Genomic DNA, 56,744 nt, shown 5'->3' with positions numbered 1-56,744 from the left:
TTTTTCGGTTCTTTTAATCCCATCCATATTGGTCATTTAATATTGGCTAATTATATTCTTGAAAATTCGGATATGGATGAGCTTTGGTTTGTGGTAAGTCCGCAGAATCCTTTTAAAGATAAAAAATCTTTGCTAAAAGACCACAATCGTCTAGATATGGTACAATTGGCAATAAAAAACTACCCCAAAATGCGGGTTTCAAATGTTGAATTTTCGCTTCCAAAACCAAGTTATACCATTGATACTTTAATCTATCTGCATGAAAAATATCCTGAAATTTCTTTCTCATTAATTATGGGCGAAGACAATTTGGAAAGTTTAGGAAAATGGAAAAACTCGGAAAAATTGATTGAAAATCATCACATTATCGTCTATCCCAGAGTTTTCAGTGAAGAAAAAAAAGATTCAGAATATCTTCAGCACGAAAACATTTCTATGATCAAAGCGCCCATCATTGAACTATCTGCCACAGAAATCAGAAATATGATTAAAGAAGGAAAAAATGTAAAACCCATGCTTCCCCCTGAAGTTTTTGAGTATCTGGATGGGAGTAGCTTTTATAAGTAGTTTTTAGTTTTTAGTTTTTAGTTTTTAGTTTTTAGTTTTTAGTTTTTAGTTTTTAGTTTTTAGCGAAAATAAAATATTATATCATGGAGTTTCTAGAAAATTTCTTTTCAAAATATTCCCAAGAAAAAGTCATTAAATGGTTCAGACAAATTTGTCTAGCAGAAGCGATTTCATGGTTTTTTCTTTTTACTGCGATGGTCTACATTCGTTTGGAGCCAGAAAACATTTTGGCTATCATCTACATCAGCACTATCGGCAGCATTCACGGGCTATTTTTTACTTTATATCTTTTATTTTTGCCGTCCATCAGAAAAATCTTTGATTGGGATGATGAAGATTTTGTTTTTTCACTCATCTCTGCTTTTTTCCCTTTTGCCACTATTTGGATCGACAAAAAGCTGGCACGTTTCGATAGAGAATAATTTATTTTTTTAGATAAAATCCTATTTAACTGTAACAAAAGTTTTGTTACAGTTGTCTTTGTATATAGAAACTGATGTACACCAATTGTATTAACTAAATTTTACAATCTGTAAATCAGCTTTTTACAATTTAATCAAAAACATTATTACTACTTTGTATTGCATGATACTATTTTTATTATATATCTTTGCAATGTAAAATAATAACAAATACAAGCTTCTAAACTAATAAAATATATACTCATGAAAACACCACTACTCATAGCTGCTTTATTTTTTACAGGATTTACTTTCGCTCAAGAAAAAAAATCTGACTCTGTAAAAACTCAAAAAATTGAAGAAGTTGTTATAACCAAACAAGTCTTCAAAAAACAATCTGACCGTTTCGTTTACGACGTTGCTGCATCACCTGTCGCTAAAGGAAATACCACTTTTGATCTTTTGAAACAAACGCCACTTCTATCAACTACCGATGATAAAACAATGAAAATTGCTGGGAAAAACAATGCACTGATCTACGTCAACGGGAGAAAAACCAATATGGATGCAGAATCGGTAACCCAATTCCTAAAAAATACTCCTGCAGAAAATATTCAGAAAATTGAAGTCATTACTGTGCCTGGAAGCGAATTTCAGGTAGAGTCTTCAGATGGAATCATAAACATAGTTCTAAAGAAAAAGATGAGCAACGGACTGAACGGAAACATGAGAATGTCTAATTCTCAAAATAAATTCAATGCAAGCAATGCCACATTTTCAACAAATTATAGAAAAGATAAATTAGGAATTAGCGCCAACTTATACGGTGGTGAAAACATTGAAGGCCAGGAATATGTATTACGAAACGGAACTTCACTGTTGCAAAACGAATCCGTAGGAACAGTAGATGATCCTAACAAGTACATCGGTGGCTATCTTAATTTTGATTACCAACTCAATGACAAAAGCAATCTTGCTTTGTCTTGGAATTCGTCTGCCAACAAAAGCTACGGATCTGCAGTAAATCTACTCAATACCTTAATGACTTTCGACAACAAAGGAAACTTACTTGAAACTAAAAATAACAAATCTAATAATTTGGAAAATGCAAGAAGTTACAACAATTCGGTAAACGTAAACTATGAGCTGAAAACAGATTCTTTGGGAAGCAAACTAAATCTTAACGCTGCTTATCTCCATTTCAGAAGATTTCAAAATTCTGATAATAAAACATTAGTACAGGCTGCTGATGGTAATTTCTCTCAGTTAAGACAGCAGGTATTGCAGGATATACCGCAAGTGATTAATAATTTTTCTACAATGGCTGATTATATTCAGAAGTTTGAAAAAGATTTCACACTTTCTGTAGGCGGAAATTTCAATCAAACAAAAACCAACAACGACACCAAAAACTTCTTTTATTTTTATGATACAGCGGGTAATTTTGATAATCTAAGATCAGATTTGAATCACTTCATCTACGACGAAAACATTTACGGATTTTACCTTACTGCAGAGAAAAAGTTTTCGGATAAATTCTCAGGAAAGCTTGGTGCTAGATATGAAATCACAAAAAGCACTGGCACGTCTGAAATCCCAAACCAGCCGATGCAGGTTTTTGAAAGAAACTACAACAATATTCTTCCTTATTTGAGTTTAAATTATGCCATTAATGAGAAAAACAACATCTCTTACTCTTTTTCCAGCCGAATGAGAAGACCAAGTTTCTGGGAGCTGAATCCTGTAAAAAATATACTCACAGAAAACAATTATACGCAGAACAATCCTTTTGTAAAAGCTTCCAGCACCTACAATCAGGAAATGACTTATATGTTTAAAAATTCTTATTTTTTGATTTTAAATCACTCATTATATAAAGATGTAATTACCCAAGTTCCCTTGCAGAGAAATATTGAGCGTGACGGGAAAACGTATCGCCAGCTTGCTTACATCCGAACAAATTTTGGGGACAAACAAGAAATGTCTGCCATGCTAGGAATGCAAAAAACGTTTTTTAAAAAAACACTCACCACCAATTTCAACATCGGTTTTCAGCACAATATTAATAACGGAACTTTAAATACCGATCCTACAACAGGAATTATTTTCGATACCTATATCAATAAAAATAAGTCGACAAGTCTTACGATCCAGACCAATAACACGTTGAGTTTAGACAAAAAGAAAACGTGGTTTCTAGGTGTAAATTATTTCTATGTAGACCAACAACAAATAGAGCTGGGAATGCTGAAAAACCTAATGAGTTTAGATATAAGCATCAAGAAAAACTGGAATGACTGGACGTTTGCCTTGAATCTCGAGGATGTATTACGAACCAATATCGTAGAAATAGAAGATTACCAAACGAACGGAAATTACAATTACGTAAAAAACGACCAATTCAACCGTGGCGGAACCTTCAGCATCACCTATAACTTCGGAAACCAAAAAGTGAAAAAAGTAAGAAATATAGAAGCCGCATCAGATGCCATCAAAAGCAGAACACGTTAACATTCATTACTTCATATAGATTATTTTGTAAGGAAAACCTGCCAAGAAATTGGTGGGTTTTCCTGTGTTAAAACATGCAAAATCTTACATATTTGGTGGAGATAAATAATTGATTTCATACTATTTAATCTGAATCAATCCCATTTCTATAAGATTATTATGGGCTATCATCCATCCCTCTTAATTAGAATTTGGATTGCTTAAGACTTATTTATATTTTCCTTAACCAATCTAAAAAACTTCCAGAACTTAATGGTTCAATTTCATCATTCAGATTTCACCACTTCGGTTCTCTCAGAAATACCATTCGCATTGAACGCTTCAATCTGGAAATAATATGAGTCTACTCTATCGGCTCCTGTGAAGAAGTATTCGTTTTTACCATAAACCATGATGCTTCCGTATAATTTGTCTGGTGATTTCCCCCAATAAATCACGTAACCATCTGCTTCTGAATTTTGCTGCCATTTCATCCAAATACTTCTTCTTTCGCCGTATTTTTTCGGATCGGCTCTTAACGGAACAAAATTCTGAACATTTGCTGGTTTTGCACCCGCTCCTTTTCCGAATACTCTGAAACCGCTTAATGCAAACTTCCCTGTCGGCATTTTCAGGTTTTCCATTTTTAAATATCTTGCTGTGGCAGGTTTTTCTAATTCTACATAATCGTGAGGAACGTCTTTGGTGTTTTTGCTTTTATCAACTATGACCTTCCATTTTTTTCCGTCATTAGAACCAAAAATTTTGAATTGATGCATTTTGCCTTCGGTTTTTCCCATAAACTCAACGTCTTGATCGGCATAATTGACCTGAATGGCATTGATGGTAGAAACATCGCCCAAATCTGTCTGAAACCATTCACCAGAATTGCCTGTTTTTGCACTCCAGTAGGTTTTAATATCTTCATCTACCGCATTATTAGAATGATAACCACCTAAAGTTGAAGAAACCTGAACGGGTTTATTATAATTCAGCAGCATCCAATTGGTAAAAAGTCCTTTTGAGAAATCTTTACCTTGTGCAAACTGCGGAAGCAAGGTGGGATAATCGCCGTAGGCAGTATTCGTGTACATCACATCATCTTTGTCAAAACCTGCAGGCCAAATCCCCAAACGTCTTTCAAAATTGTTTTTAGTGGAAATAAAAATCGTTGAAATGTGCCACCAGTTTTTAAAATTATCCTCAAATGTAGCTCCATGCCCAGCTCCTCTTGCAAAACCTCCAGGCTTGTAGGAAAAAGGATTGTGCTGTTGGTATTCATAGCCTTCCAAGGGGTTTTTTGAAACATAAACTCCGTCAGAATATCCACTAAATTCTGTTGCCGGAGCGCCATATTGCATATAATATTTGTCTTTGTACTTCGTTACCCAGGCTCCTTCTACAAAGGGCTGCAAGAAAACATTGTCATTATACTCCCCGAATCTTTCCCAACCGTGATCTTCAGGTTTCAGTCTTAAAATGGGTTTTACAAAACCTTCAGACTGTAGGTTTTTCACTTTCACTTCTGTTCCCAAAAGTGGCCACTCGTTACTTGATCCCCAATACAGATACAGTTTGTTTTTATCTTCATCATAATGAAAAGCCGGATCCCACGCTCCTACTTTCAAGGTATCAACTGCAATTTCCCAGTCGTCTACCGTAGGATTTGTGCTTTTCCAGATCGGAAAATCTTGTTCCCAGGTGGAGCCGTACACGTATAAGGTATCTTTCATTGCCCAAACTGCGGGAGCGTTAAGGTCATGCGTGTATTTGTTATCTCTAAGGAATTTTCTTTTGACGAATTTCCAATCGAGCATATTGTCGCTATGCCAATACCCCTCTTGGTTTGTGGAGAAAAGAAAAAGTTTTTTTTGAAAATTAACAATTACCGGATCTGCTGTTGCACGGTGCTTCCCTTGTTTTGAAAATACTTCAAAAGGCGTGTAACCGTAATCAATATTGATTGGGTTACAATATGTTTTTTGCTGTGCATTCATAGAAAATGCAAACAAAACAGCCAATAAAAAAATATGTTTTTGCATCTGAAATAGTTCTTAGAGACAAATTTAATTAAAGTTTATTTGGTAAGTCTCATTTTGAGAAATTAAAGGTTGCTGAAAGAAACATTTGTGTATTAAAGTCACTTTTTTAACACTAAGTGGCTCAAAGTCATGATATTTTGCGCAGCTGTAAAACTTTAAACTTAATTTCATAGTGAATCTTAGAGTATCTTTAAAAATAATTGAAAAATAAAATTACTCCTATTAGAATCGGGGAAATAATTTTGATGAAATCTAAACAGGCTCTTAAAGACTTACTGAACATCTCTACCCTATTCCCGAACCGCTTCAAGACCTCTGTAAGAGGGGTATAAAGCCCTTAACCAACGGTGGATACCCCCTTAATGAACAACCTTACCCCCCTTCCGAAGGGGGGTACCCCCCCCTTTGCACACCCCCATTATCCCTCTTATGAAGGGGCATCACCCCCTTTGTAGAAGGGATATAGACCGTTATATAAGCCCTGCAGACATCTGAAAGGGCATTTTGCAAAATTACTTAGAGCAATTTTAGCTTTAAGGAAAAAAAAAAACTTCTGACCTAAATTAAAAGTCAGAAGCAATATTTCATTTTAATTAAAAAGCATCTATTTTTTAGGAAGGAAAACTTCAGCCAACATACAACGTGCGCTTCCCCCGCCGTTTACCTCAATAGTATTTAAATCTGAATAGATAATTTCACAGTATTTTTCAATATTGGAAACCTGCTCCTGATTTAAAGATCTGTAAGCGGTTTGGCTCATCACTAAAAACTTTTCGCCGTTTGTATTCTGAACCTGAAGCATATTTCCTGCAAATTGCTGCATTTGTTCTTCAGATATTTCAATAATTTCTTTTCCCGAATTCTTAATAGTTTCAATAACCTTGCTTCTCTCCAATTCGCTATCAATACAATCTAGGCAAATAACAACGAATTTATCGGCAACACACATCATTACATTGGTATGGTAGATGGGAAGTCTTTCTTCTCCAACTGTTTGAAACGAATGGAAGATAACAGGTGTGAATCTATATTTAGTGCAAAATTCTCTGAATAAACTTTCATCAAGTCTCAAAGAAATCGATCCGTAAGCCAATCTATTATCATGATCGAAAATCATACTTCCGGTTCCTTCCAAAAAGTGACCCTGAATTTCAGGTAAAGACCAATCATCGATTTCGGATACTTCAAAGCCATGATTTTTTATATTCTCAATAATATCTTCTCTTCGCTCCACTCTTCTGTTTGAAGCAAACATAGGATATAAAACCACTTTTCCATCCCTGTGGAAACTCACCCAATTATTGGGGAAAATAGAATCTGGTGTATGAGGATCTATAGTGTCTTTAACGGTAATTACGTTCACCCCTTTATTTCTCAGTTTTTCAACAAATATTTTGAATTCTGCCAAAGCTTTTGACTGAATATCTGCACCTTTTTGCTCTACCTGAAAATAATTGTTTTCTGCCGTTTCTGCGTTGTAACCGAATGCAATCGGCTCTATCATTAATACTGTATCTGTTGTCTGCATTTTGTTTTAATTTAAAATTACAAGATTCAAAATTTAAAATTATCAAATCAAAAAATCTACTCTCTCACCAAGGGCATCGTAGAACATCTCAACAAGCCACCCATTTTAGAAATTTCTCTGTATGGGATTTCTTCCACAGTCATCCCCCATTCATTTCTGAGATGGTTATTCATTCTTGTAAAAGCTTTGTCGGAAACCACAACTTCTGGAGAGATTGAGAAAATATTCGGGTACATTTCAAACATTTCTTCATCGTTTACATGGAAGCAATTTTCTTCTCCGAAAATATCGAGGATTAAATTGTAATCGCTTTCGTCTACAAAACCATTCTTGTACACAATACATTTATCTGTACCAACAGGATTAAAGGTACAGTCTAAATGTAGAATTCCTTGATAAGGTTCTCTGTCATTTTTCTTCAGTTCAAAATCTAGAATCCTTTTTTTTGGAAAATATTCTTTTAAGATTTCTATGGCGTATTCGTTTGTTCTTGCTGTTTTATAATTTCTATAGTCTTCTGAAAAACAAGTTCCTATAAAAATAAAATCATTCCAAACGATAACGTCTCCACCTTCAATGTGAGCAGTATCGGGTAGATTGATGATATCTCGCCATTTCACTTTTTCAAAAATTGTACGATAAGCATCTTGTTCATCAGCACGATCTGCAATAACGTTTGAAATAATCATTTTATCTTCAATGACAAATGAAACGTCTCTTGCAAAAACCTGATTGTAATCTTTGATGATGCTTGGTCTAAGGACTTCTACATCATATTTTTTCAGCACTTTTTCGAAAGCTTCCATTTCATCAATGATATCTTTCTCTTTCGGATAGATATTATGCTGAATGGAATGATATGATTTTGCATCATAACTTTCTTCTAGAGTAGGATCTGGCCCCATTGAATTGGGTTGCCCTAAAACAACAGATTTCAGTTTGCCTGTTTCGTTTTTGATATTTAGTTTCATAAAAATTCTTCTGATGTATTGGCTTTAAACAAAGCGTTCTGCGTATAGCATTAGCCACAAATATAATGAAACGGCGTTGAAGTCTAAAATTTAATACGGAATAAAATGCATGGAATTTTCTCCTAGAATATTGGTTTGGAATATTGTAGAAATAATCAAATTCTATCTGTTTAATTTTGCTTTTTCAGATAAAAATAAGGGTTGTATCATAAAATTAAATGATATTATCTTTAGGTAGAAAATTATAGTTTGCAATTTTGATATTTTTTAAATCATTTTTCAATATGAATTTATGGAAATCATCATTCTTGAATGACTCAAACATCGTATTAAGATTATGAATTTTTGAATTTTCGGATATATATATTATAAAAGGGATTCTGATTCTACACTCTTTATTCACAAAATAATCTTTTGTCTTCTAGCCATATTCTGCTCCTTTCTAGTAGCTTTCTATTTACAATTCTTTAAAAAAAATATAATTTTGCTTTCGCTATTTATGGCTAAAAATAATTACTGTGAAAAAGTTTTTACATAGAGAACAAAAAATCCCAAAGAAAAACTTTGGGATTTTATATTTATCTGAGAAACCAATATTATCTGTTTGAAATATCGATATAGTCTCTTTTTTGAGCACCTTGGTAAACCTGTCTTGGTCTTCCGATAGGGTCTCCTTTTAATCTCATTTCTTTCCATTGAGCAATCCAACCTGGAAGTCTTCCCAATGCAAACATTACTGTAAACATTTCTGTAGGAACACCTAGCGCTCTGTAGATAATTCCTGAATAGAAATCTACGTTTGGATATAATTTTCTTTCGATGAAGTATTCGTCTTCAAGAGCTACTTTTTCCAACTGCATTGCAATATCAAGGGCTTTGTCTTCTATACCTAATGCGCTTAGTAAATCGTCTGCTGCTTTTTTGATGATTTTTGCTCTTGGATCGAAGTTTTTGTAAACTCTGTGACCGAAGCCCATCAAACGGAAGCTGTCATTTTTATCTTTGGCTTTAGCAACCCATTTGTTTACGTCTCCACCATCTTTTTCAATTAACTCAAGCATTTCAATAACTGCTTGGTTTGCACCACCGTGAAGTGGGCCCCAAAGTGCAGAAATACCAGCAGAAACTGATGCAAAAAGACCGGTGTGAGCAGAGCCCACCATTCTTACAGTAGATGTAGAACAGTTTTGCTCGTGGTCTGCGTGAAGGATTAATAATTTATCTAAAGCTTCAGTTACAACAGGGTTGATTTCAAACTCTTCATTAGGCAATCTGAAAGCCATTTTGTAGAAGTTTTCTACATAGTTTAAGCTGTTATCTCCATGGTTTAATGGTAACCCAAGCGTTTTTCTGTAAGTCCAAGCTGCTAGATGAGCAAATTTAGCAATCAACAATTCTGCTGCAAGATCCATCTCTTCTTTAGATTGTACATTAACTGCTTTAGGATTAAAAGCTGTTAATGCAGAAGTAAGCGTAGATAAAACTCCCATTGGGTGTGCAGAACGAGGGAAAGCATCGATGATTTTTTTCATCTCTTCTGCTACGAAGTTATATTTTTTGATATTACCATTAAAGGTATCAAACTGTTCTGTTGTAGGCAATTCACCGTGTAACAAAAGATACATTACTTCTGTAAAGTTTGATTTTTCTGCGATTTGCTCGATAGGATAACCTCTGTAGAATAATTCTCCCTGATCACCATCAAGATACGTAATATCACTTAGTGTAGCACCTGTATTTTTGTATCCTAAATCTAAGGTAATAAGACCTGTTTGGTCTCTCAATTTTGAAATATCTATTCCTCTGTCTCCGATTGTACTATCTACGATAGGGTATTCATACGAATTACCGTCGTAATTCAATATAACTTTGTTGTCTGACATTATTATAATATTTTATTTAAATTTCTTAAAAATACACAAAAAAACAGCAACCAAAAAATAGTATGCTGTTTTTTTTTATATTTATTATCTGTTAATTTTAAATGCGTCTAATCCAGGGAAATAAGCCGTATCACCCAAAGCTTCTTCAATTCTTAAAAGCTGGTTGTACTTCGCCATTCTGTCTGATCTAGATGCAGAACCTGTTTTTATCTGACCGCAATTCATTGCTACTGCCAAATCAGCGATGATAGAATCTTCAGTTTCACCAGATCTGTGAGACATTACTGATGTAAATTTGTTGTGTTGAGCCATTTGTACGGCAGCCATTGTTTCAGAAAGAGAGCCAATTTGGTTTACTTTTACTAAAATTGAATTTGCAATTCCTTCTTTTACACCTCTTGCCAATCTCTCAACATTGGTTACGAATAAGTCATCACCTACCAATTGTACTCTGTCACCTATTTTATCAGTCAACATTTTCCAACCTTCCCAGTCATTTTCCTGCATTCCGTCTTCTATAGAGATGATAGGGTATTTATTTGCCAATTCAGCAAGGTAAGAAACCTGCTCACTGCTTGTAAACTGAGCTGCATCAGGAGTTTGGAATTTTCTGTAATCATAGACTCCATCTTTGTAGAATTCTGAAGCTGCGCAATCCAATGCAATCATCACATCATCACCTGGCTTATAGCCTGCTTTTTCGATAGCCTGAAGCAAAGTATCTAATGCGTCTTCAGTTCCGGCAAAAGTTGGTGCAAAACCACCTTCGTCCCCTACTGCAGTAGATAAACCTCTTGAGTGAAGAATAGCTTTAAGATTATGAAATATCTCAGTTCCTTTTCTCAGTGCGTGAGAGAAAGAATCTGCCTTTACCGGCATTACCATAAATTCTTGGAAAGCAATTGGTGCATCTGAGTGAGAGCCACCATTGATTACATTCATCATAGGAACAGGAAGCGTATTGGCGTTTACACCACCTACGTATTTGTATAACGGCATTTTTAGTTCTGCAGCAGCAGCTTTTGCAGCGGCTAAAGAAACACCAAGAATAGCATTTGCTCCTAAGCTTCCTTTATTGCTTGTGCCGTCTAATTCAATCATGATCTGATCGATAAGATTTTGATCAAAAACAGGAAGCCCCACCAATTCGGGTGAAATTACTTCTCTTACATTTTCTACAGCCTTAGAGACGCCTTTCCCCATCCATTCAGAACCGCCGTCACGCAATTCTACTGCTTCATGTTCTCCTGTAGATGCTCCAGAAGGTACTGCAGCACGACCCATCGCCCCACTTTCTGTAAATACATCAACTTCAACTGTAGGATTCCCTCTTGAATCCAAAATTTGTCTTGCTTCTATGTAAGAAATGTAACTCATGTTGTTTATTATTTTTATAGTTTATACAAATTTACTGAAATTTTAAATCTTTGAGTTACGGGAGCGTTATTTTGTTATGGTTTTTTGAGTTAAATTTTAGTTAATGTTTATGATGGAAGATTACAAAAACCTTAATTTTTTCAGGCCTGGTTAAAGAGTATTAATCTAGGCATTCTTCAATATATTATTGACCTTTTTGTACTTGTAAAAATTTACCTCTTTGTGTATTTGTTAAATTGTAGGTGATGGAGAAGAAAAACCCTATTTTATAATTATCTACATACTTAGATTCATCAAGGTCAAAATTTGAAGGTAATGCTTCCTGTTTAATATATTTTTCAAATTGAGGGTTTAGTTGATTTATCTTTCTAAAAGAAGGACCAGCTGTAAAAATTATCTTATCTGCTCTACCCCAAAGCAAACTTGGCCCAAGATAGATTGAGCTAATATCAAAATTTGCTACATCTAATGCTGTCCCGAGAGAAAAACCAAATGCGACACTGTTGCTACTTCTTCTACTAGCATGCAAAAGACCTACAAGCTTTGGAGTATAGTCATTTTTTGTACTTTCTAAAAGATATTTATTGCCGAAAGTATCGTCATTTATACTGTATTTCTGGTCTCTATGTCCGAAATCCAAACTTACTCCAACACCAAAATCTAACCTCATACCTCCTGTTACAAACTCCTTATAAGAAAACTTCCTACTAGAATTAAAAATAATATAATCATTTTCTACTTTTTTCTTTTCCTTAATATCAATGTCGAAACTTAAATAATCGCCATATGCTTGTATTGGCTCTGAAATGTATTCGTATGAATTTTTATTTAATAAAATTCTGTTGACGATTTCTACATAATTTAGTTTTTGGTGTAAATTCATTTTAGATATATCTTCATCGGTCTTGGAAATGTAGTTTTTCCAATCATCAATTTCCTTTCTAATATTATCAGAAGCAAATTTATTCTGGACATTGTCAAATTCCGAAATAATATCTTGGAGTTCTGTAGAGCTGAGGAAGTCTTTAAATTCAGTTTTACACAAAAAATATTTGTTTAAAATAACATATTTATCAGTATGCCCAGCTGCATTCAAAATTACCGATGTTTCAAACGAATTATTTGGAATATTATTTGGGATATTTGAATCATCATATATCTTTTTATAAACTGAATATGTTAAATCTGGTGTATTAATTTTCTCCAAATAATTGGTATAACTACCATTCAATTTATTGATGATATAAACATAAGTCTGCAGTCTAATAGACAATGCTGATAATTTCTTTTTGTACTCCTTGTACAAATTCTTTTCGGATTTTGTACTTTCTGGAATGTATTCAAATTTTTTATTTAACATTATATTTTCACCAAATTTAATTTCATCTTGAGGCGATATTGCGTTAAGCTTAAAATTATATTTGCTTTCTTTATCTATAATTTCAGACTCTATATTCTCAGAATTTGGTACCGGATTTTCTGAGTTTTTTGTTGTTTTGGGAGCATTCAAACCAATAGTTTCATCCACTACTTCTCCTATTAAACCCTTTACGTTTGGACTATAAAAAATCCTATTTATATTCTTAATTTTAAATACCACAGATTTCCCAAACTGAGGGCTTATATTATTTTTTTCAAAAACACCCTTTGAAAAATCATAAACAATAGAATCGTTCTCCTGAGAAAACATTTTAATGCAAGTAAGCACTATTAAACAGAAAATAATTTTAGTTTTCATGGTTACAGTTTTTAAAGTTTTTATACTTCAAATTTCCATTTAAAAACAACACCAGTCTATTACCCAAACGGGTACTTTTAAGCACAAAAAAAACAGCACCCTAAAAATGATGCTGTCATAAAAATTTCGTTTTTTTTTTTATAATTCTACTTTAAAAAATAAATGCGTTCCGTTTTCAGTCGTCACCTCGCAATGACCGTTTTGTTCCTGCATTCTTCGTTTCATATTTCGAAGCCCGTTGCCATCTGAATTTGTTTCATTTATTCCGATACCATTATCGGAAATTTTCATCATAAATTCTTTATTTTTTTGAATAAACGATAATTTTAGTTTATTGGATTGGCTGTGTTTGTAAGCATTGTTCAGCGCTTCTTTCAGGCATAGAAAAAGATTCCTTCTCTGATCTGTGGTAAGCATTGTTTCTGAAACAATACCATTAACTTCTGTGATGAGTTCAATATTTGTCTTTTTCAGAAAATTGAATGCATACATTTTAGCATACTCTACAAAACTTCCTATGGTATCATTTCCTGAATTGAGGCTCCAGAGCATTTCTCGCATAGAAATGTTCATTTCTTCTGAGGTTTTTAAAAGCTCATTAATATCGGTAATTAAATCCTCATCTTTAGCCTTTTGCTTTAGAAATTCTGCCTGAAGTTTTAATGCTGAAATTCCTGCACCAAGGTCGTCGTGCATATCGTGGGAGATACGCTCGCGTTCCATCTCAATGAGTTTTTGTTTTTCTAATTCTTTTTGGAGGAGTTGGTTTTGGTGTTCGGATTCTCTGAGTTGGCTTTCTTTTAAAGAAATCAGCTGTTTTCTTTTATAAGTTACTACTGTAAATAAAACAAATAAGAGTAATATCATTACAAGCATAACTGCCGATATGTATAACGTTATTACTGATTTATCAAGGTATAAAAATGTAATCATTCCTTTTTATAGAGAGATAATAATTTTAAAAAAACTACGTAAGTCAGTAGGTTTATGCATGCAAAAAAAATCCGTAGACTTTGCATAAATTCTTTGTCCTGATCCTGAAAGTAGAAGCGAGGTATCGTCCTAAAAAGATACATGATACTCCAAACTAGCATAGCAAGACCGAACCAAAAAAAAGGGATATCTTGTATATTCTTTGTTGAATGCGAAGCATTCTGAACAATTAAATAAAAACCCGTTAAGCAAACTGTAATAACATAAAAACAGCTCACAATACCACAAAAATCGCTGTATTGAGAAAAACTGTATTTGTTAAAGAGTAAAATCATACCAATAGAAGCAATACCATAAAATAATAACACTTTACTTTGTTTAAAATGAACTTGAAAAAAGTAATATACATAGATCACATTAAGCAAATCAAGTAAAAAATATAAACCTGTAAAGTTTTTTTTAAATACGGGTACTGAGAAATATACAATACATTCTATCAAAAAAATAATGACAAAATTAAGATATAAATAATTATTTTCTATGCCTGCAGTGTATTTTACCACAGACAGAGCCACAAGAATGATTAGAATTGTATAGTATAAATGTATTAATAAATCTAAGGCCATTGCTGTCCACGGTTGTAAAATTCAGTTTCGCCATTTTCATTAATAACTTTAAATGCTAATGCTATTTTACTCTGATTATTCACTATCTCCTCTAAGGTGAAATCCGTAGCGTAATTTGAAATATTTCTAACTTTATCTCTGCTTAGAATGGTAAGTTTACCGCCTTGTAGGTTTTGTTTAACAGCATCTAAACTTTGGTATCCATCAATATATTTTTTTACATGTTGTTCTAATTCAAAAGAGTCGTTTCTTTTTAAAATGCCTTTGTCTAAAGTATACTGTTCATCACTAGTATCGAATTTATATTTGGGTACAATATCTACTTGATTAGTGAAATTGAAGACAATATTTCTTTCTCCCAAATCATCAATTATAAAATAAATATCTAAAAAGTCCTTTTTACCAATAACGTTTTTAACTACGCTGTCAAACGATGCTTTATTAATTAAGAATCCTTTTCTTTTCAAATCTGTATTCTTAAAAATTTTATCGTACTTTACAATATAAGTTTCATATTCCTCCTTTGGCAACTTCTCAAAAGTTAATATGCCATCTTTGGTACTGTTAGAATTCACCTGATTGCTATCCGATAAATTTTCACCTAACGTATCATTTACTTTACTGAAAGTTGATTCTCCTTTCTTGCACTGAACAAACAATAACGTAACGACAAAATAATAAAAAATTTTTGCTTTCATAATTCTTAGTTTTTAAAATGGTTAAATTTATTAATAGCTTCCACTTTGTTATTAACATGGAGTTTTCTGTAAATATTTCCGACGTGCTTTTTCACAGTGTCAATGCTGATGAAAATCTTGTCTGCAATTTCTTTGTACAAAAGACCTTCTGAAAGCAATTCAACAATTTCGGTTTCACGTATGGTAAGTTCTTCGCAATCGTTTTGTGAGGCTACTTTTCTTTCAAAATGATGTAAAACTTTTCGGGCAATTAAAAAACTCATAGGGGCACCGCCATTGTAGACATCCCGAATGGCAGATAAGATTTTATCCATACTTTCTCCTTTTATGAGATAGCCTGTGGCGCCAGCTTTGAGTGAATTGAAAACCTTTTCGTCGTCTTCAAAGCTGGTGCACATAATAAACTGCGTTTTGGGCAGATCTTTTTTGATTTTCGCTATAATATCAATTCCAAGCATATCCTGAAGTTGGATATCCATCATCACAACGTCTGGATGGTAGGCAGGAAGATTTTCTAGGGCCTTTTTTCCGTCGAAGAACTGGGCAATCACCTTCATATCAACCTGATAATCGATGACCTTTTTCAACGCATTGTTGTAGTTTTTTTCGTCTTCTACTATGGCTATGGAAATACTCATGCTGTTGCTATTTAAAGACAAAATTCGACAGAATTCCGAAGAGAATCAATTACACTTTCGGGTAATTTTAAAATTTTTGAGTTTCTATGGAATGGTTTAGTTTTTGTTTCATTGTTGTCCGATAAAAACCAAAATACAATTAACATGTCGCTCCTAAGGAGCTTAACTTCTAATAACGATCACTTTCTATTAACAGTTTGCTCCTAATGGAGCTGTATTTAATCCCATAGGGATTTACTGTTAATAAAAAAAAGTAAAGCTGAGAAAAACAAAGCTCCAGAGGAGCGACCTGTCAATTTATCCTAAAAAATAAAGGATTCATCAATTAGTTTGCGATTTTTATCGGACAACAATGTTTTTATTTCTTAAAATTAGTTAAAATTTAAACACGAAAATGAGAATTACCAGAATTTTTTAATTAAATAATATACTATGAAAAATCTAGCCTTAGCCATCATCATTTTCTCAGCAATATTTGAGAGTTGCAGTAAAGAAGGAAACAAAAATATTTTAAAGACCGACAATAGCGGAACTCTCCTAGCAGATAACGGAGAGATTGATGAAAATGTTTCTTATAACAAGGATGCAGACGGCAATAAAATTGTAAGAAATAATTACCAGTATAAAGCAACCGATGGAAGTACAGTAACAGTTATTTTTGATTATGAGCCAGGAACAAGTGATGTAGAAATAAGCAGCAACGGTAAGACTTTCAAACTAGATAAAGTAAATTCTGATGGTAAAATTACTACTTACGAAAAAGGCGATATGAAAGCCAAGGTAAAAGGAGACAGTCTGATCTTACATCAAGGGAACAACATAATCGAATTGGTAAAAGGTAAACTATAAAGCACAAAAAAACCGTTCAGAAATCTGAACGGTTTTTTATATTTATCTGTAAGAATATTATTCTCCAGCTTTTTCTTCAGTAGAATCAGTTGATTCAGCCTTAGGCTCTTCAACTTTTTCTTCTGCTACAGGAGCAGCTTCTACAGCTACTTTTGCAGTAGTAGATCTTCTACTTCTTCTTGTCGTCTTTTTCTCCTCAGCATTAGGATTGTAAAGTTCGTTGAAATCAACAAGCTCGATAAGAGCCATGTCAGCAGCATCACCTTTTCTGAAACCAGTTTTGATGATTCTTGTATATCCACCGTTTCTTTCAGCGATTTTAGGAGCTACTGATCTGAAAAGTTCAGTAACAGCCTCTTTACTTTGAAGATATGAAAAAACAATTCTTCTATTGTGTGTAGTATCTTCTTTTGCCTTTGTTAATAGAGGTTCAACATATACTCTTAAAGCTTTAGCTTTAGCTACAGTAGTGTTGATTCTCTTATGCTCAATTAGAGAACAAGCCATATTAGAAAGTAACGCGCTTCTGTGAGAAGAAGTTCTTCCTAAGTGATTGAATTTTTTACCGTGTCTCATTATTATTTAATTATCAGCGTCTAATTTATATTTTGCAACGTCGAAACCGAAGTTAAGACCTTTTGAATGCACCAATTCTTCTAGTTCTGTCAAAGATTTTTTACCAAAATTTCTGAATTTCATCAAATCAGACTTACTGTAAGAAACCAATTCTCCAAGAGTTTCTACTTCAGCTGCTTTCAGACAGTTTAGGGCTCTTACAGAAAGATCCATATCTGCTAATTTAGACTTAAGTAATTGTCTTGTGTGAAGAGTTTCCTCATCGTATTGGATAGATGCTTTCACAGCTTCCGTTTCCAATGTGATTCTCTCATCAGAGAACAACATGAAGTGATAAATTAATATCTTCGAAGCTTCAGTTAATGCATTTTGAGGGCTTATAGAGCCATCTGTTTCTATATCTAATACTAATTTTTCGTAGTCTGTTTTTTGCTCTACACGGTAATTTTCAATACTATACTGTACTTTTTTGATAGGTGTAAAGATAGAATCAATAGCAATAGTTCCTACAGGAGCATTGTTTGATTTGTTTTGTTCTGAAGGAACATAACCTCTTCCTTTATCTACATTAATAGTAATTTCAAAAGAAACATCAGAGTTTAGGTTACAGATTACCAATTCCGGGTTTAAAACCTCGAAACCGCTCATCGATTTACCTAAGTCTCCTGCAGTAATAACCGTTTGCCCCGACACTTTAGCAACTACCTGCTCATTAGCTTGGTTTTCTGTCGTAGCTTTTAATCTTACCTGTTTAAGGTTAAGAATGATTTCGGTAACATCTTCGATTACTCCCGGAATAGTTGAAAATTCGTGCTCTACACCTTCTATTTTGATAGATGAAATAGCGTATCCTTCCAGAGAAGAAAGCAACACTCTTCTCAAAGCATTACCGATTGTAAGCCCGAAACCTGGTTCTAGAGGTCTGAATTCGAATTGACCTTTAAATTCATCAGAGTTAAGTAGGATTACTTTATCGGGTTTTATGAATTGTAAAATTGCCATATTATTGGGTTGAGCAAAAATTTGATTAAAAATTATTTAGAGTAAAGTTCGACGATAAGCTGTTCCTTGATGTCTTCCGGAATTTGGATTCTCTCAGGAGCAGTAATGAAGGTACCTTCTTTCTTCTCATCGTTGAATTGTAACCACTCATAGTTTGCTTTTGATGCCAAAGCATCAGCAACAACTTCAAGAGATTTAGATTTTTCTCTAATAGCGATTACATCACCAGCTTTTACCAAATAAGATGGAATATTCAGGATTTCACCATTCACTGTTACGTGTCTGTGTGAAGTCAACTGTCTAGCTCCAGATCTTGTTTTAGCAAAACCTAATCTGTAAACAACGTTATCCAATCTTGATTCGCAAAGTTGCAATAGAACTTCACCTGTAACACCTTTACTTCTGTGTGCTTTTTCGAATAGGTTTGCAAATTGTCTTTCTAAAATACCGTAAGTATATTTAGCTTTCTGCTTTTCCATCAACTGGACAGCGTATTCAGATTTTTTTGCTCCTCTTCTTTTGTTAGGACCATGTTGTCCTGGCGGTTGGTTTTTTCTTTTCTCGAAGTTTTTATCATCTCCGTAGATTGCAGCACCAAACTTTCTAGCAATCTTAGTTTTAGGTCCAATATATCTTGCCATAATGGGTAAATTCTAAAAATTAAACTCTTCTTCTTTTTGGTGGTCTACATCCGTTGTGCGGCATAGGAGTCACATCAACGATTTCGCTAACTTCAATTCCTGAATTGTGAATTGATCTGATAGCAGATTCTCTACCTGCACCTGGACCTTTCACAAACACCTTTACTCTTCTAAGACCAGCCTCGTGAGCTACAGCAGAGCAATTTTCAGCTGCCATTTGAGCAGCAAAAGGAGTATTCTTTTTAGAACCTCTGAAACCCATTTTACCGGCAGAAGCCCAAGAGATTACCTCTCCGTTTTTATTTGTTAAAGAAATGATGATGTTATTGAAAGAAGCCTGAATATGCGCTTCACCAATAGCCTCAACTTTTACTTTTCTTTTTTTAACTACTTTAGTTTGTTTTGCCATAATTCCTAACGATTATTTACTAGCTTTTTTCTTGTTAGCAACAGTTTTTCTCTTTCCTTTTCGTGTTCTAGAGTTGTTTTTCGTTCTCTGGCCTCTTAAAGGTAATCCAAGTCTGTGACGTATTCCTCGTTGGCATCCTATGTCCATTAATCGCTTAATGTTCAATTGCACTTCAGATCTAAGCTCTCCTTCTACTTTGATGTTTTCTGAGATATAATTTCTGATTGCAGCCAATTCATCGTCATTCCATTCGTTGACTTTTTTGTCTTCGCTGATACCGGCGTTCTTAAGGATTTCAGAAGATGTACTTCTTCCTACTCCATAGATGTAAGTTAAACCGATAACTCCTCTTTTGTTTTTTGGTAAATCAATACCTGAGATTCTCGCCATAATTTAATGTTAACCTTGTCTTTGTTTAAATTTTGGGTTTTTCTTGTTGATTACAAACAGTACACCTTTTCTACGTACTATTTTGCAATCAGCACTTCTTTTTTTAATTGATGCTCTAACTTTCATTTGAAAATATTTGTTTTTTAATAAAGCCGAATGAAATCAGTGATTTCATTTGAACTATTTATTTTTTAACAATAGCCAAATGGAGTATTACATCCATCTGGCGTTTGTTTAATATCTAAATGTAATTCTCCCCTTCGAAAGATCGTAAGGAGACATTTCTAATTTTACCTTATCACCAGGTAATAGTTTAATATAGTGCATTCTCATCTTCCCTGAAATATGAGCAATAAGAATATGCCCATTTTCCAGCTCTACACGAAACTGTGCATTAGAAAGCGCTTCTGTAATCACGCCATCTTGTTCAATATGTTTTTGTTTTGCCATAAATTAATATCCGGTTGTTCTTGACAATTTAGACTGCATCAAACCATCATAATGATGATTTAGCAGATAAGTATTAATCTGTTGAACAGTATCTAAAATTACGCCCACCATAATTAATAATGATGTACCCCCGAAAAACAGGGCAAAAGCATCTGTCTGAACAAAGCTCCCATGCACAATTGCCGGAAGGACTGCAAAGATAGATAAAAATATTGAACCTGGCAAAGTAATTTTTGATAATATATCATCCAAATAATCAGCAGTTTCTTTACCTGGTCTTACTTTTGGTACCAATCCCCCTTGTCTTTTTAGGTCATCGGCCATCTGGTTTACAGGAATTGTGATTGCTGTATAGAAGAATGAAAAGATAATAATCAATAGTGCAAACAATACATTGTATTGCCAGCTGAATACATTTTTAAACCCGGCAAGGAAAGTATTAGATTCATCTACTTTGGTAAGCAAACCAGGTACGAACATTAATGCCTGAGCAAAAATGATTGGCATTACACCGGCTGCATTTACTTTTAGTGGAATCCACTGTCTTGCCCCTTGCATAAGATTTCTATTTACACCTCCTCTTGCTTGAGCTCTGCTTACATACTGAATAGGAATTTTTCTTACAGCCACCGATAATACAACAGCTAAAAGAACCACTACCATCCAGAATAGAACTTCAATCATAATCATGATAGAACCTAAACCTCCTTTTGAGTTCTGAACTGCTATTTCTTGTACGAATGCTTCTGGTAATCTAGAAAGAATTCCTACCATAATAAGGATAGAAATACCGTTTCCGATACCTTTATCGGTGATTTTCTCACCCAACCACATTGCAAAAACAGAACCACCAACCAAAATTACAATACTTGGTAACCAGAACATAATTGAATTAGGATCTACAAAATATGCAGATTGAAACTGAGCATAAGGTAAGAACAACTGAGTGATCGATGTTAAATAAGAAGGTGCTTGTACAAGACAAACTCCGATCGTTAACCATCTGGTGATCTGATTCAGTGTATTTCTACCAGACTCTCCATCTTTCTGTAGTTTTTGAAGATAAGGAATTGCCATTCCCATCAGCTGAACTATGATTGATGCAGAAATATAAGGCATGATACCTAAAGCCATTACAGAAGCATGACTGAACGCCCCTCCTGTAAATGACGAAAGCAAGCCAAGGAGACCTGCTCCCTGCTTGTTTCCGCCTTGACTTTTATAATGCTCTAAGAGATCTCCTACTTCTGCAAGGTTAATCGCAGGTAAAGAGATGAAAGATGCGAATCTATACACAAGGATGATAAATAAAGTAAAGAGAATTTTTTCTCTTAGCTCTTTTAAGCTCCAAATATTTTTGAGGGTCTGTATAAATTCTTTCATTACTATTTGTTATAAGGTAATTGCTTTTCCTCCTGCTTTAGAGATCAACTCCTCAGCAGATTTAGTGAATTTGTCAGCAGAGATTGAAACCGCTGATTTCAATTCTCCTCTACCCATGATTTTCACTAATTCGTTTTTAGTAATTAATCCGTTCTCAATCATTACTTCTCTCGTGATTTCTCCAGTGATAGATTTGTTCTCGATTAAGATTTGAATTGTATCAAGGTTAATTCCTCTAAACTCTTTTCTGTTTACATTTTTGAAACCGAATTTCGGTAATCTTCTTTGTAAAGGCATTTGTCCACCCTCAAAACCAATTTTCTGAGAATAACCAGCTCTTGCTTTCTGACCTTTGTGACCTTTTGTAGAAGTACCTCCTTTTCCAGTACCTTGACCTCTACCAATTCTTTTTGAATTGAAAGTAGATCCTGCAGCTGGTTTTATGTTGTTTAAATTCATTTTAAAATTATTTTAAAAATTATTTTTGAACTTCAAGTAAGTGACTAACTGCAGCTATCATTCCTAAAATAGAAGGCGTAGCTTCGTGTTCTACAACTTGGTGAAGTTTCTTAAATCCTAATGCTTCAAGCGTTCTCTTTTGGGTTTTTGTTCTACCAATAGCGCTTCTTACTTGCTTTACTTTAATTGTTGCCATTGCTTATTTATTAACCGTTAAACACTTTAGTTAGAGAAACTCCTCTCATTCTTGCGATTTCTTCTGGTCTTCTGATGTCTAACAATGCTTTGAAAGTTGCCTTTACCACATTGTGAGGGTTTGAAGATCCTTTAGATTTTGAAAGGATATCGTGAATACCAGCAGACTCAAGTACCGCTCTTACTGCACCCCCGGCGATAAGACCTGTACCATGAGAAGCAGGTCTCAAGAAGATATCTGCACCACCATATCTGGCAGCAGACTGGTGAGGAATGGTATGATTCATTACAGGAACTTTTACTAAGTTCTTTTTAGCATCTTCTACAGCCTTAGCAATAGCAGAAGCAACTTCCTTAGATTTTCCTAAACCAAAACCGATAGTTCCAGCTTCGTCTCCTACAACAACAATTGCAGAAAATCCGAATGCTCTACCTCCTTTAGTTACTTTTGTTACCCTGTTTACGGATACGAGACGATCTTTTAATTCTAATCCTCCCGGTTTTACTCTTTCTATATTATCTAGTCCTAACATATTTCCGAAATTTAATGATTAGAATTTAAGTCCTGCTTCTCTCGCACCTTCTGCTAGAGCTTTTACTCTACCATGATATACGAATCCGTTTCTATCAAATACAATATTTTCAATTCCTGCAGCGATTGCTTTAGCAGCGATTGCTTTACCTACGGCAGCAGAAATTTCACTTTTTGTTCCGTTAGCGTCAACACTCTTCTCTCTAGAAGAAGCCGAAGCTAAAGTTTTACCGTCTTTATCATCGATTAACTGAGCGTAAATTTCCTTATTACTCTTGTATACAGATAATCTTGGCAATACAGAAGTTCCAGAGATTTTCCCTCTTATTCTTCTTTTTATTCTGATTCTTTTTTCTAATTTACTTAGTGCCATTTTCTTAAATTTTATTAAGCAGATTTACCAGCTTTACGTCTTACAATTTCTCCTACGAATCTTACACCTTTTCCTTTGTATGGCTCAGGCTTTCTGAATGAACGAATCTTTGCAGAAACCATTCCCAGAAGTTGTTTGTCGTGAGACGTTAAAGTAATGATTGGGTTTTTACCTTTTTCAGTCAATGTGTCGATTATCACTTCACTAGGAATTTCTAATACGATACCGTGAGAGAATCCTAAAGCTAACTCAAGTTTTTGACCTGAGTGTGAAGCTCTGTATCCTACCCCTACTAGTTCTAATTTTTTTGTGAAACCTTCTGTGGTTCCCAAAATCATGTTATTGATTAACGCTCGGTATAAACCGTGTAGCGCTCTGTGTTGTTTAGTATCTGAAGGTCTGCTTACTGTAAGCTCACCATCGTTTTGCTCTAAACTAATTCCTGCTGTAAGCTCCTGAGAAAGTTCTCCTTTAGGACCTTTTACTGTTACTACACCTTCTTTTTCAGTGACTGTAACTCCTGCTGGAATTGTTATAATTGCTTTACCAATTCTTGACATTTTCCTTTGATTAAAAATTAATAAACATAGCAGATTACCTCACCGCCTACTTTCTCTTCTCTAGCTTTCTTATCAGTCATTACTCCTTTAGAAGTAGAGATGATAGAAATACCCAAACCATTTAGTACTCTAGGAAGCTCACCAGAGCCTTTGTACTGTCTCAAACCTGGTCTAGAAGCTCTTTGTATGCTCTTGATTGCTGGTTTGCTAGTTTGTTTGTCGTACTTCAAAGCGATTTTGATCGTTCCTTGAACAGCGCTTTCTTCAAACTTAAAGTTTAAGATATAGCCTTGCTCAAATAAGATTTTTGTAATCTCCTTTTTGATTTTCGATGCAGGAATTTCCACCACTTTGTGGCCTGCGCTTTGTGCGTTCCTTACTCTAGTTAGGAAATCTGAAATTGGATCTGTTACCATTTCTTTGTTTTAAATTATTGGTTAATGACAATCAGTATTGAAAAGACTTGAAGATTAAAGACTTTATGGCTCCGAAATTTCTTTGCCTGATCTCTTTACCTTCAGTATCTCAACAACTTAATTGTCACTTTGATTTTTTTAATTTCATTTTATTCTAATAAACATAGACAAAACGAAGATTAGTCTCCCAGGGAAATAATAATTTTCCTGAGCGGATGCAAAAGTACAAAAAAAAAATTAATAATATTATTTTTTTCTCTATCTCTGAGCTGACCTAACTTTGTGCTCTATTTATTAAAATACAGCTGACTTATAAAAATATAGAAGTCAGCTGTAAAAAAAAATTTATTGCTTACCAACTAGCTTTTTTAACGCCTGGGATAAGACCGTTGTTTGCCATTTCTCTGAAAGTTACTCTAGAAATACCAAACGTTCTCATGTATCCTCTTGGTCTGCCTGTCAGTTTACATCTGTTGTGTAATCTTACAGGAGAAGCATTTTTAGGCAATTTCTGAAGTCCTTCGTAATCACCAGCTTCTTTAAGAGCTTTTCTCTTTTCAGCGTATTTAGCTACAGTAGCTTCTCTTTTGCGCTCACGCGCTTTCATTGATTCTTTAGCCATTTCTTAGTTCTTTTTGAACGGTAAACCGAAGTGAGTTAATAATGATTTAGCTTCTTTATCTGTTTTCGCTGTAGTAACGAAAGTAATGTCCATCCCTTGGATTTTTTTCACTTTGTCAATTACGATTTCAGGGAAGATAATTTGCTCAGTGATTCCTAAGTTATAGTTTCCTCTACCATCGAAACCATCTGCTTTGATACCAGAGAAATCTCTGATACGTGGTAAAGCAGAAGAAGTCAATCTATCTAAAAACTCATACATTCTGTGTGCTCTAAGTGTAACTTTAGCACCTACAGGCATACCTTTTCTTAGTTTAAAAGCAGCTTCATCTTTCTTAGAGATAGTTCCTACTGCTTTTTGACCTGTGATGTTTGTAAGTTCTTCTACAGCATAATCGATAATTTTTTTATCTGCTGTAGCATCACCTAAACCTTGAGAGATAACAATTTTCTCTAATCTAGGTACTTGCATTACTGATTTGTAGCCAAATTCTTCCATCATTGCAGGAACAATTTTCTCTGTATAATCTACTTTGGGTCTTGCTATATATTCCATGTGTTATTTAAAATTATAAAGTTTCACCCGTTTTTTTGTTGATTCTTACTTTCTTATCTCCTTCGATTTTGAAACCGATTTTGATAGCTTTTCCGTCTTTATCAACTAAAGCTATGTTTGAGATATGAATAGAAGCTTCTTTTTCAGTAATTCCTCCTTGCGGATTAGAAGCTGAAGGCTTAACGTGTTTTTTAACAATGTTAAGACCTGCAACGATAACTCTAGGGTCTCTTCCTTCTTTTTTGATCACTTCAATAACTTCACCTGTTTTACCTTTAAGCTCTTTCTTACCGGTAGTTACGATTACGTTATCTCCTCTTTTTATTTTTAACTTTGACATTTTTTTTAAAATTTTAAATATTAAAGTACTTCAGGAGCTAATGAAATGATTTTCATATATTCTTTGTCTCTCAACTCACGAGCAACGGGTCCGAAAACACGTGTTCCTCTCATTTCTCCTGCTGCGTTTAGCAATACACAAGCGTTGTCTTCGAATTTGATGTATGAACCATCTTTTCTTCTCACTGCTTTTTTTGTTCTTACTACTACAGCTTTAGATACCTGACCTTTTTTTGCGTTTCCTGATGGTGTAGAATCTTTGATTGTAACAACGATTTTATCACCAACTGAAGCATATCTTCTTCTGGTTCCTCCCAGAACTCTGATAACTAGTACTTCTTTAGCACCTGTATTATCAGCAACTTTTAATCTTGATTCTGTTTGTAACATTATTACTTAGCTTTTTCAATGATTCTTACTAATCTCCATCTCTTGCTCTTGCTCAAAGGTCTTGTTTCAGAAATAAGAACTGTATCTCCTTCGTTGCATTCGTTGTTTTCGTCGTGTGCAGTATATTTTTTCGTTTTTAGAACGAATTTACCGTACATCGGGTGCTTTACTCTTGTAGTTTCGCTAACAACAATAGTTTTTTCCATTTTATTGCTGGAAACCACTCCGATTCTTTCTTTTCTTAAATTTCTATCCATTATAAAAAGGATTATTGTTTGTTAGTTAACTCCGTGTTTAGTCTAGCGATTGTCTTTCTCAAATCTTTGATTTGAATCGGGTTTTCAATAGGGCTGATTGCATGAGCCAATTTCAATTTAGAATATTGAACTTTTGCTTCTGCCAATTGAGTTTGAATATCACCCGCGCTTAAATTTTTAATATCAGCTTTTTTCATTGTATACAAAGATTAAAGAGGTTTAACAAAATCGTTAGCAACGATAAATTTAGTAACAATAGGTAATTTTTGTGCTGCAAGTCTTAGTGCTTCTTTAGCGATATCGTAAGATACACCACCAACTTCGAACATAATTTTACCTGGTTTTACTACAGCTACCCAATATTCTACAGCACCTTTACCTTTACCCATCCTTACTTCGGCTGGTTTCTTAGTAATAGGTTTATCTGGAAATATTTTGATCCATAGTTGACCTTCTCTCTTCATATATCTTGTAGCAGCAATACGCGCAGCTTCAATTTGTCTTGCCGTGATCCAAGCGCCTTCTGTAGCTTTAATCCCGAAAGTTCCATAAGCAAGTAGACTACCTCTTTGAGCAATCCCCTTCATTTTCATCTTATGTACTCTACGGAACTTGGTTCTTTTTGGTTGTAACATAATTTCTAAATTTTAGATTTTAGATTTTAGATTTTAGTAGTTTTTTATTTTAAATAAGTAACGGTAATTTAAAATGCAAAATTTCTAATCTAAAATTTTAATTATTATTGTTATTGTTATTGTTTCTTCTTGGTCTTCTGTTATCTCTGTCTCCGTTACCACCACCTCCGCGGTTGTTGTTTCTGTCTCCTGATGGCTGACCTCCTTTTTTCTGTTGTCCTACTAGAGGTGTAAGTTCTCTTTTACCGTAAACTTCTCCTTTCATGATCCAAACTTTCACTCCTAGTTTCCCGTACTGAGTCAATGCTTCACCGATGTGGTAATCGATATCTGCTCTGAAAGTAGACAAAGGAATTCTTCCGTCTTTGAAAGATTCTGATCTTGCCATTTCAGCACCGTTCAATCTACCAGAGATTTGAACTTTGATACCTTCTGCACCCATTCTCATTGTACCTGCGATAGCCATCTTTACAGCTCTTCTGTAAGAGATTCTGTTTTCGATTTGCTTTGCAATGCTGTCTGCAACTAATACTGCATCTAGCTCTGGTCTTTTGATTTCGAAGATGTTGATTTGAATATCCTTTTTAGTCAATTTTTTCAACTCTTCTTTCAATTTATCAACCTCTTGTCCTCCTTTACCGATGATTAATCCCGGTCTAGCAGTAGTGATTGTAACTGTTACTAATTTTAATGTTCTTTCAATATAAATTCTTGAAATACCACCTTTAGATAATCTAGCTTCAAGGTATCTTCTGATTTTGTAGTCTTCAGCGATTCTGTCTCCATAATTCTTTCCGCCAAACCAGTTAGAATCCCATCCTCTGATGATACCTAATCTGTTACCAATTGGATTTGTCTTCTGTCCCATACCTTGATTAATTTTCTTTTGTGCCTAAGATTAGTGTAATGTGGTTTGATCTTTTTCTGATTCTGTAACCTCTACCTTGTGGAGCTGGTCTTAGTCTCTTCAATTGTCTTGCACTGTCTACAAAAATTTCTTTAACGATAAGGTTAGCCTCCTCGATGTCGGCACCTTCGTTTTTAGACTGCCAGTTTGCCATTGCAGAAAGTAAAACTTTCTCCAATTTGTTTGAAGCGTCTTTTTTAGAATATTTTAGAATATATAAAGCTTTGTCTACTTCTACTCCTCTGATGATATCAGCTACTAATCTCATTTTTCTTGGAGAAGATGGGCAATCATTGTGTAACGCTTTCGCTACATCTTGATTTGTTAATTTACGTGCTAATGCACTTTCTCTTTTTCTTGATCCCATGATTATCTGCTACCTTTGTTTTTGTTACCACCATGACCTCTGAAAGATCTTGTTGGAGAAAATTCGCCCAACTTGTGACCTACCATATTTTCTGTAACGTAAACAGGAATAAATGCTTTCCCGTTGTGCACAGCAATAGTTTGTCCTACGAAGTCCGGAGAGATCATCGATGCTCTAGACCAAGTTTTGATAACTGTTTTCTTACCAGCTTCGATATTTGTCTGAACCTTCTTATCTAAAGTATGATGAATGAATGGTCCTTTTTTAAGTGATCTTGCCATAATTATTTTCTTTTAGATACGATGTAACGGTTAGACACTTTGTTTTTCTTTCTAGTTTTGTAACCTTTAGCCGGCATACCATTTCTAGATCTTGGGTGACCTCCAGAAGAACGTCCTTCACCACCTCCCATTGGGTGATCTACAGGGTTCATTACTACTGGTCTAGTTCTTGGTCTTCTACCTAACCATCTGCTTCTACCAGCCTTACCTGATACAGTTAATTGATGATCTCCGTTAGAAACAGATCCAACCATTGCATAGCACTCAGTAAGGATCATTCTAGATTCTCCTGAAGGCAATTTTACGATTGCATACTTTCCGTCTCTAGACGTTAATTGAGCTGAAGAACCAGCACTTCTTGCTAAGATTGCACCTTGGCCAGGCTTCATCTCGATACAAGAAATTACAGTACCCAAAGGAATGTTTTTCAGTTTCATTGCATTACCAACATTTGGCTCTACACTTTCTCCTGACATGATTTTTTGATCAACTTTGATCCCGTTAGGAGCGATGATATATCTCTTCTCTCCGTCTGCATACTCCACCAAAGCGATGAAAGCAGTTCTGTTTGGATCGTACTCTACAGTTTTTACCGTTGCTTCAACATCATGCTTGTTTCTTTTGAAGTCGATAATTCTGTATTTCTTTTTGTGTCCACCTCCGGTGTAACGCATGGTCATTTTACCAGTTTGGTTACGTCCACCTGACTTACTAATACCAACAGTTAGAGACTTCTCTGGTTTGTTGGTAGTAATTTCCTCAAAATTGTTAACAACTCTGAATCTCTGTCCTGGGGTGATAGGTTTTAATTTTCTAACAGACATTACTATTATTTATAATTAATAATTAATTTACAGCGAAAATATCGATAACGTCACCTTCTACAAGTTTTATTACCGCTTTTTTCAATTTATTAGTCTTTCCTACTTGAAGACCTTTTTTTGTGTATTTCGAAGAAACCTTCGGAGCATAAATCATTGTATTAACGTCTGCTACTTTTACACCGTAAGCTGCTTCAACAGCTTTTTTTATCTGGATCTTATTCGCCTTAGGATTAACCAAGAAAGAATAAGTACCTCTTAAATCCGTAAGGTAATTAGCCTTTTCTGAGATAACTGGTTTAATAATTAGTGACATGATTTATTTCTTTAAATTTTCCTGGAATTTTTCAACTGCACCTTCTAAGAAAACAATCTCACCTGCATTGATTAAGTCATAAGAAGAAATTTCGTTGAATTTCATAACTTTAGTCTTAGGTAAGTTTCTTGAAGACAAATACACATTCTTGTTTGTATCAGGAAGAATGAATAAAGACTTTTTATCGTTTAATGCTAACGCATTCAAGATAGTGATAAAATCTTTAGTTTTAGGAGCTGAAATGCTCAATCCTTCAACAATTTTAATACTGTTGTCTCTCATTTTTTGAGAAAGAACAGATTTTTTAGCTAATCTCTTAAGAGCTTTATTTAATTTGAATCTGTAGTCTCTTGGCTTAGGACCGAATACTCTACCTCCACCTCTAAAAGTAGGAGATTTAATATCACCGTATCTAGCAGAACCAGATCCTTTTTGCTTCTTAAGTTTTTTAGTAGAAGCTGTAATTTCGCTTCTTTCTTTTGATTTATGAGTACCTTGACGCTGAGCAGCAAGATATTGTTTCACTTCTAAGTAAACCGCGTGCTTATTTGGCTCAATTCCGAATACTGTTTCGTCTAGAGTTACTTTTTTTCCGGTTTCTTTTCCTGATGTATTTAATACTACTAATTCCATTTTCTGATAATTACATAAGAATTTTTAGCTCCCGGAACAGCACCTTTTACTACTAAAAGATTTTGTTCTTGATCCACTTTTAATACTTGAAGGTTTTGTACAGTTACCTGCTTACCTCCCATTCTACCTGCCATTCTCATTCCTTTGAATACTCTCGAAGGATCCGATCCCGCACCAATTGAACCTGGAGCTCTTAATCTATTGTGCTGACCGTGAGTAGCTTGCATTACACCTCCAAAACCATGTCTTTTAACAACACCTTGGAAACCTTTACCTTTTGAAGTTCCTGTTACATCAACATATTCACCTTCAGCGAATAAATCAACTTTCACTTCTTCTCCTACTTTTACTTCGTCTACGAACTCTCTATAGAATTCTACCAACTTAGCTTTAGGAGCAGAACCAGCCTTTTTAAAATGGCCAGCTAACGCTTTACCAACGTTCTTTTCACTCTTGTCATCGAAACCTAACTGAACAGATTTATATCCGTCCTTTTCAATGGTTCTGACCTGTAAAACCGAGCACGGACCTGCTTGAATAACTGTACAAGGAATATTCTTCCCTGCTTCGTCAAACAAAGACGTCATACCGATTTTTTTACCAATAATACCTGACATTGTTTATGTATAATAAAATTTATCTTCTAATTTTCCAACACTTTAAAGAGTTTCGCGTGATTTCTACTTTTGACATAGACATACTGTTTCCCTAAAATGAGTGTGCAAATGTAAGAATATTTTTTATATTGACAAATAAATATTCGGAAATTATTTGATAATTTGTGAGTTACGTGATTTTGGGAAATTATTCCTTTTAAAAATAAAATATAATTTGCAGATTTATAATTGTTGATTTTTTTCCTAATCCTTATTCCGGCGTTGTGTACTGCAGACTGCAGAAAATAACACTTGTGCCTATCTTCACCCTCTTGAACAATTCTGCGCCCTAAACAATATATTGATAAAGTTGGCCCATCTCCTTCTCCATAAAAGCATCTATATCCACTGTCTGCTAGCAAGTCTGTTTCCTCACTTTGATCAACTCATTAAACTTCAGCTCAACCGCATTCCCATCTATGTTCTGAGACTTTTGGATGCAGAAACAATCAAAATAGTAATGATAACAACAGGCATTAATCACAACCCGTAAGGTTTCCGAATAGTAGAAAAAACCAAAACAGTGAACGCCCACAGCATAACAATTAATAAAAATCCTGAGATGAGGAAGCTCACTTGGTAAAGTAGCAGTATTTCCGAATCTTCCAAACCACTTTTTATGACTCAATTTTTTATTCAAATTTACATTTTCAGCTGATCGAAGATCGGATTTTATTTTTTGAAAATTATTTTTCCGTTGTTATTTAAATCCTTAATATTATGAATCCTTAATAACACATTTCTATGAAACGACTTTTGAAGCTCCTGGTTTGTATTTTAATATGCAACAGCTGCTCTAAAAACGACATTGACAATGACTTTGGTTTTTACTTTTGGCGGTCAAAATTAGATTTAAATAAAAACGAACAGCAGACTCTAGTTAAAAGCAAAGTTCCCAATCTTTACACCCGATTTTTTGATATTGTAAAACAGAACAATCAATTTCTGGAAGTCGGTGTAATTTCTATTGATTACAATTTTTCTGTTGACAAACAGATCGTCCCAGTCATTTTCATCACCAATGAAACCTGGATTGGTATTAAACCTAATGAGATCAAATTTTTGGCAACTCAGATCAATAATCATATCAATAGAATCCAATCAAATCACAAACTTAATCTTGAAAATGAAATCCAAATTGACAGTGACTGGACAGCTTCTACAAAAGACGATTATTTCAGATTTTTGATCCTACTCAAAAAGATTTCGAAGAAAAATATCACCTGCACGTTACGGCTTCATCAAGTAAAAGATAGATCACAGACGGGAGTTCCACCCGTTGAGAAGATGTACCTGATGTGTTATGCCACTTTTTCCCCATTGGAACATCAGAATAAGAATTCAATCCTGGATGTGAAGACTATGAAATCCTATTTGAAACAATTAGATACTTATCCTGTAAAACTAGACGTGGCGTTGCCAATCTATTCTTGGGGAATCGTGACCAATCACGTGGGGAAGAGAAAACTGATCAATGCATTAACGGCAGAAGAATTGAGGCAGAATAAAAACTTTAAGACAATCAACTATAATACGTTTGAAGTTCTGAAGGACGATTTCTATCACTCGCAGTACCTTAACAAAGGTTTTAAAATAAAAATCGAGGAAATCCCTGAAGAAGATCTCGTGGAAAGTATTAAATTCATCAACGAAAAATTAGATTACAAGCCGATCCTTATATATTATCATTTGGACGATAGATTTACAAATAACTACAAAACACTTTTACAATGAAAAAACTTTTTTTGACCGCCGCATTATTTTTAGGTTTCCAGCAAAGCTCCAAAGCCTGTAGCTGGTATGATCCGGATTATGACTATTTCAACTTGTTTGCTCAAGAAATGATTCACAACAAAACGTATGAATCTTTTCTACTGACCTACAGCAGTCATTTCTACGGTTATGATTACGATGGCAGGATAGAAAAAAACATTCCCGATGAAAACATCGAATCTTGGGTGAAATACTTCGACAATAAACTCACTTACGAAGAAACCAATGCATTGGTGACAAAAGTAGACATCAAGCATCTGAACAGCCTAAAGAAAGGACAACTCACACATCCGCTCTTTCAAAAACTTGGGAAAGGATTTTATGCGAAATACCAGGAAGCAGTGGATTATCTAATCCAAGCCAAATATATGGAACCTTATATGAGGATTAATTATATTGAAAATACAGACCCCTACTATTACAGAGACGAAAAAACGGCTGATAAAAATGCGACCCAGCTGAATTACACCAAAACAAATGCAGCCCTAATTTCACTTTACAAAGCAGCTACCAACCCTGATATTAAACTGAGATACGCCTATCAGCTGGTTCGCTTCAACCATTATTCCAGAAAATACCAGCCGGCCATAGATGCTTTCCAAACTTATGTGGAACCTCTAAAGCTGAAAAACCATATGTACTATTATGCGCTAGACCAAAAAGCTGGTGCAGAACGCGGACTAAAACTTTTTGATAAAGCAAATTGGAACTTTTTCCAGGTTTTTAAAAACACCAAAAACAAAAAAGAAAGTGCCTACAACTCTATGTTTCTGGCAACAGATAAGGACTTTAGTAAAATCCTCACACAGGCCAAAACACCGGAAGATAAGAATATGGCGTACTTTCTCTTAGCCTACAACTCCTTCAACAATCCGGTTCCGATAATGAATAAAATGATCGAGAACAACACAGAATCAGACATCCTGAAAGTCCTCACCGTGCGGGCCATCAATCAGTTGGAAAGAAACTATCTGGTGGTAAACCCTTATTGCAATGACGAAAAATGCGACCATTTCCGAAACAAGAGACTGCCTCTCTATGCACCAGACAATTACCAAGAGCAAACCAAAGATTTTGCGAAAGACCTGGAAACCACTATCATTCTTGCCAAAAACAAAAAAGGTGCAGACGAATTCTGGCAGCTTTGCGAAGCCTACATCAAATTCCTAAACACGGATTATAAAGAAAGCCAAAAGATTTTATCTCAAATAAAAACAACGGATAGAGAATATCTCGCAGAAATCGAGAAATTTAAAATGCTGAATGAGATTGTTTCCCAACCTACGATCACTCCCGAGTTTGAAAATGTATTAATGAAAAAGTACGCCTCGGTTTTTGAGCAAAAAGGAGATAATAGAAACTGGACTTATCAGCCTTCGACGAAAGATTTTGTGATGGACATTCTGGCCAACCGATACTTCCTGGAAAAGCAGGATGCCAAATCATTCCTCGTTAACAACAGCCTATCTGCCCTGCAGTACAACCCGAATTCTGATCTCGTAAGAAAAGTAGAAGAATTCTATAAAAAAGCCAACAAAACAGCTTTTGAAAATTACCTCGTGAAGAAAATGGAAGACATTACCGACCCAGAATCTTTCTTCAACGTCATCTATGGTGACCGGGCTATGCGATTGGCAGATTTCAAAAAAGCGAAAGAGTACTATCAGAAAGCCAAAAACTACAAAGGCATCCCCAGAATGTTGGGCGACTGGAAAGATGATGGCAAGACTTATGTTGAAAAACCTATGACTTTTGAAAATGGTGTCTATAATGGTTTTAATAATATTTCGTCATTAGTTTTCGGTTACAATGTCTGGGAAAGTTTCCAAAGCAAGCCTCAGGAATCTATGAAAGCAGAAGGACTTTTTAACTTCCCATTCATCAAAAACAAAATGAATAAGGTAGAACTGGCAGAAGCTATGATCCAGCTGGAGAATACCGGCAAAGGCAATGATGACAAAGCCAGACTGGCCAATCAGCTTCTTGGGAATCTCTTGTACAATACTTCGGTCTTAGGCTATTACCGTGAGATCTTTGTAATGGATGTTGATAACAGCAATGGTCCGAAATTCCAGTTTGGGAACGAGCTGCAGTCGCCATTTTATTTGTATTACAAAAACTTCTCGAGCAGAAGTTATGTAGAACCAGACAACTTTGATTTGGCAATCAAGTATTACAAAAAAGCGCTGTCCTTATCAAAAGACAAAGAAAACCAAGCCAGAATCCTCTTCCAGATGGCGAGTGCCGAACAAGGTAAATATTACCAGTGGGAAGCCAACAATCCGCTGAACGTAAAATATGACGATTCTAACTATGAAGCAAAATCCAAACAAAACGAGTTTTTTGCCAACAAGACCAAGAATGAAAAATTCCGAAGCTCTTTTGCTGAGCTGAAAGCCAACTACGGACAAACCGATACCTATAAGAATCTCCAAAGCAGCTGTCTGTATTTTGGATATTATACGAATAAGTAATTTTAGTTTTCACTTCAATACAAAAGCCGCTTCAGTTGTTGAGGCGGCTTTTGGTTTTGATGACTTTATACAGATTAAAACATACTACGGTCATTCCGTAGTAATCTCTGTAGTTTAGTTTAGTGCAGAATAATAAATTGCATCTTTTTTTAAACAAAGACATGAATGTTAACAGGCAAAAATCTGTCCCTGTTTATGCAAATCTCCAGCTCGTATGTACTTTTAATTATCTCGACCGAGACTCTTGTACCTGCGAGGGAAATTTTAGTGCACAAAAAAACACTTAATCAAGAACGAGTAAGTGTTTGGGTTTTTCATCATTTGAGTTGCTAGAATCTACATGTTTAAAATAAAACTGGTTATTAGTCTAATTTATTTTTACAGTAAGGCCTTTTCTTTAAAATTCATTTATTAAATTTAAACTTTTAAAGAATGTAACTCTGCTTCATTAAGCTGATTCAAAATTATGTTATCCTCACTATCTTCGCAAGATTAACGGGTGGACAAATGGGTGGACATTTTACATCATATTCATTTTTAATAACTTACTAAACATAATAGCATGAGAGAAATTAAATACAAGATACCTCTTTAAATAAATTCTATGTCTACAAATCCTCATTTGAAGTTATGATAAAAATTATAAGTCTTCTTTTCTTCTGTTTCATGGGTGTATTTTCGGATGCCAAAATAAAATACTCAGAAGATTATTCTATATCAGATAAAAAAATCATTGAGCAGATTGCCGAAAATAAATCAGCCTTTCAAACAAAAAATTATAAGGATTTTAAAATATATCTAAATTCTGTAATTTCGAAAACCCACCTTTCGAATAAAAAAACAGAAATCGTTGTTAACAATGTATTTTCTGCACTGAAAAACGCTCAAGAAAAAGATCAGCTCAATGAGGGAAGTACATTACTCTTTCAAACCGCTCTTGAGATTTCAAAAAAAGAAAAAAGAGCCGACCTTGAAATTTGGGTTTCTCTTAATTATGCTTTTTATTTCTATACTTATCGCAAATACGAAAAGTGTTTTCCTCTTTTTATGTACTGCATTAAAGCTTTAGAAGAAGCCGATGGCTTTAGCATCATCCAAATTTGTGACACCTACAAAAAGATTGGCTACTTTCTTTCTACAACCAACGATTATGATAACGCAGAAGAATACCTAAAAAAAGCATATCAATATGCAAAACCGGAAAGCAGTGATATGGCAAGCATCCTGAATTCTCTCGGATTTTGCAGTCTTGCAAAAAACAATTTTACGGGTGCAGAAACTTACTTTAAGAAAACTTTAGAGATGGCGCAGAAAAGTGGTGATAACTTGCGCTACGCAAAAGCCTTGGGAAGTATAGCCGAATTAGAATTGAAGAGAAAAAATTTTGATAAAGCCATCACACTATTGCAAAGAGACATTGCTATTTCCAAAAAAAATAAAGGTGATCAAAATACGATGTATGCACTTACGCTTCTTAGCAAAGCATATTTAGAAAACGGCGATATATTTAACGCAGAAAAAAACCTTTATATTGCTAAAGATTACGCTACTGCGAAATCACATTTTAGAAGTTCAGAATATCAAATTAATGAAATGCTTCTGAAGATTGCCAAAATAAAAGGTGATGATAAGCATGAGCTATTAGCAAGACGAAGATTAGAAAAACTGAAAGATTCTCTGATGGATTTTGATGCCAAAGAAACCGTTTTACGTGTCGGTTGGGAGTTTCAGAAAAAACAACTTCAAATGAAAGTGGAAATGGATAAAAACAAGATTGAAAAAGAATCTTATCTAAAACTTTCTGCCATTATTGTTGCCTGTTTGTTGCTCATCATCATGCTCATCATTATACGATCTTACCGTCTCAAAATGAAAAGTAAAAAAGTTGAGTATGATAAAAAAGTCCTTACGCTGATGATTGACAAAATAAAATCTGAAAGTAAGCTCAACAATACCCACAAAACATTGCAATCTTACCAAATTTATCTTTCTGAGAAAAATAAACAGATTGAGGTGCTAGAAAAAGAAATGCAGCAAGTAAAAAACTCATCTTTCTCTATACTAGAAGAAAAATCAGGAGAACTTCAAAATTTGCTAGAATCTCACCTGATGACCGATGAAAACTGGAAAAACTTTAGAAATGCATTTATCCAAAAATACCCTTCCCATTATAAAGAACTCACAAATCAATTTCCGGATCTTACAGATTCTAATCTGAGGATCATCATTCTTACCAAACTCAACATGAATAATACTGAAATTTCAAGGCTTTTGGGTGTCACTATTGATGCCGTAAAAAAAGCGAAACACCGATTGAGAAAAAAGTACGAAAATGATTATGAACGTCTTTTTGAGCAGATTTTATAATATTATTTAACGGTATATTTTATAGCTTTATCAATCTCAATCGGATTGTTTTCTTTGAGCATCGTTTTTCTACTTTCATCAGACATTCCTTTTATTTGGTCTACACTTTTTATCTGTACTCCCATTACATAAAATGTATTTTCAGAATTAGTATTAGACTTAAATGATTCTGCAATATCCTGTAAAGGATTGTTATATAGTTCTAATTGTTTTTTAGCAATGATTTTTTCAGAAACAGGAATCGGTTTTTTCCCGATGAAACTATCAAGGAATTTAGCTTCATAGGTTTTAGGGAGTTTCATGCTTTTTGAGAGCTTAAAAATAAAGTTTTTCTTATCATCTTCAATCTCGAAAATTAATCCGGGAAGTCCTCTAAATTTATATGGACCTTCACTCAGATTTACATCTTTAGAAAACCAAGCAATCCAATTTCTTCCGCCGAAGGTTGTGGTTGCTTTTTGTAATTTGTATTGTCCGTCAACTTTTGTATCATTTAGAAGTTTCCAATTCATTTTATCTGTTGATTTTAAAGAGAATAAATCATTCAGCAAAATCAAAGAAGTATTTTCAAAAGAATCTTTTTTTCTAATAACCGCAGGAAGATGATCATCCCATCTGGACCTTCTCTGACCACGAATAATATTTAAAGAATCGGTTTCGGCGTAAGAATATGGATAAAATTTAACATCATCAGGATTGATGTCCAAAATCATATTTTCAGCAGCTAATTCTGTTGCTGTTGAATCTAATTTATAGTGAAACTGATAAATAAAACGATGCGTCTGTGCCGAAAAGAGTAAAGGGAATAGTAGCAGAATCAGTTTTTTCATTTCTAAATTTTAATAAAATTTATCAATACTATTTGAATTAACTGGGATTGTATTTTAATTAATTCAATTTAAATGAAAAATCCCTCTTCTTGCGAAAAGGGATCAGAGTTATTCTAACTCAAGAGAATTATAAGGAATAGACGGAATCTTTATTTGAGTACCATCAGGATTAAATGCAGTTCTCATATCGAACCCAGGATTATCAAAATAATTTTTTTGTAATATCCTGAATTTTTCCCTCGATAATTTTATTTTATTTTTATAATTCAACATATTAATTTCATTTTCATTTTTAACTATAGCAATAGCTTTAAAATGAAAATGTTCCTGACTATCAGAAATTTCTAAAATTAAACCAGGTAGACCATGAAACAAATCAGGACCATCGTTTAATGTAATATTTTGCGCAAACCAAGCTGTATATAATCTACCTCGGAAATAGGTTGTCGCTTTTTGGCATTGCTGTTCTAGAATCAATTTTGTTTCTTTTTCAATTTTCCAAACCAAGGTAGGAAGTAACTCATCATATTGATATCTCTTTCTATATTTATTTTCAACTATAATCAAATTTTTTGTGAAATTTTTTAAAATAATCCGGTCAGATTTTACCTTAATTTTCAAAAGCTGATTCAACTCATCACTTCCCACATTATCTTTTTTTTGATAGTCTTGCAATAGTGAATCTCGGTTTAATGTATTTGGATCAAAAAACTTTGAAATCTTTCCATTTGACTGTAAAAGAAGTGAAACATTATTTTTTTTACTCAAATCGGCAGTGTTTGGAGTAAATTCAACGTCATATATGACATTGTATTGAGCTTTTCCATATCGCTCAATCACAAAAGAGTCAATTTTCAATTTAGAATCATGAGGCAACAATACTGTTTGCGCGCGAAAAAAGAATAATACAAAAAGAAAGATGATAGAATATAATTTTACTTTTATATTTAGCCTATATTTTAATTAAATAATTATTATAAAAGATTTCCGTTCAAAAAAAAAGAGTTATTTTATACAACTCTCACTATTTTATTACAACTTTAAGAATATCCACCTTGGTATTCAAAACCAGTTACTCCACATTTTGCATAATTAAATATTGCTATATCTGAATATAACTCATCTATTGTACATCCAACATAACTTTCGTATGCCAAATAATATACTGCTCCACAAGGAGAAACTATTTGAACCCAATTATAAAAAACAGCTTTTGTCTTAACTCCCGTATCCCATTTGCTAAATCTTTCACTCTTTGATGTTTGTACTTTAGCATCCTAAGCGCTCATCAATCCCGCAACTCCCAAAGCTGCTACAAATAATAATTTTTCATAAATGTTAATTTTTTTTGTCTAACACTTCAAAATTAAAACTAATATTAAAACTAAAAGTATGCAAATTTTTTAGATAAAAAAGTGAATTATTATATTATGTTAAATCAAAATTATGAGATTTAAACAAATTCATGTTCTTTTAACTAAAATAGAGAAATAACAATGGATTATGACTAAACATTTTCAAAATACAATTGTTAAAATTTCTTAAAAATTAAATAAAAAAAATCCCTCTTCTTTCGAAAAGGGATTTATATTTAAGATGATAAGCCAAAAGGCTCAATTATCACACTTTAATTTCTACGTCTACACCTGAAGGAAGTTCTAATTTCATTAGAGCATCAACAGTTTTAGAAGAAGAAGAGTAGATATCCATCAATCTCTTGTGAGCTGATAATTGGAACTGCTCTCTTGCTTTCTTGTTTACGTGCGGAGATCTTAGTACTGTAAAGATTCTCTTATTTGTTGGCAATGGAATTGGTCCGTTTACAACAGCACCAGTAGCCTTTACCGTTTTTACGATTTTCTCAGCAGACTTGTCTACCAAGTTGTAATCGTAAGATTTTAGTTTTATTCTGATTCTTTGTGACATTTCTTTGATTTAAAAAATTAACCTTTTGCTTTAGCAATGATATCTTCAGCAACGTTTTGAGGAGTAGCCTGGTACTTCTCTAATTCCATAGAAGAGGTAGCTCTTCCTGATGAAAGTGTTCTTAGAGTCGTAACATATCCGAACATTTCAGATAATGGAACTGAACCTTTGATAACAACGGCACCGTTCTTTTCTTCTTGTCCACTGATAGTACCTCTTCTCTTGTTAAGGTCACCAATGATGTTACCCATATATTCTTCCGGAGTTACAACCTCCAATTTCATAATAGGCTCCATAATTACTGGCTTAGCAGCACGTCCCGCTTCTTTAAATCCTAATTTTGCAGCTAATTCAAAAGAAAGTGCATCAGAATCCACCGCGTGGAAAGATCCGTCTTTAAGAGTTACTTTAATACCTTCAACTTCGAAACCAGCCAAAGGACCGTTTTTCATTGCAGCTTTAAAGCCTTTTTCAATAGCAGGAACAAATTCTCTAGGAACGTTACCACCTTTGATTTCATTAACGAATTCTAAACCAATTTTACCTTCGTCAGCAGGTCCTAATTCAAATACGATATCCGCAAATTTACCTTTACCACCAGATTGTTTTTTGTAAACTTCTCTGTGCTGAGCAACTCTTGTAAGATTTTCTTTGTATTCTACCTGAGGCTGACCTTGGTTTACTTCAACTTTGAATTCTCTTCTCATACGATCTACAAGAATATCAAGGTGAAGTTCACCCATTCCTGAGATAATCGTTTGACCAGAAGCTTCATCAGTTTTAACCTGGAAAGTAGGATCTTCTTCAGCTAGTTTAGCTAGAGCGTTACCCATTTTATCCTGATCTGCTTTAGTTTTAGGTTCTACAGCGATACCAATTACCGGATCTGGGAAAACCATCGATTCTAGAACGATTGGGTTTTTCTCGTCACACATGGTATCACCAGTTTTGATAGATTTGAAACCTACCGCTGCACCAATATCTCCTGCTTCAATATATTCTACAGGATTTTGCTTGTTAGCGTGCATCTGATAGATTCTAGAGATTCTTTCTTTATCTCCTGAACGAGTGTTCAAGATATAAGAACCTGCATCTAGTCTTCCAGAGTAAGCTCTGAAGAATGCTAATCTTCCTACGAAAGGATCGGTAGCAATCTTAAATGCCAAAGCTGCGAAAGGCTCATCTACAGATGGTTTTCTTGTAATATCAAGATCTGTTCTTGGGTCTGTACCTTTGATATCATCTTTATCCAATGGAGAAGGCAAGTATTTACATACTGCATCCAACATGAACTGTACTCCTTTATTTTTGAATGAAGAACCACAAGTCATTGGGATAATAGATAAATCGATAGTAGCTTTTCTAAGAGCTTCGTTGATTTCGTCTTCTGAAATTGAATCTGGATCTTCGAAGAATTTCTCCATCAAAGTATCATCATAATCAGCAACTGCTTCAACTAATTTCTCTCTGTATTCCAAAACTTCCGCTTTCATGTCTTCAGGAATTGGCACTACTTCGAAAGTAGCTCCTTGTCCTGCTTCGTCCCAAACGATAGCTCTGTTTTTAATTAAATCAACTACACCTTTGAAATCTTCTTCAGCACCAATTGGTAAAACGATTGGAACAGCATTAGATCCTAACATTGTCTTAACCTGGTTTACCACGTTAAGGAAGTCAGCACCTTGACGGTCCATTTTGTTTACGAATCCCATTCTCGCTACTTTATAGTTGTCAGCAAGTCTCCAGTTTGTTTCAGACTGAGGCTCTACTCCATCTACTGCAGAGAAAAGGAATACCAAACCATCTAATACTCTCAAAGATCTGTTTACTTCTACTGTGAAGTCAACGTGTCCCGGTGTATCGATGATGTTGAAGTGGTAAGGTTGAGTTTCTGGTAATTTTTTACCTTGGTCTGTTGGGAAATTCCAAGAACAAGTAGTTGCAGCAGAAGTAATAGTGATACCTCTTTCTGCTTCCTGCTCCATCCAGTCCATTGTAGAAGCACCATCGTGAACCTCACCAATTTTGTGGTTTACACCAGTATAAAATAAGATTCTTTCTGTAGTGGTAGTTTTACCAGCATCAATGTGCGCAGCAATACCAATATTTCTTGTAAATTTAAGATCTCTACTCATTTCTAATTAGAATTTAAAGTGAGAGAAAGCTTTATTAGCTTCTGCCATCTTGTGAGTATCAGATTTTTTCTTGTATGCAGCACCTTCTTCTCTAGAAGCCGCTACAACTTCGTTAGCCAATTTCAAAGCCATTGACTTATCATTTCTCTTTTTAGAGTAAAGGATTAACCATTTCATTGCCATAGAAATTTTTCTATCTGCTCTGATTGGCATAGGAATCTGAAAGTTTGCTCCACCTACTCTTCTAGAACGTACTTCTACGTGAGGCATAACGTTAGTTAATGCATCTTTCCAGATTTCAAGGGCTGTCTTTTCAGTTTCTCCTTTTTTTGCTTCTACAAGGTCTAATGCGTCATAGAATATTTTGAATGCGATAGATTTTTTACCATCTAGCATCAAGTTGTTTACAAATCTAGTTACCAATTGATCATTAAACTTTGGATCTGGTAACAACGGTCTTTTTTTCGCTTTTGTCTTTCTCATTGTTTCTGTACCTTATTTAATGATTATTTTTTCTTTCCTTTAGCCGGTGCAGCTGCAGCTTGACCTGGCTTAGGTCTCTTAGCTCCATACTTAGATCTTCTTTGAGTTCTACCACTTACTCCAGCAGTATCCAACGCACCTCTTACGATGTGGTATCTTACTCCTGGTAAATCTTTTACTCTCCCCCCGCGTACCAATACTATCGAGTGCTCTTGAAGATTATGTCCTTCACCTGGGATATAGGCGTTAACTTCTTTACCGTTTGAAAGTCTTACCCTTGCAACTTTTCTAAGTGCAGAGTTTGGTTTCTTAGGTGTGGTAGTATATACTCTCGTACATACACCTCGTCTTTGTGGACAAGAATCAAGTGCAGCCGATTTACTCTTCTTGGTAAGTGCGACTCTTCCTTTTCTAACTAATTGTTGAATAGTAGGCATTTAATTGCTTTTATTTTAGTTTGCAAAAGTAGTGATAATTTTTTAATCTACAAACGGTTGAAATTAAAAATTTCTTTACTTAAAATTTAATTAACAGAAACTTACAAAATAAACCCCATGACTACTGCTACTTTTTTAATCCTTCAAATATCATGGATATATTTCTTCAGAAAAATAAGACAACCCTTATTAATAAAACGAATTGAAACTGTTGTTATCTCAAAACTTTAATTTTTGCATTAAAAAATGGCTTATCCGATTTATAACTAAAAGGTATATTGGACTTAGATAATTTCGCAAACCATCCCAAAAAATGTCTATTCATGTAAATCAACAATATTAATATTAACCAAAAATACTTATGGCATAATTTTTACAATGATTCAGTATAAATAATAAAATTATGAAAAACGCAAACATAATCGGCCTACAGGAATCCGATTGCCAAAACATATCAGAAAAATTAAATCTTCTTTTAGCCAACTATTCCGTGTTCTATCAAAACACAAGAGGCTCTCACTGGAACATCAAAGGCGAACAGTTCTTCACACTGCATCCTAAATTTGAAGAACTCTATAACAGCTTAGTTTTAAAAATCGACGAAATTGCAGAGAGGATCTTAACTCTTGGAGCAACTCCGGCTCATAATTACTCAGATTACCTTAAGGTTTCTACAATTAAAGAAAGTAAAGAAGTAAACGATGGTAATAAAAGCGTTGAAATCATTTTAAATTCTTTCAAAGTGGTGATTGATTTACAAAGAGAGCTTCTAGACATTACAGAGAAGGCCGGCGACGAAGGCACCAACTCGCAAATGAGCGACTATATTACTGAGCAGGAAAAAGAAGTTTGGATGTATAATTCTTATTTAGGAAAGTAAGAACAGAATAAGAAAATCATTACAATATTTAAAAAATCGTCTTAAATTTAGACGATTTTTATTTTGAATTAATTAAATTTGTGTTAAAAATACACAAAAGGAAAAATATGACTTTCAACTCTATTCTAGACAACGATTTTTATAAAATTACCATGCAAAATGCGGTGGTAAAACTCTTCCCATGTCAAACTGTAAAATACGAATTTATCAATCGCGGTAAACACCATTTCCCAGAAGGCTTTGATGATGCTTTAAGAGAAACTGTCAATAAAATGGCAGAACTCAAATTAACCAAAGATGAAAAAAAGTTTCTAGCCAAAACCTGCCCCTATTTAAATTTACCCTATCTGGATTTTCTAGAAGGCTACCATTATGATCCTTCTGAAGTGAAAATTGTACAGACAGGAAACGATTTATCAGTTACCGTTGAAGGACTTTGGTACCGAACGATACTTTGGGAAGTCCCATTATTGGCTTTAATAAGCGAGTTGCATTACGAAATGAATCATTTGGAAAGAGACTCTAACGAAGTTGTGATGAATAAAACCATTGAGAAAGCTGATTATTTAAACAAATTAGGCGTCAATTTCGCAGAATTCGGCACCAGAAGAAGACATTCTTATAAAGTTCAGAATCTCGTGATGGAAGCTTTGACTCAGAAAAAAAAATCTACATTCATCGGAAGCTCAAACGTGCATTTTGCAATGAAATACGGTGTAAAACCAATCGGCACGCATGCTCACGAATGGTTTATGTTTCACGGCGCAGAGTTTGGATTTAAAGTAGCAAACGAATTGGCTTTAGAACATTGGGTAGACGTGTACAGAGGAGATTTGGGAGTAGCGCTTTCAGACACTTACACAACAGATGTTTTCTTCCAGCAGTTTGATAAAAAATTTGCTAAACTTTTTGACGGAGTACGTCACGACAGCGGCGACCCTCTGGATTTCGCAGATAAAACCATCGCACATTACACCTCTCATGGAATTAATCCCTTATTTAAATACATCATCTTTTCTGATGCCTTGAATCTTGAAAAAGTAGAAGAAATTACCAATTACTGCAAAGGAAAAATAGGCGTTTCTTTCGGAATCGGAACCAATCTGACCAACGATGTAGGTTTAAAACCAATGAATATCGTAATGAAATTAATTGGCGTACAAGCTTTAAACAAAGAATGGATTCCCACTGTGAAACTCTCCGACGAACACGGAAAATACACCGGCGATCCGAAAATGATTGAACTGGCGAAAGAGTTTTTAAGAATTAAAGATTAACCAAAATATACAATGATGAAAAAACTAATTGCCTTAATTTTAATCTCATCAACTTTAATGTCTTGTGTTATTTACATGAAAGGAGAAGACGGAAAACCTGGTGAAGATGGAAAACCCGGACAAAACGGTTCGGTTGCAGAAAAAACCTCTAGTTTTAATCAAAAACTAGCAGATTCATTAGGAGCAGACAAGTACGGAATGAAACCTTATGTCATTGTAATGCTCACAACAGGTTCCGCAAAAATTGATGATAAAACAAAAATAGGAGACCTGATGAAAGGGCACATGAGCAATATCGGAAGATTAGCCAAAGAAGGAAAAATAGTAGTTGCAGGACCTTTTTCAGGAAAAAACCAACGAGACTACCGTGGAATGTTTATTTTCAATACAAAATCTAAAGAAGAAGCAGAGTCTTGGGTAAAAACAGACCCCGCAGTTTCGGCTGGAGTTTTCAATTATGAAATTCTCCCTTGGTATGGCTCTGCTGCACTACCTCTTTACTTAAAGCATCATGATGAGATTGCAAAAGAGAATCCTTAAATAAAAAGACCTCACAAATTTTGCAAGGTCTGTATTTTGAACGTATATAACAATAACATTGATAAATATCAATATTCAAAATCCTTTTCTATATGATATTTGTTTTTATTTCTTTCAATACTATTTTTTTTGATTCTATCTCTTGACTCTTGAGTAAAAATCTTCGTAAGTTGAGGCGCAGGATTGTTAATATAAGTATCAACCACATCAAGACATTTATCTTTGCTAGTAATCAAAAACATTTTATAATTATAATTAAAAACTGAATTACTATTTTTAATTTTTATAAGTTTAAAACTAAATATCTTCTCAGCATCATATATCTCAAAAATAAGTCCAGGCAAGTTTTTAAATTTATACGGCCCCTCATTAATAGAATACTCTTTGCTATACCACGCATGCCATTTCCTCCCTCCAAATACTATTTCAGCAGAATTTAAAACAATATTATTAACAAGTTTAGTGTCATTTAACAATTTCCAATCAAGAGGAGCTTTTTCGTTATATCCTATAGGACTATGTGGAATATGCATATATAATGACACTTGATTATCTGGATATTTATAAAGTACAGTTTCTTCAAAAGAATAAAGTGAAATATTATTAGAAGTTCCAAAACCTTTTGTCATTTTCAAATTCTCTCGAATTGAATCGTTCTCAATCTTCCTTTTTGAAATAAAAATTGAGTGATCTTCATTAACAAAAAGCTTAAAAATTTCGTGAACTTTTGAAGAATCAATTTTAGTACTCTTCCTACTTAAAAGGTAATCTACCTCAAATGTTTTTACATCTTGACACAACGAGCTTACATAAATACATAAGCTCATTATAAGTGTCAATAAATTCTTCGCAACATTAATTCCAGCCATTGAACCAATAATCAATCATTTTAAAAATATCATCCATAGTATAAATACTTGTATCAACTTCGTAAGATTCACATCCCAAGTCATCACAGAAAGTCATCAAGAAAGTTTTTGTTTTCAACATTTCAAAATCTTTGCTTAACTTGAAATCAACGTAATTGATCTCATTTTGATTTTCCACGTAACTTTTGACTGTTACATTTTCTTTTAATACGTCTAACTCTTTTGGTGTAGTGTTTTTACCAAATACCAATCCCGCAACAGCAATTGTTGCAACTAAAAATAATTTTTTCATGTAAATATAATTTATTTGTTTACAATGACAAAACTACTAATGAGCATTGTATTAAGATGAAAAACAACTTGCAATTTTATTGCATATTTATTGTACATTTTCAATACAATTTTATACTTTTTTTTGCATATTTGTAAATTACTTACTTAACAATCTTAAAGACAACAACACTATGATTAAAGAAAAACTTCAGAGTACAAGAACAAGAAAAGGATTTACACAAGCACAGTTAGCAGAAGTAATACACACAACTACTCCAAATTATTGCAGAAAAGAAAAAGGAGAAGTAAAAATAAGTCGAGATGAATGGAAAAAATTAGCTGATTTTTTAGAAGTTTTTTTTGAAGACATTTATGAAGAAGATGATGCTAAAGTAAACATAAATACTGAAAACCAAACGGGCGATAATATAGGAAATTATTACAATTATAGTATTCATCAAGAGATGCTGAAGCATATAATGGATTATGTCAATCTACTGAAGGTTGAAAACGATAAATTAAAAGAAAAAATAACTACCCCATAAATTTCACCTCGCAACACTGCGAGGTTTTTTCTTATCTTTATTTAAAACTAAACTACCATGAAAACCATCGAAGAAGTTCTGAAAAAATTAGACGACATCATCATCTGGAGCAAAGAAAACAAAAGCACAATCGGTTATTTTGCGTGTACCTACAGAATTATGACCGCTCAGGTTTTGAAGGGAATTCAGCAGAAAAAATTTGAAGACAACCCCAGAATGATTCTGCTCGACATCGCTTTTGCAACAAGATATTTAGATGCCTGGGAAAATTATTCGAAAGGAAAAAAATGCACCAATGCATGGTTTCTAGCTTTTGAAGCCACCAAAAATAAAGATCTTCTGATTCTTCAGCATATTTTCCTAGGAATGAACGCTCACATCAATCTAGATTTGGGAATTTCTGCGGCATCCATTATGCCTTACAGGAAAATCAATCCTTTGAAAAAAGACTTTGAAAATATTAATACCGTCATTTCATCCATCAATCAAAAAGTTCAGGATTCTTTAAATAAAATCTGCTATCCAGTAAATCTTATCGACAAACTTTCTAATGGAAAAGACAATGTAATTTTAGATTTTGCTATCTCTAAAGCGCGAGAAACTTCTTGGGCAACTGCAGTCATTGCTTCAAACACACCAAATTTCATGAAAGAATCTGTAACCAATATCGTAGATTATGCCGCAGCGAAAGTTGCATCACAAATTTTGAATCCTAAATTACTTTCTTCTACATTAGCTAAAGAATTAAAGAAATGCGAAAGCAGTGATGTGGTGAAAAATATTGAGATTTTAGAGAAAACAAAAACCACTTAACAAAAAATCATCTTTTAAAATATTCTACTTAAACCTCAGAGGTTTTGAGAACATGTGAGGTTTGTGGAAAACAAAATCAAATACATTATTTTCCGTTTCGTAATTTTGAAGAATGGAAATCACTTATTTGATCATTGGCTGTTTAATTGGAGGAATTTTAGGTTCACTTATCATTTATTTTTATTTGAAATCTTCTATGGTATCAAGAAGTTCTTATGATGAACTGAATTATTTGAATATAAAATCCAAAGCAGACGCAGAAAATTCAAATCTAAAAATTCAGGAATTAGAGAATAGTTTAAAAAAAGAAAAAGAATTAAATCTTCAACAATCTGATTTATTAAATGATTTAAAAAATGAATTTTCTAAAATTTCTGCAGAAAACACCTATTTGCGAACCCAGTTTGATGATCAAAAGTTTTTAAACCAAAAGCAAAACACTCAAATTGAATCTATTTTAACTGAAAAACAACATTTATTTGCCAAAAACTCTGAACTATTGGCACAAAATGAAGCATTACAACAATCTTTAGAAACGCAAAAATCTGAAATTGAAAAAATTCAAGACGAAGGAAAGCTGCATTTTGAAAACTTAGCTAACAAAATTTTAGAGGAAAAAACAGAAAAATTCACTGCAATTAATCAAAACAATCTTAAAAATATACTTGAACCGTTTCAGGAAAAAATCAATGACTTAAAAAATAAAGTCAATGAAGCTTATGAAAAAGAAAATAAAGAACGTTTTTCTCTTGGCGAAAGAGTAAAAGAACTCGCTTTACTTAATCAGCAAATATCTGAAGATGCAAAAAAACTAACCCAAGCCCTCAAAGGTGAAAGTAAAACCCAAGGAAATTGGGGAGAAATGATACTGGAAAGTATTTTGGAAAAATCTGGTTTAGTAAAAGGTAGAGAATATTTTTTGGAACATGAGCTTCGAGATGAAGACAACAAAGCCCTGTTTTCAGAATTCTCAGGTAAAAAAATGCGTCCGGATGCAGTTATAAAATATCCAGATGAAAGAAACGTAATTATTGATTCTAAAGTTTCGCTCACTGCATTTACCGAATTAGTTGACGAAACAGATTCTGAGATCTATAAAATTAAAGTAAACCAACATTTATCTTCCATTAAAAATCACATCAATCAATTGAGCCAGAAAGCGTATGATGATTACGAAAAATCTTTGGATTTTGTGATGATGTTTATCCCAAGCGAACCAGCCTATATCGCCGCAATGCAGACAGACCAGAATCTCTGGAACTATGCGTACGAAAGACGAATTTTGTTATTGAATCCCAGCAATTTAATCACGTCCTTAAAACTGATTGCTGACCTTTGGAAACGTGAATACCAGAATAGAAACTCTATGGAAATTGCAGAGCGTGGTGCAAAATTATATGATAAATTTGCAGGTTTTGTAGAAAATCTAGAAAAAGTAGGGAAAAATCTGGATCAAGCAAAAACTGTTTACAACGATGCTTACAAACAATTATCTACAGGAAACGACAATTTGATATCGCAAACACTAAAATTAAAATCTTTAGGAATCAAAAACAAAAAAGAGCTTCCACAGAGCTTAAGAAATGGTATAAATGATGATTTATGAGTGATAAATGGTTTATAAAAATTATTTTTGCAATAATTACCATTTATCAACTATCCATTATGATCATTGAGAGTTTCCAAAACGAAAAGATAAAATACGTCACTAAACTTCTTACAGACAATCGTTTTCGCAAGAAATCTAATGTTTTTGTAGTGGAAGGACAACAAGAAAATGAAAGATCGCTTCAATATGATTTTGAAGCGGTGGAATTTTACATTTGTGAAAACATTTTCAAAGGACAACTTCCCCAACAGAAAATAAATTTTGTCTCTGAAAAAATTTATGAAAAAATCGCATACAGAGGAAGTTCAGAAGGAATTATTGGCATTTTTAAAAGCAGGGAGCTTTCATTACATGATTTTAAACCAAAAGACAACTCAACGGTAATCATTGTTGAAGGTGTTGAAAAACCCGGAAATTTGGGAGCAATTCTAAGAAGTTGTGAAGCTTTCGGAATTGATGCATTAATTGTAGCTGATGGTAAAACAGATTTTTACAATCCCAATGTTATCCGATCGAGTGTTGGCTGCCTTTTCGGAATGGACATTTTCCAGGCTGAGAATGATGAAGTTTTTTCATTTTTAGAAAAATATAATTTCAACATTTATACAACGATAATGGATGAGACATCTGAAGATCTTTTTAAGAGAGATTTCACCCATCGTTCTGCAGTTTTATTTGGAACAGAACACTCCGGACTGAGTGATTTTTGGTCTGGCAGAGGCTTAAATACATTAATTCCTATGAGTGGTACTATTGACTCTCTAAATTTGAGTAATGCTGTTGCCATCACTTGTTATGAGGCATTGAGACAAAAAAAATCATAATTAAAATATATAAACATATAAAAAAACCGTTTCGCTTAGCGAAACGGTTCTTTTATCTTTCAATCGTAACTGATTAGTGAGCAGCTGGAGCAGCAACTTTAGCAGTAGAATCGATTGCTTTAGTAGCAGAATCAGCAACTTTAGTGATTGAATCTTTAGCAGCACCTGCAGTAGAATCAATTTTTTCCATAGCTGAATCAGCTTTTTTGTCTAAAGAATCAGAAGTACCGTTAGTAGCTTCACCTTTCTTACATGCAACTAATGAGATAGCAGCGATAGCAGCTACGAATAATGACTTTTTCATAATAAATTAAATTTAATTTGTTAATATTGTTTTTTAAAATCTCTTTTCTGTTCCGTTATTTGAACAAGACAAAGGTAGAGCAGATATAATTTTTGCATGAGAAAAATAATTGTAATAACTTTGTAAAACAGTTTTACAATTAAATATAATTGAAAATCAATACTTTAAATATAATTTAAAAATTGACAGATATAGATCTATTACATTTTGAGCAACTCAAAAAGGCAGTACAAGCTCAATATATTACAGAACACACCCCTTCATTTGATGATATATCAAAATGGAAAGGTATAGATATCATCTATTTCCAAGAAGATTTGCGAAAAAAAGCAAAAGGAAACATTAGCGAAAAATCTTTTTATACTTATTTCAAAACTTCACCGGTAAATAAATTACCTAGAATTGATATGCTTAATTTACTGAGTATTTATGCAGGTTTCAACTCTTGGTACGACTTTAAAAAACAACATCTTTTTGCTGGAGAATTATTAAAAGATGATGAAGAAATTAACGATGACAACTTAAAGGAACTAGAAAAAACCGTTTCTGCATCAATTAATCTTCCCGAAAACGAAGAAAAAAGACATATTGAAGAGATAAGCGAGACTATTTCGAGTGTTTTACAAAAATCCGATACTGAAAATCAAATAGTTGAAGGTAATACACAAAAAACAAGCGCAGATAAAAAAGCAATTATTTCTCAGCCTAAAAAAGGGCAACAAAGAGCCGTTTGGATTGCTGTTTGCTCAGTTTTCGTGGTTTTACTTGGTCTTTTCGGATTTAAGGATGAAATTTTTAAACCCACTTATCAATACTGTTTTAAAGATGCTGATCGAAATTTGGATGTACAGAGTATAATTGAGATAAAAGTTATCAAAGAAAATGAATCTCCTCTTTTCTTCCGTATCAAACCAGGAGAATGCTTTAGATATGAGACTAAAGATAAAAATCTTAAAATGCAAATTACATCGACGATGTACGAGAATCTCGAAATCAACAGAAATTTAGAAAATGCATCGGAAGAAGAAATAATAGCGCTGAAGCCAGATGATTACAAAATGGCAGTGTATTATTTCTCCACTAAAGACACCAACGGTGGTACTCCCGAGCAGCAACTTAATTTAATGAAGCAAAAAAGAAAACAGCTTGAAAACTATATTAGTAATTCTGCCGTAATCACTCAAGTTTATGATAGTGATATTTATGGCTTAGAATATTTAGATAAAGATGATTACATCACTTTGGTAACCACGCCCACCACTTCCCTAAAAAACCTCAATGTTATCGAAATGAAAAAAGATAATAGCGGAAAAATAATATCTATCAAATTTAAAATCTCAAACAATGAAAATAATAAGTAACTTTTTGTTTTTGACGATAGTTCTGAGCATTACTATGATTGCCTGCAACAAAAAAGAAGAAACAAACACGATAAGCGATTTAGATCTGCTAAGAAATACCGAAAACATCAGTGTGAAAATGGATAGCACACAGGCAATCAATGCTATAACGATGCAAAAAGTTCAGGATGTACTAGATTTATCAACACTTTATCTCTCTGGAAACAAAAAAACCGAAATTGATCAAGCCATCTATACTAAAATAGAAAAATACTTCCAAAAATCTGACTCTACAACTTTCAATAGCTTATTTAAAGAACTGGAAAGCTTACAAGTGAAAAAAATAAAAGTGAGCAATATTAATATTTTCAAAAAAATAAAAAAGCAGGATACTTTAGATTTTGCCACATTTAATGTTGAATACTTGGATTCTAAAAACAAATCTATAGGAAAATTTGAAAGAAATGCCCAGTATACATTGGTTTCTAAACCTGACCAGAAGAATAAAGAGTTTAAATTTTATTTTGTGCAATTCTACAGCCCTTTGGAAAAAGACAGTACATCTGTGGGCGTTACAAGATAATCTAAAGGAATATCCTTTACCCAAACATCATCAATCATAAGATTGGGGTTAAAATAATTAACTCCGATTTTTTTTGACTCTTTTGAAATATTTTCAAAAAAAGTATCATAAAATCCTTTACCATAACCTACTCTATTTCCGTTTTTATCGCAATATAAAAGCGGTGTTATGACAAAATCGAAATCTAACACCTCTGAATTTTTATTTGAAATTGGTTCAGACAGCCCCCATTTGTTAATTGAAAATTTAGTTTCAGAAAAAATTTCTACTGAAATCATCTTTGCATCAATAATTTTAGGAACAAAAACACGGATGTTTCGACTTAAGAAATAATTTATAAAAATTTGGGTTCTTATTTCATTAAACTTTTCAAGTGCAATAAATATGTGAACCTTATGCCCCACAGTTGGCTCAAAATAATCTATAAATTTTTCAAATATTTTCTCAGACAATAAGAAAACCTCATCATTTGACAAGGCTTTTCTTTTTTGTAAATATAATTTTCTAAATTCTGCTTTTAACATGAATTGCTTTTTTTTAAACTACAAAATTTTATATAATTTATCCGAAAGACGAATTCGGAAAGGCAATACAAAAGTAATTTGATCTTTAGATTTTGCAATATCTACAGACTTCCCATCAACAAAAATTTCTTTTATTGTAAATTCTTGCTCACCTGTTGTAGGTCCTAAAATTAAAACCTTATCACCTACTGATAGCTCTTTTTCTAATAAAAATTGAGCAATTTTTGATTTCGTGTAGTAATGCTCAGCTTTACCAATTAAAGTTTTTTTAACCGCAATTTTTTGACGAATACCTTTAGGTTCTACTTTTGCCAAAGGTTTTTCTGGTAATTGACCTGAGTTTTTAAACGTCAAAGCGTCAGATTTTCCTTTTCTGAATACTTTATTTCCTACTTTCGCACCTTTTCTTAATCTCAATTGTTCTGCTGCAGGCAAATGTGTAATTTCCAAACATTCGGAAGAACAGCAGTTTTGCATCGCAGACTTACATTCATCACATTGAATAAATAATAAATGGCATGCATCATTTGCACAGTTGGTGTGGTTATCACAAGGCTTTCCGCATTGGTGGCATTGCGAAATGATATCGTCTGTAATTCTTTCGCCTAAGCGATGGTCAAACACAAAATTTTTACCTATAAATTTACTTTTTACATTCTCTTCCTTTATTTGTCTTGTATATTCTATAATTCCGCCTTCCAACTGGAAAACATTTTTAAAACCTTGATGCTTGAAGTAGGCACTCGCCTTTTCACAACGAATTCCGCCAGTACAATACATCAATAGGTTTTTATCTTCTTTGAAATCTTGAAGTTGATCATTAATAATAGGTAGACTTTCTCTGAAGTTTTCAACGTCTGGTGTAATTGCACCTTCAAAATGCCCAACTTCACTTTCATAATGATTTCTAAAATCTACAACAATTGTATTTGGATCCTCCAACATATCGTTGAATTCCTGAGCTTTTAAATGAACTCCTTTATTCGTAACATCAAAAGTATCGTCATTTAACCCATCAGCAACGATTTTATTTCTAACTTTAATTGTGAGTTTTAAAAAAGAGTGATTATCTTGTTCTACAGCAACATTTAACCGAATTCCTTTCATAAAGTCGTACACCTCAAGCGTTTCCCGAAATTCTTCAAATTGATCTGCAGGAACACTCATTTGAGCATTTATTCCTTCTTGGGCAACATAAATACGGCCAAGCGCATCGAGTGCATTCCAAGCTATAAATAAATCATCGCGAAATTTTTTGGGATCTTTAATTTTTGCATACGCATAGAAAGACAATGTAAGACGTTCCTTACCAGCTTCATCAATAAGCTGAGCTCTTTCTTCTGCGCTTAATGTGTTGTACAGTTGCATGCTATAAACGTTTTAAGTGAGAAATTTTTTGCAAAGATAAACATTTTTAAAAACTGTTGACAAGTGTAGAAAATCTGTCAAAATATCAACCCTGTCCTTTAACTTTTTGTCTTTTTCCACCATCTAAATATGACAAATTGTCTTTAATAAAATTTTAAGTTTTGTTAATCATGCAGAATAATTACCACTTAAACTATAAAATGGTATAATTCTCGTTAAATTTTAGTTAAAGATGAAACACTTAAGATAATTTACATACCTATTTAGCATTAAATTTGTTTATCTAAAAATAAATTGTTACTAATAAATCAAAGAATATATACGATGAAGAATACTTTAAAAAAACTATTACCGTTTGCAATGGTTGGCGTTATCTCTGGAGCTACAACAGTAGGCGTGCAGCATTACTTTAATGATGGCAATGCGGCAAATGATCAATCTTACTTTACAAAATCTGGTAACACCTCATTTGTAGGAATGAATACTGCTGCAGTGGGAGATGATTTTACGAAAGCCGCTAAAACAACTGTTCCTGCTGTAGTTACAATAAAAAACTATCAAAATAAAACTACTAGCAGAGCCTCCGAACAAGACATGTGGGATTTCTTTTTTGGAGACCCAATGGGTGGAAGAAACCAACGCGGACAAAAACAACAAGCGCCCGAAAACATGCCATCAGGAATGGGATCTGGTGTAATTATCTCGCCAGACGGTTATATCATTTCTAATAACCACGTGGTAGCAGGAGCCAATAAAATTGAGGTTGTTCTTAGCAACAAAAAATCTTACATCGCAACATTAGTGGGAACCGATCCCAACACAGATATTTCTTTATTGAAAATTGAAGAAAAAGGATTGCCATTTTTAAATTTCGCGAACTCGGATAATATTGAAGTTGGACAATGGGTATTGGCTGTTGGAAATCCTTTGGGTTTAAATTCTACAGTTACTGCTGGTATTGTATCTGCGAAAGGAAGAGGAATAGGAATTTTGGGATCACAAGGAAAAGCGAGCAACCCGATTGAAAGCTTTATTCAAACTGATGCAGCAATTAATCCAGGAAACTCGGGAGGTGCTTTGGTAAATGCAGTGGGAGAATTAATAGGAATTAACTCTGCTATTCAGTCGACTACAGGATATTACCAAGGTTATGGCTTTGCTGTTCCTTCTAATCTTGCTAGAAAAATAGTAGAAGACATTAAGAAATTTGGGATTGTACAAAGAGGCTTCTTGGGTGTAATGACCGTAGACCTTTCTAATGATCAATTGGTAGCAGCTTACAACAAAGATAAAAAAACCAACATCAAATCCGGAAACGGAATGTACGTTACAGGATTCTCCGAAAAAAGTGGCGCTGAAGATAGCGGTATTAAAATTGGCGATATTATCACAAAGATAGATAGTTATGCAATTACTGATTTTGCAGATCTTTCTGCAGCAGTAGGAAGCAAAAGACCAGGAGACAAAGTGCTGGTAACTTATAGAAGAAATGGCATAGAAGGAACCACTACGGTTACTCTAAAAGATCAAAAAGGAGGAACTTCTGCTAGAACAAAAGCAGACCTCAGCGTGACTGAAAAAATAGGTTCAGATTTTGCTGAATTGGATGACCGTTTTAAAACAGATTATGGTTTAACGAGCGGTGTTGTTGCAAGAGGAGTTCA

At 33.9% G+C, this 56,744-nt stretch carries 66 protein-coding genes (2 of these 66 running past the window's edge); 17 read left to right on the top strand and 49 right to left on the bottom strand.

The window, feature by feature from the left end; translation table 11 throughout:
* The 3 genes from nadD to BW939_RS03010 form a co-directional block, all read left to right on the top strand.
* Nucleotides 1-567 carry the 3' portion of a nicotinate (nicotinamide) nucleotide adenylyltransferase gene (nadD, locus tag BW939_RS03020; RefSeq protein WP_076449624.1) on the top strand. Its footprint begins 18 nt before the window's first position, so only the last 567 of its 585 coding nucleotides appear in the window; the start codon falls outside the window, past its left edge; it ends in the stop codon at nt 565-567.
* A gap of 83 nt (nt 568-650) precedes the next feature.
* A complete protein-coding gene (locus BW939_RS03015; protein WP_076449622.1) occupies nt 651-989 on the top strand; it encodes a DUF3817 domain-containing protein in 339 nt (112 codons plus the stop codon).
* A 243-nt stretch (nt 990-1,232) separates the two neighbouring features.
* Nucleotides 1,233-3,479, top strand: a complete 2,247-nt coding sequence (locus BW939_RS03010) for a TonB-dependent receptor domain-containing protein (RefSeq protein ID WP_076449620.1) — start codon at nt 1,233-1,235, stop codon at nt 3,477-3,479.
* A 266-nt stretch (nt 3,480-3,745) separates the two neighbouring features.
* Here BW939_RS03010 and BW939_RS03005 read toward each other — a convergent pair whose 3' ends face one another.
* The 9 genes from BW939_RS03005 to BW939_RS02960 all read right to left on the bottom strand — a co-directional run bounded on the left by BW939_RS03005 (nt 3,746) and on the right by BW939_RS02960 (nt 15,892).
* Nucleotides 3,746-5,500: a discoidin domain-containing protein gene (locus BW939_RS03005; protein WP_076449618.1), complete on the bottom strand. Its 1,755-nt coding sequence runs from the start codon at nt 5,498-5,500 to the stop codon at nt 3,746-3,748.
* A 604-nt stretch (nt 5,501-6,104) separates the two neighbouring features.
* Nucleotides 6,105-7,028, bottom strand: a complete 924-nt coding sequence (gene ctlX, locus BW939_RS03000) for a citrulline utilization hydrolase CtlX (RefSeq protein ID WP_076449616.1) — start codon at nt 7,026-7,028, stop codon at nt 6,105-6,107.
* A gap of 56 nt (nt 7,029-7,084) precedes the next feature.
* Nucleotides 7,085-7,999 carry a dimethylarginine dimethylaminohydrolase family protein gene (locus BW939_RS02995; RefSeq protein WP_076449614.1) on the bottom strand — a complete coding sequence of 305 codons (915 nt, stop codon included), beginning with the start codon at nt 7,997-7,999 and terminating at the stop codon, nt 7,085-7,087.
* A 596-nt stretch (nt 8,000-8,595) separates the two neighbouring features.
* Nucleotides 8,596-9,882: a citrate synthase gene (locus tag BW939_RS02990; RefSeq protein WP_076449612.1), complete on the bottom strand. Its 1,287-nt coding sequence runs from the start codon at nt 9,880-9,882 to the stop codon at nt 8,596-8,598.
* A gap of 84 nt (nt 9,883-9,966) precedes the next feature.
* Nucleotides 9,967-11,259, bottom strand: a complete 1,293-nt coding sequence (eno, locus tag BW939_RS02985; RefSeq protein WP_076449610.1) for a phosphopyruvate hydratase — start codon at nt 11,257-11,259, stop codon at nt 9,967-9,969.
* A 184-nt stretch (nt 11,260-11,443) separates the two neighbouring features.
* Complete coding sequence (locus BW939_RS02980; protein WP_076449608.1) at nt 11,444-12,997, bottom strand: hypothetical protein; 1,554 nt, start codon at nt 12,995-12,997, stop codon at nt 11,444-11,446.
* Nucleotides 12,998-13,135: 138 nt separating this feature from the next.
* Nucleotides 13,136-13,864, bottom strand: a complete 729-nt coding sequence (locus tag BW939_RS02975; protein WP_228417090.1) for a sensor histidine kinase — start codon at nt 13,862-13,864, stop codon at nt 13,136-13,138.
* Between the two features lie 682 nt (nt 13,865-14,546).
* The gene (locus BW939_RS02965) at nt 14,547-15,254 is read right to left on the bottom strand and encodes a hypothetical protein (RefSeq protein ID WP_076449602.1); all 708 of its coding nucleotides are present in this window, start codon (nt 15,252-15,254) and stop codon (nt 14,547-14,549) included.
* A gap of 5 nt (nt 15,255-15,259) precedes the next feature.
* Nucleotides 15,260-15,892 carry a response regulator gene (locus BW939_RS02960; protein ID WP_076449600.1) on the bottom strand — a complete coding sequence of 211 codons (633 nt, stop codon included), beginning with the start codon at nt 15,890-15,892 and terminating at the stop codon, nt 15,260-15,262.
* Nucleotides 15,893-16,324: 432 nt separating this feature from the next.
* Between BW939_RS02960 and BW939_RS02955 the strand changes: the two genes are divergently transcribed.
* Nucleotides 16,325-16,741 carry a DUF3332 family protein gene (locus tag BW939_RS02955; RefSeq protein ID WP_076449598.1) on the top strand — a complete coding sequence of 139 codons (417 nt, stop codon included), beginning with the start codon at nt 16,325-16,327 and terminating at the stop codon, nt 16,739-16,741.
* Between the two features lie 57 nt (nt 16,742-16,798).
* Here the strand turns inward: BW939_RS02955 and rplQ are convergent, their stop codons facing one another.
* From rplQ to BW939_RS16135, 29 genes are all read right to left on the bottom strand, one after another.
* Nucleotides 16,799-17,317 (bottom strand): 50S ribosomal protein L17, encoded by a 519-nt coding sequence (gene rplQ / locus BW939_RS02950; protein WP_056076000.1) that lies wholly within the window; start codon nt 17,315-17,317, stop codon nt 16,799-16,801.
* 6 nt (nt 17,318-17,323) lie between these two features.
* On the bottom strand, nt 17,324-18,319 hold the full coding sequence (locus BW939_RS02945; RefSeq protein WP_076449597.1) for a DNA-directed RNA polymerase subunit alpha: 996 nt from the start codon (nt 18,317-18,319) through the stop codon (nt 17,324-17,326).
* Between the two features lie 32 nt (nt 18,320-18,351).
* On the bottom strand, nt 18,352-18,960 hold the full coding sequence (gene rpsD, locus BW939_RS02940) for a 30S ribosomal protein S4 (RefSeq protein ID WP_076449595.1): 609 nt from the start codon (nt 18,958-18,960) through the stop codon (nt 18,352-18,354).
* Between the two features lie 19 nt (nt 18,961-18,979).
* Nucleotides 18,980-19,369, bottom strand: a complete 390-nt coding sequence (gene rpsK, locus BW939_RS02935; protein WP_034694697.1) for a 30S ribosomal protein S11 — start codon at nt 19,367-19,369, stop codon at nt 18,980-18,982.
* A 12-nt stretch (nt 19,370-19,381) separates the two neighbouring features.
* A complete protein-coding gene (gene rpsM / locus BW939_RS02930; protein WP_056026795.1) occupies nt 19,382-19,759 on the bottom strand; it encodes a 30S ribosomal protein S13 in 378 nt (125 codons plus the stop codon).
* 9 nt (nt 19,760-19,768) lie between these two features.
* A complete protein-coding gene (gene rpmJ / locus BW939_RS02925) occupies nt 19,769-19,885 on the bottom strand; it encodes a 50S ribosomal protein L36 (protein ID WP_007839480.1) in 117 nt (38 codons plus the stop codon).
* Between the two features lie 108 nt (nt 19,886-19,993).
* A complete protein-coding gene (gene infA / locus BW939_RS02920) occupies nt 19,994-20,209 on the bottom strand; it encodes a translation initiation factor IF-1 (RefSeq protein ID WP_027381317.1) in 216 nt (71 codons plus the stop codon).
* Nucleotides 20,210-20,212: 3 nt separating this feature from the next.
* A complete protein-coding gene (gene secY / locus BW939_RS02915; protein ID WP_076449593.1) occupies nt 20,213-21,592 on the bottom strand; it encodes a preprotein translocase subunit SecY in 1,380 nt (459 codons plus the stop codon).
* Nucleotides 21,593-21,601: 9 nt separating this feature from the next.
* Complete coding sequence (gene rplO / locus BW939_RS02910; RefSeq protein ID WP_076449591.1) at nt 21,602-22,051, bottom strand: 50S ribosomal protein L15; 450 nt, start codon at nt 22,049-22,051, stop codon at nt 21,602-21,604.
* A gap of 19 nt (nt 22,052-22,070) precedes the next feature.
* The gene (gene rpmD, locus BW939_RS02905) at nt 22,071-22,247 is read right to left on the bottom strand and encodes a 50S ribosomal protein L30 (protein ID WP_007839493.1); all 177 of its coding nucleotides are present in this window, start codon (nt 22,245-22,247) and stop codon (nt 22,071-22,073) included.
* A 10-nt stretch (nt 22,248-22,257) separates the two neighbouring features.
* Entirely contained in the window at nt 22,258-22,779 is a 522-nt protein-coding gene (rpsE, locus tag BW939_RS02900; RefSeq protein ID WP_076449589.1) for a 30S ribosomal protein S5, read from the bottom strand.
* Between the two features lie 18 nt (nt 22,780-22,797).
* On the bottom strand, nt 22,798-23,151 hold the full coding sequence (gene rplR, locus BW939_RS02895; protein ID WP_076449587.1) for a 50S ribosomal protein L18: 354 nt from the start codon (nt 23,149-23,151) through the stop codon (nt 22,798-22,800).
* Nucleotides 23,152-23,165: 14 nt separating this feature from the next.
* On the bottom strand, nt 23,166-23,711 hold the full coding sequence (rplF, locus tag BW939_RS02890; RefSeq protein ID WP_076449585.1) for a 50S ribosomal protein L6: 546 nt from the start codon (nt 23,709-23,711) through the stop codon (nt 23,166-23,168).
* A gap of 17 nt (nt 23,712-23,728) precedes the next feature.
* Complete coding sequence (rpsH, locus tag BW939_RS02885) at nt 23,729-24,127, bottom strand: 30S ribosomal protein S8 (protein ID WP_076449584.1); 399 nt, start codon at nt 24,125-24,127, stop codon at nt 23,729-23,731.
* 352 nt (nt 24,128-24,479) lie between these two features.
* Complete coding sequence (gene rpsN, locus BW939_RS02880) at nt 24,480-24,749, bottom strand: 30S ribosomal protein S14 (protein ID WP_047442254.1); 270 nt, start codon at nt 24,747-24,749, stop codon at nt 24,480-24,482.
* Between the two features lie 3 nt (nt 24,750-24,752).
* The gene (gene rplE, locus BW939_RS02875; RefSeq protein ID WP_076449582.1) at nt 24,753-25,304 is read right to left on the bottom strand and encodes a 50S ribosomal protein L5; all 552 of its coding nucleotides are present in this window, start codon (nt 25,302-25,304) and stop codon (nt 24,753-24,755) included.
* Nucleotides 25,305-25,317: 13 nt separating this feature from the next.
* Entirely contained in the window at nt 25,318-25,644 is a 327-nt protein-coding gene (gene rplX, locus BW939_RS02870) for a 50S ribosomal protein L24 (protein WP_076449580.1), read from the bottom strand.
* 20 nt (nt 25,645-25,664) lie between these two features.
* On the bottom strand, nt 25,665-26,033 hold the full coding sequence (rplN, locus tag BW939_RS02865; RefSeq protein WP_007839504.1) for a 50S ribosomal protein L14: 369 nt from the start codon (nt 26,031-26,033) through the stop codon (nt 25,665-25,667).
* Between the two features lie 2 nt (nt 26,034-26,035).
* Nucleotides 26,036-26,293, bottom strand: coding sequence for a 30S ribosomal protein S17 (gene rpsQ / locus BW939_RS02860; protein WP_105170170.1), 258 nt, complete (start codon nt 26,291-26,293; stop codon nt 26,036-26,038).
* A gap of 8 nt (nt 26,294-26,301) precedes the next feature.
* Complete coding sequence (gene rpmC, locus BW939_RS02855) at nt 26,302-26,487, bottom strand: 50S ribosomal protein L29 (protein ID WP_076449579.1); 186 nt, start codon at nt 26,485-26,487, stop codon at nt 26,302-26,304.
* Between the two features lie 12 nt (nt 26,488-26,499).
* Nucleotides 26,500-26,925, bottom strand: a complete 426-nt coding sequence (rplP, locus tag BW939_RS02850; protein WP_076449577.1) for a 50S ribosomal protein L16 — start codon at nt 26,923-26,925, stop codon at nt 26,500-26,502.
* 97 nt (nt 26,926-27,022) lie between these two features.
* Entirely contained in the window at nt 27,023-27,793 is a 771-nt protein-coding gene (gene rpsC / locus BW939_RS02845; protein WP_076449575.1) for a 30S ribosomal protein S3, read from the bottom strand.
* 7 nt (nt 27,794-27,800) lie between these two features.
* A complete protein-coding gene (gene rplV, locus BW939_RS02840; protein WP_056026831.1) occupies nt 27,801-28,199 on the bottom strand; it encodes a 50S ribosomal protein L22 in 399 nt (132 codons plus the stop codon).
* Between the two features lie 2 nt (nt 28,200-28,201).
* Entirely contained in the window at nt 28,202-28,480 is a 279-nt protein-coding gene (gene rpsS, locus BW939_RS02835; protein WP_076449573.1) for a 30S ribosomal protein S19, read from the bottom strand.
* A gap of 2 nt (nt 28,481-28,482) precedes the next feature.
* Nucleotides 28,483-29,304 (bottom strand): 50S ribosomal protein L2, encoded by an 822-nt coding sequence (gene rplB, locus BW939_RS02830; protein ID WP_076449572.1) that lies wholly within the window; start codon nt 29,302-29,304, stop codon nt 28,483-28,485.
* Nucleotides 29,305-29,326: 22 nt separating this feature from the next.
* A complete protein-coding gene (gene rplW, locus BW939_RS02825) occupies nt 29,327-29,617 on the bottom strand; it encodes a 50S ribosomal protein L23 (RefSeq protein ID WP_076449570.1) in 291 nt (96 codons plus the stop codon).
* 3 nt (nt 29,618-29,620) lie between these two features.
* On the bottom strand, nt 29,621-30,250 hold the full coding sequence (rplD, locus tag BW939_RS02820) for a 50S ribosomal protein L4 (RefSeq protein ID WP_076449569.1): 630 nt from the start codon (nt 30,248-30,250) through the stop codon (nt 29,621-29,623).
* Nucleotides 30,241-30,867, bottom strand: a complete 627-nt coding sequence (rplC, locus tag BW939_RS02815; protein WP_048504768.1) for a 50S ribosomal protein L3 — start codon at nt 30,865-30,867, stop codon at nt 30,241-30,243. The genes rplD and rplC overlap by 10 nt, the downstream gene beginning before the upstream one ends.
* A gap of 394 nt (nt 30,868-31,261) precedes the next feature.
* Nucleotides 31,262-31,441, bottom strand: a complete 180-nt coding sequence (locus BW939_RS16135) for a low affinity iron permease family protein (RefSeq protein WP_394333830.1) — start codon at nt 31,439-31,441, stop codon at nt 31,262-31,264.
* Nucleotides 31,442-31,650: 209 nt separating this feature from the next.
* Between BW939_RS16135 and BW939_RS02805 the strand changes: the two genes are divergently transcribed.
* The 3 genes from BW939_RS02805 (at nt 31,651) to BW939_RS02795 (ending at nt 37,520) form a co-directional block, all read left to right on the top strand.
* A complete protein-coding gene (locus tag BW939_RS02805) occupies nt 31,651-32,640 on the top strand; it encodes a hypothetical protein (protein WP_084566576.1) in 990 nt (329 codons plus the stop codon).
* Complete coding sequence (locus BW939_RS02800) at nt 32,637-35,153, top strand: hypothetical protein (protein ID WP_076449564.1); 2,517 nt, start codon at nt 32,637-32,639, stop codon at nt 35,151-35,153. Before BW939_RS02805 ends, BW939_RS02800 begins: the two co-directional genes overlap by 4 nt.
* A gap of 630 nt (nt 35,154-35,783) precedes the next feature.
* Nucleotides 35,784-37,520 carry a tetratricopeptide repeat protein gene (locus tag BW939_RS02795; RefSeq protein ID WP_076449562.1) on the top strand — a complete coding sequence of 579 codons (1,737 nt, stop codon included), beginning with the start codon at nt 35,784-35,786 and terminating at the stop codon, nt 37,518-37,520.
* 2 nt (nt 37,521-37,522) lie between these two features.
* On the opposite strand, the gene BW939_RS02790 is transcribed toward BW939_RS02795, so the two are convergent.
* The 6 genes from BW939_RS02790 to rpsL all read right to left on the bottom strand — a co-directional run bounded on the left by BW939_RS02790 (nt 37,523) and on the right by rpsL (nt 43,331).
* Complete coding sequence (locus BW939_RS02790) at nt 37,523-38,350, bottom strand: GLPGLI family protein (protein WP_076449560.1); 828 nt, start codon at nt 38,348-38,350, stop codon at nt 37,523-37,525.
* Nucleotides 38,351-38,458: 108 nt separating this feature from the next.
* On the bottom strand, nt 38,459-39,271 hold the full coding sequence (locus BW939_RS02785; protein ID WP_228417111.1) for a GLPGLI family protein: 813 nt from the start codon (nt 39,269-39,271) through the stop codon (nt 38,459-38,461).
* A gap of 699 nt (nt 39,272-39,970) precedes the next feature.
* A complete protein-coding gene (gene rpsJ / locus BW939_RS02780) occupies nt 39,971-40,276 on the bottom strand; it encodes a 30S ribosomal protein S10 (protein ID WP_002661363.1) in 306 nt (101 codons plus the stop codon).
* Nucleotides 40,277-40,293: 17 nt separating this feature from the next.
* The gene (fusA, locus tag BW939_RS02775) at nt 40,294-42,411 is read right to left on the bottom strand and encodes an elongation factor G (protein WP_076449557.1); all 2,118 of its coding nucleotides are present in this window, start codon (nt 42,409-42,411) and stop codon (nt 40,294-40,296) included.
* A gap of 6 nt (nt 42,412-42,417) precedes the next feature.
* A complete protein-coding gene (gene rpsG / locus BW939_RS02770; RefSeq protein WP_028122161.1) occupies nt 42,418-42,894 on the bottom strand; it encodes a 30S ribosomal protein S7 in 477 nt (158 codons plus the stop codon).
* A gap of 23 nt (nt 42,895-42,917) precedes the next feature.
* Complete coding sequence (gene rpsL, locus BW939_RS02765; protein ID WP_027383325.1) at nt 42,918-43,331, bottom strand: 30S ribosomal protein S12; 414 nt, start codon at nt 43,329-43,331, stop codon at nt 42,918-42,920.
* Between the two features lie 403 nt (nt 43,332-43,734).
* Between rpsL and BW939_RS02760 the strand changes: the two genes are divergently transcribed.
* The 3 genes from BW939_RS02760 (at nt 43,735) to BW939_RS02750 (ending at nt 46,028) form a co-directional block, all read left to right on the top strand.
* The gene (locus BW939_RS02760; protein ID WP_076449555.1) at nt 43,735-44,211 is read left to right on the top strand and encodes a Dps family protein; all 477 of its coding nucleotides are present in this window, start codon (nt 43,735-43,737) and stop codon (nt 44,209-44,211) included.
* Between the two features lie 107 nt (nt 44,212-44,318).
* Complete coding sequence (gene pncB, locus BW939_RS02755) at nt 44,319-45,488, top strand: nicotinate phosphoribosyltransferase (RefSeq protein WP_076449554.1); 1,170 nt, start codon at nt 44,319-44,321, stop codon at nt 45,486-45,488.
* Between the two features lie 12 nt (nt 45,489-45,500).
* On the top strand, nt 45,501-46,028 hold the full coding sequence (locus BW939_RS02750; protein WP_228417088.1) for a YciI family protein: 528 nt from the start codon (nt 45,501-45,503) through the stop codon (nt 46,026-46,028).
* A 68-nt stretch (nt 46,029-46,096) separates the two neighbouring features.
* On the opposite strand, the gene BW939_RS02745 is transcribed toward BW939_RS02750, so the two are convergent.
* On the bottom strand, nt 46,097-46,912 hold the full coding sequence (locus tag BW939_RS02745) for a GLPGLI family protein (protein ID WP_123891538.1): 816 nt from the start codon (nt 46,910-46,912) through the stop codon (nt 46,097-46,099).
* Nucleotides 46,884-47,189, bottom strand: coding sequence for a hypothetical protein (locus tag BW939_RS02740; protein WP_076449550.1), 306 nt, complete (start codon nt 47,187-47,189; stop codon nt 46,884-46,886). Before BW939_RS02740 ends, BW939_RS02745 begins: the two co-directional genes overlap by 29 nt.
* Before the next feature lie 172 nt (nt 47,190-47,361).
* Here BW939_RS02740 and BW939_RS02735 point away from each other — a divergent pair, with 172 nt between their 5' ends.
* The 4 genes from BW939_RS02735 to BW939_RS02720 all read left to right on the top strand — a co-directional run bounded on the left by BW939_RS02735 (nt 47,362) and on the right by BW939_RS02720 (nt 50,961).
* On the top strand, nt 47,362-47,715 hold the full coding sequence (locus BW939_RS02735) for a helix-turn-helix transcriptional regulator (RefSeq protein WP_076449548.1): 354 nt from the start codon (nt 47,362-47,364) through the stop codon (nt 47,713-47,715).
* Between the two features lie 57 nt (nt 47,716-47,772).
* Nucleotides 47,773-48,528, top strand: coding sequence for a DUF5995 family protein (locus tag BW939_RS02730; RefSeq protein ID WP_076449545.1), 756 nt, complete (start codon nt 47,773-47,775; stop codon nt 48,526-48,528).
* A 112-nt stretch (nt 48,529-48,640) separates the two neighbouring features.
* Nucleotides 48,641-50,134 (top strand): DNA recombination protein RmuC, encoded by a 1,494-nt coding sequence (rmuC, locus tag BW939_RS02725; protein ID WP_076449543.1) that lies wholly within the window; start codon nt 48,641-48,643, stop codon nt 50,132-50,134.
* Nucleotides 50,135-50,193: 59 nt separating this feature from the next.
* Nucleotides 50,194-50,961: a TrmH family RNA methyltransferase gene (locus BW939_RS02720; RefSeq protein ID WP_076449541.1), complete on the top strand. Its 768-nt coding sequence runs from the start codon at nt 50,194-50,196 to the stop codon at nt 50,959-50,961.
* A gap of 73 nt (nt 50,962-51,034) precedes the next feature.
* On the opposite strand, the gene BW939_RS02715 is transcribed toward BW939_RS02720, so the two are convergent.
* Nucleotides 51,035-51,265, bottom strand: coding sequence for a hypothetical protein (locus BW939_RS02715; RefSeq protein ID WP_076449539.1), 231 nt, complete (start codon nt 51,263-51,265; stop codon nt 51,035-51,037).
* 182 nt (nt 51,266-51,447) lie between these two features.
* Here BW939_RS02715 and BW939_RS02710 point away from each other — a divergent pair, with 182 nt between their 5' ends.
* Nucleotides 51,448-52,626, top strand: a complete 1,179-nt coding sequence (locus tag BW939_RS02710; protein ID WP_076449537.1) for a hypothetical protein — start codon at nt 51,448-51,450, stop codon at nt 52,624-52,626.
* Entirely contained in the window at nt 52,610-53,188 is a 579-nt protein-coding gene (locus tag BW939_RS02705) for a hypothetical protein (RefSeq protein WP_076449535.1), read from the top strand. Before BW939_RS02710 ends, BW939_RS02705 begins: the two co-directional genes overlap by 17 nt.
* On the opposite strand, the gene BW939_RS02700 is transcribed toward BW939_RS02705, so the two are convergent.
* Complete coding sequence (locus BW939_RS02700) at nt 53,140-53,712, bottom strand: 5-formyltetrahydrofolate cyclo-ligase (protein WP_076449533.1); 573 nt, start codon at nt 53,710-53,712, stop codon at nt 53,140-53,142. The two genes, BW939_RS02705 and BW939_RS02700, sit on opposite strands and share 49 nt — an antisense overlap.
* An 18-nt stretch (nt 53,713-53,730) precedes the next feature.
* On the bottom strand, nt 53,731-55,080 hold the full coding sequence (gene trhO, locus BW939_RS02695) for an oxygen-dependent tRNA uridine(34) hydroxylase TrhO (protein WP_076449531.1): 1,350 nt from the start codon (nt 55,078-55,080) through the stop codon (nt 53,731-53,733).
* A gap of 324 nt (nt 55,081-55,404) precedes the next feature.
* Here trhO and BW939_RS02690 point away from each other — a divergent pair, with 324 nt between their 5' ends.
* On the top strand, nt 55,405-56,744 hold the 5' portion of the coding sequence (locus BW939_RS02690; protein WP_076449529.1) for a trypsin-like peptidase domain-containing protein. It continues 184 nt past the right edge of the window; 1,340 of the gene's 1,524 nt are visible here — the first part of the coding sequence; the start codon lies at nt 55,405-55,407; the stop codon falls past the right edge of the window.

This window comes from Chryseobacterium piscicola (genome assembly GCF_900156685.1).
Taxonomy (GTDB): domain Bacteria; phylum Bacteroidota; class Bacteroidia; order Flavobacteriales; family Weeksellaceae; genus Chryseobacterium; species Chryseobacterium piscicola.
Note: the sequence above shows the minus strand (reverse complement) of the source record. Positions and strands in the feature narration are given on the sequence as shown.

Excerpts from the sequence above, each read along its gene's own strand:
- rplR (WP_076449587.1), bottom strand. The coding sequence starts at position 23,151 with ATGGCACTAAGTAAATTAGAAAAAAGAATCAGAATAAAAAGAAGAATA.
- BW939_RS02995 (WP_076449614.1), bottom strand. The coding sequence starts at position 7,999 with ATGAAACTAAATATCAAAAACGAAACAGGCAAACTGAAATCTGTTGTT.
- rplV (WP_056026831.1), bottom strand. The coding sequence starts at position 28,199 with ATGGGATCAAGAAAAAGAGAAAGTGCATTAGCACGTAAATTAACAAAT.
- rpsG (WP_028122161.1), bottom strand. The coding sequence starts at position 42,894 with ATGAGAAAGACAAAAGCGAAAAAAAGACCGTTGTTACCAGATCCAAAG.
- rplO (WP_076449591.1), bottom strand. The coding sequence starts at position 22,051 with ATGAATTTAAACAACATAAAACCAGCTGCAGGATCTACTTTCAATTCA.
- rplP (WP_076449577.1), bottom strand. The coding sequence starts at position 26,925 with ATGTTACAACCAAAAAGAACCAAGTTCCGTAGAGTACATAAGATGAAA.
- rplE (WP_076449582.1), bottom strand. The coding sequence starts at position 25,304 with ATGGAATATATAGCAAGACCCAAAGTAGATTATACAGAGAAAATTGTT.
- rplQ (WP_056076000.1), bottom strand. The coding sequence starts at position 17,317 with ATGAGACACGGTAAAAAATTCAATCACTTAGGAAGAACTTCTTCTCAC.
- BW939_RS02760 (WP_076449555.1), top strand. The coding sequence starts at position 43,735 with ATGAAAAACGCAAACATAATCGGCCTACAGGAATCCGATTGCCAAAAC.
- rplW (WP_076449570.1), bottom strand. The coding sequence starts at position 29,617 with ATGTCACTAATTATTAAACCAGTTATCTCAGAAAAGGCTAATTACCTT.
- rpmD (WP_007839493.1), bottom strand. The coding sequence starts at position 22,247 with ATGGCAACAATTAAAGTAAAGCAAGTAAGAAGCGCTATTGGTAGAACA.
- BW939_RS02955 (WP_076449598.1), top strand. The coding sequence starts at position 16,325 with ATGAAAAATCTAGCCTTAGCCATCATCATTTTCTCAGCAATATTTGAG.
- rpsL (WP_027383325.1), bottom strand. The coding sequence starts at position 43,331 with ATGCCTACTATTCAACAATTAGTTAGAAAAGGAAGAGTCGCACTTACC.
- rplC (WP_048504768.1), bottom strand. The coding sequence starts at position 30,867 with ATGTCAGGTATTATTGGTAAAAAAATCGGTATGACGTCTTTGTTTGAC.
- rplD (WP_076449569.1), bottom strand. The coding sequence starts at position 30,250 with ATGGAATTAGTAGTATTAAATACATCAGGAAAAGAAACCGGAAAAAAA.
- BW939_RS03010 (WP_076449620.1), top strand. The coding sequence starts at position 1,233 with ATGAAAACACCACTACTCATAGCTGCTTTATTTTTTACAGGATTTACT.
- rpsK (WP_034694697.1), bottom strand. The coding sequence starts at position 19,369 with ATGGCAAAACAAACTAAAGTAGTTAAAAAAAGAAAAGTAAAAGTTGAG.
- BW939_RS02715 (WP_076449539.1), bottom strand. The coding sequence starts at position 51,265 with ATGAAAAAGTCATTATTCGTAGCTGCTATCGCTGCTATCTCATTAGTT.
- BW939_RS02700 (WP_076449533.1), bottom strand. The coding sequence starts at position 53,712 with ATGTTAAAAGCAGAATTTAGAAAATTATATTTACAAAAAAGAAAAGCC.
- BW939_RS02750 (WP_228417088.1), top strand. The coding sequence starts at position 45,501 with ATGATGAAAAAACTAATTGCCTTAATTTTAATCTCATCAACTTTAATG.
- rpsC (WP_076449575.1), bottom strand. The coding sequence starts at position 27,793 with ATGGGACAGAAGACAAATCCAATTGGTAACAGATTAGGTATCATCAGA.
- rpsD (WP_076449595.1), bottom strand. The coding sequence starts at position 18,960 with ATGGCAAGATATATTGGACCTAAAACTAAGATTGCTAGAAAGTTTGGT.
- BW939_RS02795 (WP_076449562.1), top strand. The coding sequence starts at position 35,784 with ATGATAAAAATTATAAGTCTTCTTTTCTTCTGTTTCATGGGTGTATTT.
- rpsH (WP_076449584.1), bottom strand. The coding sequence starts at position 24,127 with ATGGTAACAGATCCAATTTCAGATTTCCTAACTAGAGTAAGGAACGCA.
- BW939_RS02790 (WP_076449560.1), bottom strand. The coding sequence starts at position 38,350 with ATGAAAAAACTGATTCTGCTACTATTCCCTTTACTCTTTTCGGCACAG.
- BW939_RS02705 (WP_076449535.1), top strand. The coding sequence starts at position 52,610 with ATGAAAATAATAAGTAACTTTTTGTTTTTGACGATAGTTCTGAGCATT.
- rpmJ (WP_007839480.1), bottom strand. The coding sequence starts at position 19,885 with ATGAAAGTTAGAGCATCAATTAAAAAAAGAAGTGCTGATTGCAAAATA.
- rplN (WP_007839504.1), bottom strand. The coding sequence starts at position 26,033 with ATGTTACAAACAGAATCAAGATTAAAAGTTGCTGATAATACAGGTGCT.
- rpsE (WP_076449589.1), bottom strand. The coding sequence starts at position 22,779 with ATGTTAGGACTAGATAATATAGAAAGAGTAAAACCGGGAGGATTAGAA.
- BW939_RS02740 (WP_076449550.1), bottom strand. The coding sequence starts at position 47,189 with ATGAAAAAATTATTTTTAGTTGCAACAATTGCTGTTGCGGGATTGGTA.
- BW939_RS02800 (WP_076449564.1), top strand. The coding sequence starts at position 32,637 with ATGAAAAAACTTTTTTTGACCGCCGCATTATTTTTAGGTTTCCAGCAA.
- ctlX (WP_076449616.1), bottom strand. The coding sequence starts at position 7,028 with ATGCAGACAACAGATACAGTATTAATGATAGAGCCGATTGCATTCGGT.
- BW939_RS02720 (WP_076449541.1), top strand. The coding sequence starts at position 50,194 with ATGATCATTGAGAGTTTCCAAAACGAAAAGATAAAATACGTCACTAAA.
- rplB (WP_076449572.1), bottom strand. The coding sequence starts at position 29,304 with ATGTCTGTTAGAAAATTAAAACCTATCACCCCAGGACAGAGATTCAGA.
- BW939_RS02735 (WP_076449548.1), top strand. The coding sequence starts at position 47,362 with ATGATTAAAGAAAAACTTCAGAGTACAAGAACAAGAAAAGGATTTACA.
- BW939_RS02945 (WP_076449597.1), bottom strand. The coding sequence starts at position 18,319 with ATGGCAATTTTACAATTCATAAAACCCGATAAAGTAATCCTACTTAAC.
- rpsS (WP_076449573.1), bottom strand. The coding sequence starts at position 28,480 with ATGGCAAGATCACTTAAAAAAGGACCATTCATTCATCATACTTTAGAT.
- fusA (WP_076449557.1), bottom strand. The coding sequence starts at position 42,411 with ATGAGTAGAGATCTTAAATTTACAAGAAATATTGGTATTGCTGCGCAC.
- BW939_RS02730 (WP_076449545.1), top strand. The coding sequence starts at position 47,773 with ATGAAAACCATCGAAGAAGTTCTGAAAAAATTAGACGACATCATCATC.
- rpsN (WP_047442254.1), bottom strand. The coding sequence starts at position 24,749 with ATGGCTAAAGAATCAATGAAAGCGCGTGAGCGCAAAAGAGAAGCTACT.
- pncB (WP_076449554.1), top strand. The coding sequence starts at position 44,319 with ATGACTTTCAACTCTATTCTAGACAACGATTTTTATAAAATTACCATG.
- secY (WP_076449593.1), bottom strand. The coding sequence starts at position 21,592 with ATGAAAGAATTTATACAGACCCTCAAAAATATTTGGAGCTTAAAAGAG.
- BW939_RS02805 (WP_084566576.1), top strand. The coding sequence starts at position 31,651 with ATGAAACGACTTTTGAAGCTCCTGGTTTGTATTTTAATATGCAACAGC.
- BW939_RS02965 (WP_076449602.1), bottom strand. The coding sequence starts at position 15,254 with ATGAAAGCAAAAATTTTTTATTATTTTGTCGTTACGTTATTGTTTGTT.
- rpsM (WP_056026795.1), bottom strand. The coding sequence starts at position 19,759 with ATGGCGAGAATCTCAGGTATTGATTTACCAAAAAACAAAAGAGGAGTT.
- BW939_RS02980 (WP_076449608.1), bottom strand. The coding sequence starts at position 12,997 with ATGAAAACTAAAATTATTTTCTGTTTAATAGTGCTTACTTGCATTAAA.
- rplX (WP_076449580.1), bottom strand. The coding sequence starts at position 25,644 with ATGTCAAAGTTAAAAATAAAAAGAGGAGATAACGTAATCGTAACTACC.
- trhO (WP_076449531.1), bottom strand. The coding sequence starts at position 55,080 with ATGCAACTGTACAACACATTAAGCGCAGAAGAAAGAGCTCAGCTTATT.
- BW939_RS03005 (WP_076449618.1), bottom strand. The coding sequence starts at position 5,500 with ATGCAAAAACATATTTTTTTATTGGCTGTTTTGTTTGCATTTTCTATG.
- rpmC (WP_076449579.1), bottom strand. The coding sequence starts at position 26,487 with ATGAAAAAAGCTGATATTAAAAATTTAAGCGCGGGTGATATTCAAACT.
- rmuC (WP_076449543.1), top strand. The coding sequence starts at position 48,641 with ATGGAAATCACTTATTTGATCATTGGCTGTTTAATTGGAGGAATTTTA.
- BW939_RS03015 (WP_076449622.1), top strand. The coding sequence starts at position 651 with ATGGAGTTTCTAGAAAATTTCTTTTCAAAATATTCCCAAGAAAAAGTC.
- BW939_RS02960 (WP_076449600.1), bottom strand. The coding sequence starts at position 15,892 with ATGAGTATTTCCATAGCCATAGTAGAAGACGAAAAAAACTACAACAAT.
- BW939_RS02990 (WP_076449612.1), bottom strand. The coding sequence starts at position 9,882 with ATGTCAGACAACAAAGTTATATTGAATTACGACGGTAATTCGTATGAA.
- infA (WP_027381317.1), bottom strand. The coding sequence starts at position 20,209 with ATGGCAAAACAAAAACATATTGAACAAGATGGCGTGATTACAGAAGCG.
- eno (WP_076449610.1), bottom strand. The coding sequence starts at position 11,259 with ATGAGTTACATTTCTTACATAGAAGCAAGACAAATTTTGGATTCAAGA.
- rpsJ (WP_002661363.1), bottom strand. The coding sequence starts at position 40,276 with ATGTCACAAAGAATCAGAATAAAACTAAAATCTTACGATTACAACTTG.
- BW939_RS02975 (WP_228417090.1), bottom strand. The coding sequence starts at position 13,864 with ATGATATTACTCTTATTTGTTTTATTTACAGTAGTAACTTATAAAAGA.
- rplF (WP_076449585.1), bottom strand. The coding sequence starts at position 23,711 with ATGTCAAGAATTGGTAAAGCAATTATAACAATTCCAGCAGGAGTTACA.